Raw genomic sequence first — 57671 nt, forward strand, 5'->3', positions numbered from 1 at the left:
GGATTCTTTGCTGCCGGATTCATTGCCACCTCCACCCTCGCGATTCTCCTCCGGCGGATGCTTTTCTAAATAGTCCTTGATCCGTTCGAATGCTTCGCCGTCGTGTTTGGGCGGACCGCCTGTTGGATCCGAATTGGCTGGGGTTTGACCATCCGAGGGGCTGCCATCAGACGGTGTGCCATCGGCAGGATTGCCACCGGGATCTTGGCTGCCGGTGGCTTTGCCCGATTCGTTTGGATCTTGCGGGTCGGTTTGTTGCTGCGACTGAGGTGGATTTTGGCCGCCGGCGTCAGAACTGGATTGCCCGCCGCCTGAGCCGGAGTTGCTGGATTGTGAGTCACCTTGGGAGTCGCCGCCGGAACCGGAGGGATTGCTTTGATTTTGGCCGTCGGGCTGTTGGGACGAATCGGAGCTATCCGAGGGTTGCCCCTCGGTTGCTTCGCCAGAGTCTCCGCTTTGTCCGCCACCCTGTTGCCCACCGGATTGCTTGCCGCCCGAGTCTTGTTGCTGTGGTTGTTGCGCATCGCTGGCGGGAGAATCATCGGGCTGGGACAGGCCGTCATTGCCAGTCGGGTCTTGGGGCAGATCGGATTGCTGGTCGACGATACGAATTTCAATGGCATCGGTTGTGCTTTGGTTCGGTTGCACGCTGGGGTCGCCGTCGATGCGACGATTGTCGACCGCGGTCGCCGCGATTCGCACCACGTCACCGACTCGCAGTTGGTGTTCCAGCGGACGAAACCGATACTCCGTGACTTGGTTGCCTTTGCCGCTGCCGTCGGCGGGCTTGACCCAGATCAGCGGTTGGTCGATCGACTTGATGCCGCGGTCGATTTGCAAACTGACGCTCTGCAGTTGGAAATCGGCGTCCATCGCGTGGACTTCGATGGTTTGTTGTCCATTGATGGGGACTTCGACCGGTGATTTCTGAGGGACCACGATTGCGACTTCGGGAGGCAGATCGGGGATCACACGGATCGGATAGATGATTGGGTCAGGATTGGATTGTTCGCTCTGGTCCCAGACCTTGATGCGATAGCTTTCCGGTTCCACGGTGGCGGCTTTGCCGTTGGCCGATCGCAACGTCAGTTCACTGGTCAGCGTGATTTGGTCCGTTGCGATTTGCATCGCTGCGATGCCACCGGAGGCGCGAACGGTGTCGCCAAGTTGTTTGGGGTTGAACTGTAATTGAGCGCGTTGGACCGGGCGGTTCACCTTGGCGGTGATGCGTACTTTGGTGCCATCGATCACAGTGATCGATGGGCTGGACGTGGTGCGAGGCTTTTGCCCGGTGTACTGGGGCGGTGTGTAGTGAATGCTTTCGACGGCAACGACCGGGACATTTTGCACTCGCAAATCGAACGGTCCGGCGATCGCGTCCCCGGCTTCGATGCTGTAATGCATTGCGCCGGACGCGCCATGATCCAGATCTAATTTTCCGCTGTAGCGCTGCGTGCTAGGATCGAGTTCCAGCTGGGATTGGCGGTCGGGACCGTCACCGGTCCAGCGACACCAGACCGGTTCATTGTGGCGCAAGCCGACGACTTTGGCAGAGACATCGATGCTGCGACCGGCCAGTGTTTCGCTGTGCCCCGGTTGGACATCCTGAATTTGTACGCGCCTTGCGGGTTGGATATTTGCCAGCGGACTGACCAATCGCTTGGCCGATGCAAACGAATTTTTTGGCGAGGCAACAAAGTAGATTGCCAGCACGGCTAGGATCGCAGCGGCGGCGATCCACCAGCGGAATGTCCCGGTGGCTTCACCGGGAAGTGTGTCATGAGTTTTTAGTAACGATGCAGCGCGTGATCCGATCGCGTGGACGACGCGGGCGCGGACACCACGACCGCCAGTGGATTGTTTCAGGGTGACGTAGCTGGTCAGTTGCTGGCGAAAATCCGGATGATCTTGCTCCAGAGCCCAGGCCGCATATTCGGTGGTTACCCGCGAGGTGATCACCGGCCAAGCTTTGCGGTAGAGAAACCAGCCGGCGGCTGCGGCCAGTGACAGAAAGCATAGCGCGCGCACCAGTGGGCCGGGGGAGTAGATCCACTGATCCATGATCAACCAAGCCAACAACGCCAGCATGGTTGCGATCACGACCTGCAAACCGGTGCGGGTCAGTTCGCTCCACCACAGCGCACGCCTAGCCTCGTCGATCCGTTGCTCGATCAACTGATCTGCGGCGGAGGTCTTCCGCGGTGCGACCGGTGGGGTGGCAATGGACATATTCGATTAAGAATCCGGTGATTGGGAGTAGGCCGCTTCCACTATACATCGTCCGCAAGGAGACGGCCGAGAACCTCCACCAGCTCCCCCGGTTGGTCGTGGCGGTATTCCACTTCGACCGATTCTTTCGTTGCCAGCGTCTTGACCTGTACTTTACCGGATTGCCATTCGCTGCCACCGGCGATCAATGCCACCTGGAAGCCGTGTGAATCGGCATATTTTAATTGGACACCCAGTTTCTTGGCGTCCGGGTAAATCTCGTTGGCGATTCCCGCGTCACGCAGCCGAGCGGACAGTTTTAGATAATCGTCGCGGTGATCGGGATCGAAGTATGCCAGGAATACCGGCGCGGGGGTTTTGGCATCGGGCAGTAACTTCAACTGTTCCATCGCGGCGAGCAATCGATCCAGTCCCAGCGAAGCGCCGATCCCCGGCAGATGTTGTTTGGTGTAAATCCCCGCCAGGTTGTCGTAGCGACCGCCGCTGCAAACACTGCCGATGGAGGGCAAGTCGTTGAGCGTGGTTTCAAAAATCATGCCCGTGTAATAATCCAGTCCACGCGCGATGGAGACATCGATCTTGATCCGCTGGCGAGGGACCCCGGCGGCCAACGCACCGTCAAAGACGTCGCGCAAGCGACCGATCGCAACGCCGGCATCGTCGCTGTTGCCGATGATTCCCGGCAGCGCGTCGAAGATCGATTCGGCTTCGCCATCGAGTTCGGCCAGTTGCAGCACGCGGTCGGCCTGGTCGGCGGACACACCGGCAGCATCGCACATTTCTTGAGCGACTCTTTCGCGGCCGATCTTGGCCAGTTTGTCTAACGATCGCAGTACCGCCACTGTTTGGTCGGCCAGATCCAAGTGCCGTAGCAGTTCGGTCAACACGCCACGATTGTTAATGCTGATCGTAAACGCGTCGAACCCGATCGCATGCAGCAACCGATCGATCACCGCGACAACTTCGATGTCGGCCATCACGTTGGTCGTGCCGATGGTGTCGAAATCACATTGGACGAATTCGCGATAGCGTCCGGCTTGGGGGCGTTCGCCGCGCCACACCGGCGCGATGTGATAGCGTTTGAAAGGGGTGCCGAGTTCGCTGATGTGTTGGGCGGCAAAGCGTGCCAAGGGAACGGTCAAATCGAATCGCATGCCGACGGCGCGTCCACCGTTGTCTTCAAAGCGATAGATTTGACGATCGGTTTCGTCGCTACCTTTACCCGACAGGATCTCCAGATACTCCAGCGTGGGTGTGTCGATCGGCGCGAATCCGTAGGAGCGAAAAACCGAGCGAGCCGTTTCCATTAATCGTTCTCGCGGAATCATCACCGCGGGCAGATAGTCGCGGAAACCGCTGAGCGTTCTTGGTTTGATCAGTGACATCAATGCAAACAGTTCGAAAGTGGGAGTGTGGGAAATGGGAGAGTTCGACGATCCAGTGGACCGCACCGGCGTGATGGTTTAATTCAGGATCGGCAGTCCGCTGGGCCGGCGACTGCGGATCGAATCGGGGCTGCCCTGGTCGGACGGTTGAAACTGGGGGCCGAACAAGGCGTCGGCGTATTCATCGATCTGTTCGGGGGTTTCGAAATATTGTTCGTAGCACCAGTCGTCATCGAATTCGCATTCATCGGTGGTGTAGTCACGGCAGATCTGAGGCCGGTTGTCGTAGATGCCACAGCGATGATCGTCTTGCAAGTGTTTGCAGGTGGTGTGTACCAACAGGTACCAGTTTTCGTCTTCGATAAAGACGGTTGCCCGGTCGTGCAGCAGATACCAGCGGACATAGTCAAAATCTTTTCGGTTGACTGGCTGGTCGATCGGCAGGGCAAAATAGTGACAGCATTTTGCAGTGCAGTGTTCGCAAAGGTTTTCCCCTTTGGGAAATTGATCGCGTTTCAAACGAATCGGCAGCGTCGGTGCAGTCACGTGAATTGTCGTGGGATGGAATGAAAAACGGAATCGGGCGACAATGGAGGTATCAACAGGAGCATTCTAATGGAAGTCGTCATCACTGCACTTGGCCCTGACAACGTTGGGCTGGCCGATCCGATCATTCACTACGTCACCGGTCAGGGGGCCCGGATCGCCGAAATTCAAATGTACGACCACGATGAAGAGCAGTTGTTTGCGATGTTGTGCCGGATCGCGATCGATGCCGACCAATTCCCCATGCTGCAGTCGGCGATGCGACAAATCGGCGATCACACCGGGTTGGCGATTCGGGTTTGGAGCGGTGATCGGCGACGCGTCCCGCGGTTGGCGATCTGCTGCACGTTTGTCGAACACACCCCACGGGCGGTACTCGAAGCGATTCGCGATGGCGGACTGGCCGCCGAAGCGTCGGTGATTCTATCGAATCGACAGAAATTGGAACCGTTGGCCAGTGAATTTGGGGTTCCCTTTCATCGCATCGGCGACGCCACCGGCGCGGTCGATGACACTGAAATGGTGCGTTTACTGGATCAGTATGACGTCGACTATGTGGTTCTAGCTCGCTACATGCGAGTGTTGCCGGCGAGTACCTGTTGGCAATTTGCCGGCGGACGGATCATCAACTTGCACCACGGATTGCTGCCCGGTTTCCCGGGCTTTCGTCCTTATCACAACGCGTTTTCGGCCCGCATGTTGTCGTACGGGGCGACCTGCCATTTCATCATCCCCGATTTAGACGCTGGAAATCAAACGATTAACCAGCGGACATTCAGCGTGAATCCGGGCACGGATTTGGACAGTATCATCCAGCGTGGTGAAAGCGAAAATGAACCCAAATGTTTGGTCGAAGGCGTTCGCCGGGTGGTCGATCGCGAAGTTCAGTTGCACTTTCACCGCGTGATTGCGCGGCGCTAAAACTTGAAACCGTTTTCGATTTGGCCGTTCTTGATCACAATCGAAATTCCGTCGCGGACTTGCAGCGGTTCGTCTTCGCCGTGGGTGGTGACGTTGCCCGCATTGGTGATCGAGACGTCGGTGCCGATGCGCGAGTTTTTGTCGAGGATTGCGCCGCTGATGACGCTGTTCTTACCGATTCCGACCGGGATTGATCCGGCGGGCTGTTCGTCTTGATCATCAATGTAGTCGGCACCCATGACGACGCTGTCTTTGATGGTGACGTTGTCGCCGATTACGGTTCGCAATCCGATCACACTGTTCTCGATGGTGACGTTATCGCCGATCCGGCAACCGTCGGCGATCAGGCTGCCATGGATTTTGATGTTGTCACCAACCGCTGTCGGCGGCAGGAACCGGGGGCGACTGTAGATCGGTGCATTGACACAACCGATTTCGAATTGCGGTGCTTTGCCGGCCAAGGCAATGTTGGCGTCGTAAAACGCGCGAATGGTTCCGATGTCTTCCCAGTAGCCGTCGAACAAATGCACCTGGACTTTGCGTGAATCGATCGCGCCGGGGAACACTTCTTTGCCAAAATCTTGGTGATCGTTGCCCTGCAGCAATTCCACCATCACTTCCTTTTTGAAGATATACAGACCCATGCTGGCCAGGCAGTCGCGGCCTTTGCTGGGGATGCCACGGGCATCGATCCACGCCGGGTCCATCTTGACTTTGGCGATGTCTTCTTCGCTTTGCGGTTTTTCGACGAACCCGGTCACCCGACCGTCATCATTGAGTTGCATGATGCCCAGTGCGCTGGCGTCTTTGCGATCGACGGGGATTCCCGCGATCGTCGCATCGGCGCCCGATTCGATGTGGGTCCGCATCATGTCGCGAAAATCCATTCGGTACAGTTGGTCACCGGACAGGATCAGGACATGTTCGATCCCGGGCTGTTGGATGTAGCGCAAGTTCTTGCGAACGGCATCCGCGGTGCCTTGGTACCAATCGGTTCCTGCTTCGACCGTTTGTTGGGCGGCCAGCAATTCAACAAAGCCGCCGGTGAAGTGGTCAAAGCGATACGTTTGCCGCAGGTGTCGATGCAAACTGACCGACAAGAACTGCGTTAACACGTACACCCGACGCAATCCGCTGTTGATGCAATTGGAAATCGGGATGTCGATCAATCGGTACTTCCCGGCCAAGGGAACGGCCGGTTTGGCGCGAATCTTCGTCAACGGAAATAGTCGACTTCCGCGACCACCACCAAGAATCAAAGCGATTGTGTTTTTTGAAAGGTCCATCAAGTTGCTGGGATGACGAGTGATGCGGAAGTAAAAGAAATGCTGACGTCGTTCTAACGCAAGCGTGAGGCCACGAAAAGGTTTGTCGCCTGAAAGAGTGGTTACCAATACTTTTCGAATTGGATGCGACCGGGACCTTCATCGTCGTGCGATTGCCGAAACCCGGCGGCTTCCAACAGCGGCAACATGCCTGGCGAGGCGGGAGGCTGACCGCCGGGAGGAATGTAGCCGATCATGCTGGGGTTGCCGCACAAAAACACGTGCGTGTTGTCAGCGGACAAAGGATCATCGGCAGCCTCGGCCAGTTTTCCACTGGTAAACAGATCCTGTAGGTATTGTTTTCCCACATAGCCCGGCAGACTGGCGTCCAGATTGGCGGGTTCGCGAGTGGTGCACGGCAGATAGCGATAGTTGGAATACTGGTCCATCAGTGACAAGTGGCGCGGATGGTAGGCCAGGTCGCCCAGATACCGCACGCAGCAAGCGTTGACAATTCGGCCGCGGTGGCCGCGTGCCAACAACGACGTTGTCATCGCATTGTGTGGTGCTTCGCCCGTGCCGGTGCCCAACATCAGGACGGTGGCATCGGGATCGATGTTTCCCAGCGTGTAGGCGCCGACGATTTTTTTGCCCACCGCGATCCGGTCGCCTTCGCGTAGACAGAACAACCGAGGCGTCAGTACCGGTGGGGCCTTTTCCGGGCTGTCGGCGGCGCGCACGAGCGTGATGTAAAACTCCAGGTAATCGATCGAATCGATCGGCGCCAAACGACCGTCACTGTCCAGCAGCGGACAAGAGATTGAATAAGCGCGTTTTGCCACTCGCGTCCGCTTTGATTCGGGAACCACTTCCGGTTGGGTGCCTGCCAATCGAGGCTCCCATAATCCCAACCCCAACGTGACGTATTGACCGGGCTCAAAGGCCGGCACGCCGTGATCGGGGCGAATACAGAATCGAGCCAGGTTTTCATGACAATCGATTCGCTGAATCACCGTGGCGTTGTAATGCTTGTGTCGGAGATCAACAAAGTCGGTTTGCAGTTTGTTTTCCGAGACGGGCACGTCTTCCTCCGAGCAGGCGATGCGAGGAACGCAAATCTGCGTTCCCGATAAAAATGCCGCGGTATTGATACCACATTCGCAATATACTGGACGTAGCGGCGTCGCGTCGCCCATGGACTCACGGTTCACTTCTCGACTCATTGGAACTCGCGAGACTTTCTCAAAATGTCATTTTGCAACAAATACTGTCGCTCACAATTTGCCGGTTTCTACGGCCGATGCGCGTTATTCGGATTGATCGTCATCGCGGTGTCACTGCCGAATCGCTGCCGGGCCGCCGATCGCTGGACCAGTCTGGACGGTTCACGGACGGTCGAAGCGGATTTTATCGGTCTGTGGGGCAACCAGGTGGTGCTGGAATTGGCCGGCCAACGGCGTGTCAGTGTCAGCGTCGACGATTTGATTGCTGAAAGCCGGATCCAGGCCCGTCGGATGGGCGAAGATCAACAGCGTCGGCGATCGGAAACGATGCAGCAGATTCACGCCGCCGCGACCGAAGCCGCCGCGCCGGCGCCAACCCCGCTGCCGAAACCGCCCACCGCACCCGCCTATCAGCCGGCGATCGGTGTTGACGGATTGTTAGCCCGATTGGAGTGGATGGATCAACAAAATCGCAACGGGCATGGATTGATCGCCGCCTTTGATTCACTCCCACCAAGTCAGCAGAGCGATTTGGAACGGATGCTGCGGATGAGTCTGGAAAAAATCAATCTGCGGGCGCTACAGCAAGCGTTGGCAGCAATGCATTCGATCGGCGAACTGACCGTCACGCACCAACGCTGGGTGTTGTCACATCCGCGTGTGCAGGCACTCGATGACGTCGCCAAAGAAAATTTTCGTGGCATGTTGCTAGCCGTCGCTGGTCTGCTCCGCGAGGGTTTGAACCCTGAACTGTTGAAATTAGAGGATTTGGCCACCGTCCCACTGCGAAGTTGGCTGGTGGATTTTGACCAGCGAGCCGCACCGCGGATCGCCGAAATCTACCAACATCTTGAATCGATGGGAGTTTCCCAGCCGGCTTACGAAGTTCAAGCCGAAAAAGATGGCCAGGCAGCGGTCGTCATCCGCAGCGGCCAGTCGCAGCAAACCGTTAACTATGTCAGTGTCGATGGCTTGTGGGTCCCCCAAGACTTGGCCGGCGAAAAGTGGACCGAGGCAATGAAGAACTGGGAGACGGGCTTGGATCAGTTGGCCCAGTCGGCCTGGATATCGGACACGATTTTGCAGGGTTTGGCGATGAAAATTGACACCGATCTGCAACCGGCCCGCAGCGCCCAATCGGCGCGCGAGTTTCATGTCGCCATGGACGGGTTGATCATTCAAATCAGCCCGCTGATCGCACAAATGGGCAGCGTGAACCTGAGATCCGGACGCGGCGGTCAATCCGGTGGCGACTACTACGGCGAAATGGATGACTACGAAGAAGAAATGAGGATGCAAATGGAGATGGAGATGGAGATGGGATCGGGACGATAGAGAGCGTCCTATGCCAAAACGTATTGCTGTGATTGGCGGCGGTCTGTCCGGGTTGACCGCCGCGTTCTATGTGTTGAAACGCGCCCCCGAGACCGCTGTCACGCTGTTCGAGTCGGGATCGCGATTGGGCGGGGTGATCGCAACCGAATCGGTGCCCTCAACTGACCCGGCACACCCCGAATCGGGTCGGTTTGTGATCGACCACGGCGCGGACATGTTCGCAACCGAGCCGCCAGCAGCACTCGAATTGTGCCGCGACCTGGGGGTCGAAGATCAACTGATTCTGCCCGATGTCAAACGCGCCGGGGCAATGATCCTGCACAACGGCGCTCTGGTGCCGATTCCCGATGGCTTCGTGCTGATGCGGGCGACCAAACTGTGGCCCATGCTGGCCACGCCGCTGCTGTCCGTGGGGGGGAAACTGCGTTTTTTGTGTGAACGCTGGATCGGACCACTCCCGGAACGCACTGGCCATGCCGGCGGCGATGTCAGTGTTGCCGATTTCGTTCGCCATCGAATGGGCAGCGAAACCCTCGATCGACTGGTTGGTGCCCTGGTCGCCGGGATTTACACCGCCGACATCGAACGTCTGAGCATGAACGCTACAATGGCGCCGCTGGCCGCGATGGTCGATCAACACGGTTCGTTCGCCGCGGCAACCAAGCAGCGGCGACGTCAAAACAAAGACAACACCGAACGGCACAGCGCCGGCGCTCGCTACGAAAAATTCCGTAGCTTTGCCGGTGGAATGCAGCAGTTGATCGACGCTCTGGTCGCTGGGATTGATGCCGCAGCGATCGAAATGGAAACCGCCGTCACCGGGCTGGAGTTCAACCCGGAGGATTCCGATCAGCCCGATTCGGCATGGTGGCGGGTGGATGCGGGCGGCCAGAGTCATGAATTTGACCAAGTCGTGCTGGCCACCCCGGCGGCTGTTTCGTCACGGTTACTGGTATCGGTCCGCGAACAGTCAGTACTTGCCGAGTGTCAGACCGCGTCTGAGCAATTAGCTGCGATTCCATCGGCATCGACCGCGATCGTGGTGTTGTGTGTGCATCAGTCACAACTGACCAGGCTGCCGCAGCGGTTCGGATTTGTTGTTCCGCCGATCGAAAACCGCAACATCCTGGCCGTCAGCTTTGCCAGCCACAAATATCCGGTTCGCTGCCCGGCGGATCACTGCATCATTCGCGTGTTTGTCGGCGGTGCGACGCAGGCCGCGTTGTTAGACCAAAGCGATGAAGCATTGATCGAGATGGTTCGCGGAGAATTAGCGGATCTGATTGGAATGCAGGGCCGCGAGACACTTTCGCGTGTGGTCCGTTGGCAGGATGCGATGCCGCAATATCATGTCGGGCACTTGCAGCGTGTCAGCCAGATTCAGGACGCGATCGCGAGAGTTCCCGGCCTATACCTGACGACCAATGCGCTGCAGGGCGTGGGAATTGCTGCGGTTGTTGGTGCGGCAAAACGTGTCGCTCAACAACTCGGCTAGAAAAAAACCCGGCGTCGCTGGTGAGCGACGTCGGGTCTTTTATATCAAACTCGATTGAAAATCGAGATTAGATGTTGGTGTCCGCATCTGGAGTCGGAACTGGAGGTGCGTCGCCAGCAGCGTCGCTTGCGCTTTCCGCTGGTTCGGCAGCAGCGTCAGCAGCAGCGGCAGGTGCAGCAGCTTCGACGTTTTGAACGCTTCCGGGAACCAAAGTTTCGCCGTCAGCCAATTCGAAACCGGCGTCCGATCCAGCAGCAGCTACGCCACCGCCACATCCGACGCAGCCGGTGCCAGCTGCAGGTGCAGCAGCGCCGCATCCGCCACAGGCTGGTGCAGGTGCAGCTTCGCCACATCCGCCACAGGCTGGTGCAGCTTCGCCGCATCCGCCACAAGCAGGAGCAGCTTCGCCACATCCGCCACAAGCTGGTGCAGCTTCGCCGCATCCGCCACAGGCAGGTGCAGGGGCAGCATCACAGCAAGGTGCTGGTGCAGGAGCTGGTTCGCAGCAAACCGGTGCAGGGGCTGGTTCGCAGCAGGTCGGCTCGGGAGCACAGCAGCTCTTGCGGGCCTTCAATTTAGCGAACAGGTGACCGAACAATTTTGGACGGCTGCGTCCACCGCAGGTCGGTGCTGGTTCGCAGCAAACCGGTGCAGGGGCTGGTTCGCAGCAGACAGGTTCAGGAGCACAGCAGCTAGAAGCATGCTTTGCTTTCAATTTGGCAAACAATCCACCGCCACAAGCCTTTTTGGCGTGCAGCTTTGCGAATAGTCCACCACCACAGTTGCCAGCGTAAGCCGACGTTTCGTTCATGGCGAGAGCCGCACCAATCAATAGTGCAAACGCGGCGATCCCGCTGACCATTTTCCGATTCATTGTTTTCTCCCAAGTGTTTCGGAGTTACTGGTGCGATCCTCCACGCACACTTCAAATCAAGAAGCCATATCCCGGCTCCCCCGTAGGTTCCGACGTCGGTGACCATCACCGAATCTGCTGAACACGCAAGATAGGTGCTCTGCGGAAATTTTGCGGCCCACGTGATTTCGTGGATAAAGTAACTTTGGCCGAACCAGTGTCAATCACTAGAAGGTCTGAAAGGATTCAGAAAATTGGGAACTTGGGACTCCCAGTCAGCGATCGCGCGGCAAACGGCGATGGAACGCCGATCCGTTGAAAATCGCCGTGAAAAGCGAGTTATCGGGGGCTTATCAACGTCCTGACCAGGACTGAAAAGCCACTCCTGCAAGGGGGTGGCTGTTCACCGCTGGAGCGAAAATAGGCCAACATGCGTGTCTAAATGACGCAGGTAAAGATTGCCCATTTTTCCAAAAATTCACTGCGGGTTGCGTCACATGAAACCGGTTCTAACGGTTTTCGGACTCCGTATCCCCTAAAGCCGTGGCCAAACGAGCTTCCATCTCGGCACCGTTTTCAAAGTCGATTCGCATCGGTTCCAGCTCATTTCCCTGGTCGATCGCAAAACCGCTGATTCGCCAACCGTCGGACTCGTTGCGCAACGTCCAAACGACTTCATATTGCATTTGCTGGCCGGTTTCGGCGGGCTCGGACAGATAGGTTTGTACCCACACCGCATCGGATTGATTTGGAATCGGAAAGGATTGAAGCACTTTGTATTGTGTGTCAGGCGAACCCGGGAATTGCAGTGGTCGGCCGATCCGAGTCATTTCTTGTTGCGCCAGTTTGGTCAGCAATTCACTCGCACCGGAATCATTGCCGCCGCGGCGGACGCGATCCAAGAACTGGCTGACGATCGCGGTGGGCTCCAGTGGCGCGCTCTGTTGCAGCTGTTGACTGGTGTCCGCGGTTTGCGCCGCTTGCTGCTCGGTGGCGCTGCCACCGCAGCCGACCGTCAGCAAACAACCGAAGAACAACGCCAAGAAGCCGACATTTCGGGCGAATGGCACAATCATGGCGGGGCTGGGAACAACGTGCAGGAAGTTCATGAGACGATACATTCAATCCAGGAAAGGCGGAGGGCGAGCAACGTGCCGGCAAGTGAACTGGCAATCGCAGTGGCCTGGCCGGTAATGCTGCCGGTACCAATCCGCCGCCTGTCGCGTCAATGGTGAATCCTGGTTGATCGCTTGGTCCCGGCCGAACGACCGGTAATCACTCGCCTATCGCTCGCCGACAGTTTCACTCAAAATACGCAGCTATCGCTCAACCCTCGGCGCTGCCGGTTCCCACCTCACACAATTCAAAATGGCATCAAGCGAAAACGTCATCCAAATCGATTCGCAAAAGATCGACCTGAAAAATCGACCGCTGGCAGCGTTTCTAGCTTGGCTGATCCCCGGAGCGGGACATTTCTATCAAGGCCGGATGACCAAGGCCAGTTTGTACCTGGTCTGTATCATGACCACCTGGATGCTGGGGTTTGCCCTCGGCGGCGGTCACGTCGTCTATGCGTCTTGGCAACCGGGCGACAAACGCTGGCATTACTTTTTGCAGGCCGGGGTCGGAGTGGCCGCGCTGCCGGCGTTGATCCAGGGCAACCATATGCGAAAGATGACGGTCAAGGGAATCACGTCCCAAGGCTATGAACCGATGTGGGGTGGATTCATGGCGCCGCCCCAACGTCCGGTGATCGAAGACCGTACTGACGAGGTCTCCGCCTGGTATGCCACCTATGGAGCCGGCTACGAAATGGGAACTTGGTACACCATGATTGCCGGCCTGCTGAATATCCTGGTCATTTACGACGCCTATTCTGGTCCGCTGGCGGTTCCGATCAGTGGTCGCAAGAAAACGGACGACGAAGACGATTCGGCGGACGAGACGAAAACACCGCCCCAACCCGCCGCTGGAGAGATGAACGGATGATTTCAATCTCACCGACCTATTTGATGTATTACGTTCCACTGATCATTTCGATCTCGCTGGTGTTCGGTGCCACACGGCACGAGGACACGCAGACGATTTTGCGGCATGCGTATTACACCGCCCGCTGGATCACCGGATTCATGGCCATCATTTTTTTGATCCTCGTGTTGATCAACTGGATGGTGTAGCGTGCGCGTATTGACCTTGGGGGCGGGAACCGTCGGTCATTGGATCGCCGACATGCTTTGTCGGCGACGGCATGATGTCACGGTCATCGACATTGATCCGGAACGAGTCCGCCAAATCAATGGCGAACTGGACGTCCGCGCGATCGAAGGCAGTGCGTCACAGAGCACGGTGTTGTTCCAAGCCGATGTCTGTAGTGCCGACATCTGTTTAGCGGTCACCGGTGACGACGAAGTCAACGTGGTCGCCGCCAGTATGGCCAAAGCTCTGGGCGCGCGGCGCAGTATTGCCCGCGTCTATGCGCCGGCCTTTCGCGATTCCAGTACGTTTGATTACCAAACTCACTTTGGCATCGATGCGTTGCTCAGTCTGGAACAGCTGAGCGCCTTTGAATTGGCACGTGCGATCCGCAATCCCGATGCGATCCCCTTGGAGCACTTTGCCCGCGGCCATCTGGAGGTTTATGAAACGGAGGTTGAACCCCAGGCGCAAGCGATCGATCAACGACTGCGTGAATTGAAGCTGCCGGGATCGGTTCGCATCGGTTCGATCGAACGCGACGGCGACATGTGGCTGGCCAGCGGTGAAGACGAGATCCATGTCGGCGACCGGGTCAGTCTGATTGGCGTACCCGGTGAAGTGAACAAGAGTCGGCGGTTGTTTAAATCGTCTACCAAACGCGCCAGTCGCCAAAGCGTGATCATTGCCGGTGGCGGCGAGATCGGATTTCACATCGCCCGCGCCCTGCCCACGTCGGACTATCGAATCACACTGCTGGAAAATGATCCTGACCGCTGTCAACAACTGGCCAAATTGCTTCCGGACATGACCGTGGTGCACGCCAACGCCAACCGCCGCAGTGTGTTGGAAGATGAAGGCGGTGGTGCGGCCGATTACTTTGTCGCCTGCACCGGCAGCGACGAAAGCAACATCATGGCCGGTGTGGAGGCTCGTGAGCTGGGGTCTCGCCACGTCATGGCCGTCGTCGGACGACCCGATTATGCCAATGTGGTCGGAAAACTGGGGATCGACCACGTCGTCAGCGAACGTGATGTGGGTGCTCGACAAATCCTGGGTTTCCTCAACGAGGGCGCCGTGATCAGCCATCGTCGATTGCCCAACGGCAAAATCGGCGTTTACGAACTGGAGATCGTCGAGGGGGCGCGGGTCACCGGCGCCACCCTGGCCGAACTGCCGCTGGCCGGGCGCTGTCTGGTCGCCGCGCTGCAACGCGACAGCTTTATTCGCGTCCCCACCGCCAGTGATCAACTGCAACCGGGCGACATCATCGTCGCGCTGATCGATCAAGATCACACCACGGAATGTCTGGCGCTTTTCAATCGCGGCTAATCGATCGAATTGCCATCGCCTTTGTCAGTGGAGTCACGTTTTGTCCCAGTTCCATCAACTTTCCGTTTGCGCCGATGTCGGGGGAACCTTCACCGATTGCCTGGCGGCGTGGACTGACGCGCAGGGCGACTCCCACAGCGGTTGTTTGAAGGTCTTGTCCACGAGGCTTGTTCGCTGTCGCATCGAGCGTCTCGCCGACGACGGCGCGATCCAATTGCAAATCCCCGCCGAACTGCTGGCCGGCCTGCCCGAAGGTCGTTTACCGGTCGACTTTTTTCGTTCGGCAAAACTGGACGGATTGGTCGACGGCGCGAATCTCTTTTGGGGGCACATTGAATCCTTTGATCCCGACACCGCGATGGTCCGAGTCGCTCACTCCGAACGGTCATCCGACGCCGACGGACTCTCTGCGGCGGATCGCCCCGGCGCCGGCGGGTTGGTCGAAATCGACTGTCACTTGGAAGCCCCCGTGTTAGCCACACACCTATTGCTGGGCATCCCGATCGACCAGCCATTGCCGCCGCTACAGGTTCGACTAGGAACCACGCGTGGCACCAATGCACTGCTCACGCGATCGGGGGCGGCGACCGCCATGATCGTGACCGCAGGTTTTGCCGATGTGTTGCTGATCGGCCAACAAGATCGCCCGGAACTGTTTGATCTGGCGTTTCAGAAATCTCCGCCGCTGGCCGAGCATGTGGTCGAGATCCAGGGGCGGTTGGATGCAACGGGCGATGAATTGATCGGGATTGATGAACCCGCGATCTCCGCGGCCCTGCAATCGATCTATGATGCCGGCATCCAAACACTGGCGATTTGTTTATTGCACGCGCATTTGAATCCGGCCCACGAGATCGCCGTGCAGCGTCTGGCCAGCGAAATCGGATTTCGTGAAATCAGTCGCTCCAGTGAAGTCGCACCGTTGGTGAAATTGGTGCCTCGCGCTGAAACCACCACCCTGGATGCCTACTTGAATCCGATCTTGTCGGCCTATGTCCGGCGTGTTAGTCAACAGTTCGGCGGCCGCAACTGCGAGATGCGGCTGATGACCAGCGGCGGCAACTTGGTCGCCAGCGATGATTTTCGTGGTCGCGATAGTGTGCTGTCCGGTCCGGCCGGTGGCGTCGTCGCGCTGCAACACATCGCCAGTAGCCATCACTGTCGCTATGCCATCGGGTTGGACATGGGCGGCACCAGCACCGATGTCAGCCGGTACGACGGCCAGGTCGGGCGCCGCTACGAAACCCGCATCGCCGATTTGCGGGTGATGACGCCAATGATGGACATCCACACGGTCGCGGCCGGCGGCGGGTCGATTTGTGATTATGTCGGTGGACGGTTGGTGGTCGGCCCCACCAGTGCGGGCGCCTCGCCGGGACCCGCCTGTTATGGCCGCGGCGGTCCGTTGACGGTGACCGATGTAAACCTGTTGCTCGGTCGCTTGCGTGTCGATCGATTTCCGTTCCCGTTGTTGCCCGCTGCCGCCGAAGAGCGAATCAAGCACGTTGTGTCACGGATGCCACCGTCACCGATGTCTCCGTCATCGAGCCAAATTGAATCGTTGGCCGAAGGATTTTTGGATATCGCGGTCACGCACATGGCCGAAGCCGTTCGAGCGATCACAACCGCACGCGGTGTCGACGTCCGCGACCACGCATTGGTCGGATTTGGTGGCGCAGCAGCGCAACACATTTGTCGCATTGCGGACGTGCTGGGGATGAAAACCATCATCGATCATCCCCGCGCCAGCGTCTTGAGCGCGGTCGGTATCGGTGTCGCTTTGACAGGACGAATCGAAACACTGGGTGTCTACAAACCGCTGGATGAAATTGATGGCCACCAGTTTCAGCGTCTGGCCGGTCAACTGTGTCAGGAAACGTTGCAGGCGATCGGGATCAGCGATTCGGCGGCAGGACAAACCCGTTTGGAATGTGACTGCCGGTATGCGGGCACCGATTCGGCAATCAGTTTGGATCTGCAACGCCCTGTCGCGCCGGAACTCGATCGACTGAGCCAGCGGTTTCATCAAGAGCATCAACAACGTTTCGGCTATCGGCGTGAGGACCGTTCGATCGAAGTGGTTTGTTTGCGCTGCGAAGCCACCGAGAGTGCGACTGGTCAACGACCGGAATTGTTCTCGCAACCAATCCGCCGGGCCACCGAAGGCACCGGCCAATCCAATGCCACCACACGTGACAGCAACAAGGACCGGCCAACCGCTGATGTTTATTGCCAAGGTCGCTGGCAGTCGTTCCACCTGATCGACCGTGATCGACTTGCCGCCGGCGATTCGATCGATTCTTGCAGCATTATCGTCAGTGACCAGTCCACGCTCATCGTCGAACCGAATTGGGCCGGTCGAGTCAGCCAGGATGGTTCGATCGTACTAGAACCCTCGGCGACGGTCGGTTCTGATAGCGCGCAAGCGACGGATGATCGTGCCCAGTGGAACGAGTCGGTGCAATTGGAAATCGTGGCGCGGCGAATGCAAAGCATTGCCGATGCGATGGGCGAAGTCCTGCGGCGCACGGCCGTCAGTGTGAACGTGAAAGAACGACTCGATTTCAGCTGCGCCGTGTTTCGTGGTGACGGCACGTTGATTGCCAACGCACCGCACGTGCCGGTCCATCTGGGCGCGATGGGACACACCGTCCGGCACTTGGCAAAGCAGTTTCCGGAAATGTCCCCGGGCGATTGCTACGTTTCCAACGATCCCTATGCCGGTGGTTCGCACCTGCCTGATGTCACCGTAGTGACGCCCGTGTTTCAACCTGATTCAGCGGATTCGGCCGACCCGACTGTCCGGCAGCCCACCTTTTTTGTCGCCAGTCGTGCCCATCATGCCGAAATCGGTGGTGCGACGCCCGGCTCAATGCCTCCGATGGCAACCACGCTGGCCGAAGAAGGGGTTCTGGTCCGCGCCTTTGCACTGGTCCGCGATGGGGTCTCCTACGAAAACGAACTCGGCGAATTGCTCTCCAGCGGTCAATTTCCCTCGCGCAACGTGGCCGAGAATCTGGCCGATTTGCGTGCCCAGATTGCCGCCGGCCGCGAAGGGGCGGATGCCTTGCAGAAGATGACATCGGAACTGACGCTGCCGTTGGTCCAGCAGATGATGCAGCGATTGTTGGAAGTCGCCGATCAGTCGGTGACGCGCTGGATCAAGACCTTGCCGCAGGGGCCGATGCAATTCGCAGACTGTTTGGACGACGGCACAAAAATCTGTGTGCGTCTGGAACGTGACGGAGACCGGCTGGTCGTCGACTTCGACGGCACCAGTGACGTTCATCCTCGTGGCTACAACGCGACACCGTCGATTGTGACCTCGGCCGTGCTGTACGTGATGCGCTGTTTCTGTGATTCGAATCTGCCGCTTTGCGATGGCGTGATGCAATCGATTGATCTGCGGATACCCACCGGTTTGCTCTCGCCGCCCTTTGATCCCGATCCGGCCAAGTGTGCCGCTGTGGTCGCCGGCAATGTTGAAACCAGCCAGCGTTTGGTGGATGTGTTGTTGGGCGCGATTGGATCGATCCAAACCGACGCACCCGTCTTTCGTAGTGTCGCCGCCAGCCAAGGGACGATGAACAACGTGCTGATCGGCGATGAAAGTTTCGGGTACTACGAAACGATCGGCGGTGGTGCCGGCGCCACCGTTTTTGGCCCAGGTGCTGACGGGGTGCACACGCACATGACCAACACGCGGATCACCGACCCAGAAATCTTGGAATCACGACTGCCGATTCGATTGCACGAGTTCTCAATCCGCCGCGGCAGTGGTGGTGGGGGGAAATACCGCGGCGGCGACGGACTGGTGCGGGTGTTCGAGTTTCTGCGACCATTGACCGTTTCCATGATCACCAGTCGGCGGACGACCGCACCCTATGGCGCTTCCGGTGGCGACCCCGGGAAAAGCGGCAAAAACCTGTTGATCCGGCGCGATCAATCGGTCACCGAACTGCCTCCGGCGACGACCATCGAAGTTACAGCGGGTGACCGTTTGCGGATCGAAACGCCGGGCGGTGGCGGCTGGGGGACGGAGTGAAAGAGTGCATCTGTTCCAGCTTCTGGCTAAACTTTGGTGACGACGTGATTGACGCTTGCGATGCGTCATTCCGCCGACCCGCCGTTAACCCCGCTTCGATTCCACTTTCCTGCCACTGAATGACCTATGAAACGTCGACCTTTTCTTGCCGCAGCAGCCTCCACCGGCGCATTGACCTGTTTGAAACCAGCGGAACTATTCGCCGCTGAGAAACTGGCTTTGTCCAAAGGCGACGTGATCCTGTTTCAAGGAGATTCGATCACCGATGCCGGGCGAGAAAAGAAGTCGCCGGTTGCCAATGCGGGCCTCGGGCGTGGGTACCCCAAATTCATCGCCGAATCGCTGCGTCAGGACCACCCCGATCTTGATTTGCAGATTCAAAATCGCGGCATCTCTGGTAACAAGGTTCCCGATCTGGATCGACGTTGGCAGGCAGATTGCATCGACCTTCAACCCAAGATTCTCAGTATTCTGATCGGTGTGAATGACATCTGGCACAAGTTGAATGGCAAATACGAAGGGACTTCGGAAAGCTACAAAGCTGGATTCGCCGCTTTACTGGAACGCACCCGAACGGCCCTTCCGCAGACAACGTTTGTGATCTGCGAACCGTTTGTATTGATGAGTGGAACGGTCAAAGAGAATCAAGACAAATGGTTCCCGGAATTCGACGTGCGACGAACGTATGCCAAAGAAGTCGCAATGGATGCAGGAGCAATCTGGGTTCCCTTTCAAACCATGTTCGACGATTCCGTTGCGTCCGGAACCGAACCGCAAAAGCTGGCCGGCGACGGTGTGCACCCGACTCAGCTAGGGCACCAGCTGATGGCCAAAACCTGGCGCGAAGTCGTGGGAATTTGAGCTGGCCTTTCAACCGCAGCTTGCGCCACTAGAAGTTCTGAAATCTTCGCTTGTTTCCCTTCGGATTTTGTCATGAACATCCAATCGACGATTATCAAGAATCCCAATTTGAAAGAGGCGATTGCCGAGGGGACATTGGAGGAGCCGTCGATCATTCTTCGCACACCCGATGGCAATCGTGATCTGTTGTTGATGCGGAAAGGCTACTCGGATCCAAATTTGAAACCGTTGCTCTTTCCGATCAAAAGTCTTGTCGCGAAGGCAATCACTCAAATGGCGCCGGACAAATCGGCACTGGTCGAGGGTGTGTCTGTGATCATCGACTTGACCGTCAAAATGGCTGGTGTGATTGAAAAATCGCAGATTGCATCCTTAACTCCGATCGACGCCACGGATCAATTTTCGCAGATGGTCCGAAGTGCCGACATTGATTGCGATGACCCAGCGGCCAGGCAAAAGCAAATGCACGCCATCTTTGGTACCGGTTCCAAACCTGTCGGTGTTATCAGCTTTCTCGCGAGCTTTGGAAGTGATGACCAAACCGTTGCGTCAACATCGCCGGTCGAGATCATCGCCGGTGAAATTCCGATACTCGGAGACTTGTTTCAGATCTTTTCCGGGCTCGTTGGGTGGCTGGATGCCCAAACACCGCCATCTCGACTGGCGGCTTGTTCGCTGGATCCCAATCTGATGGCAGAGCTACGACAGCGATTGTCCCAGCCGGCGAACGAGACCGCCACTTAGTGCCCCGAATCACCCGCCAAGTCACTCTACGGTTTCTTGTTTCTGTTTCCAGGAGAACTCTGATGAAACCCGCTATTGTCCTGCTGATCTTGTTTGTCATCGCGACAAGACCCGCCAACGCCCAACCGCCCCAATTGCCGACGGCAGAAAAGGAACACGCGTGGCTACAGAAATTCAACGGCCAATGGGAATCGAACTCAAAATCGATTGCCAGCGACCAGTCACCCGAAGTCGAATGCACGGGGAGCATGTCCTCTCGGATGCTGGGTGAATTTTGGGTAATCAATCGGTTTGAAGGTGAAGCCGGTGGGCAGAGCTTTCAAGCCATTCAGACGATTGGATACGACACGACCAAGAAGAAGTACGTCGGCAGTTGGGTGGATTCGATGCTGAACCACATGTGGCAGTACAGCGGCACAGTCAGCGAAGACGGCAAGCGATTGGAGTTGGTTGCCGATGGCCCGAACTTCATGGACGGTGGCAAGCTGACAAAATTTCGCGACAGCTACGAATTCCAATCACCCGATGTGTGCATCGCAACATCCGAAATCCAAAACGAGGATGGAAAGTGGACCGTGATGATGCAAGGCAAGATGACACGCGTGAAGTGAAAAAGGGGTTTGACTCGAATGCCGCGTGGTTAGCCATAAGTGGTTTATGCGGCTGACCGGAATGTGTCAACGACAGTGAGACAACTTTTTGATGTGGATTAGTTGCTGATTCCAGACTGGTCAGGGGCCAGCCCCCGAACCCCCGAGATTTTTTCAGGCATGACTCGGGTGTTCAAAGTGTTTTGATCGTCTATCGTTGAATTGTCCGGCGAAACAGACGTGGGCTCTGCGGAGACGCAACCTGCCGAGGGATAGTCGGATCGAGGGTGCGTCAAAGGCGTTACTTCAGGAGCCCCTGGGCAATTCGCTTCAGGGGCTTCGCTTTTTACTTCAGGTTCTCGTTTGGGCGCATTGATCCAAACTGCTGCTGGAATCTCGCCGGGCTGTGGGATGCCGTGCACAAAACGTTCGGGATTGTTCCGCCATGCTTCTTGAAGCGTTTTTCTTCGCCCTGCAATGATTTCATCGGCCTGGCCGAAATGCAACGATGATGGCGTCAGCAGGCTGATGCCGCTGTGATAATGCTCGTCGTTGTACCAGCCAAAGAAATCTCGACAGAACCCGATCGCATCTTCGTGGCATCCGAATCGCTTCGGGAATTCAGGACGGTACTTCATTGTTTTGAATTGGCTTTCCGAAAATGGATTGTCGTTGGAAACATGCGGTCGACTGTGTGACTTGGCGACACCCAGCGAACCAGGCAGTTCGGCCACTGAATGAGATGTCATCGAAGGGCCACGATCGCTGTGAAGGATCAATTGTTCCGGCTGGACTTCTTGCTTTTCAATGGTTGTTTCAATGAGTTGTTTCGCCAAATCGCCACTTTCGCGATGCGCCAGCATCCAGCCGACTACAAAGCGCCTGTAGATATCCAAGATGACGTAAAGGTAAAAATAGGTCCATGTCTCCGGACCCTTCAGCTTGGTGATGTCCCACGACCAAACTTCATTGGGACCGCTCGCAAGCAATTCAGGCTTTTGGTAATTGGGGTGTTGTAGCTGGTTTCGTCGTTCGCGAGAGCTTTGATTCTCGTCGAGCACGCGATACATCGTCCGCACGCTGCACAGGTAATCACCTTCATCAAGCAATTTCGAGTAGACCTGCCGCGGTGACTGATCGGCGAAACGTTCGCTGTTAAGCTGGTCGAGCACTGCCTTTCGTTCTTCGGCTGAAAGTGCACGAGCAGGGGGCGGCCTCGCTTTAGGTTGCCGATCGGGTTCACGGCGACGGTAAAACGTCGCCCGCGAAACGCTTAATGCTCGGCAAGCAGCGGCGACACCGACTCGCTTGCTGAGCCCTTCGACCGCTTTTAGTCGTTCTTCTCGGGTGATCGAGTCTGCATCATCTCCGAGACTTTTTTTTTGGACGTCAATGATCAACTCCGCCTGGCGGAGCCGTTCTTTCAGGCGTTCGTTCTCGCGTATCAGAGAAGCTTTCTCTTTTGCCGCTGACGGTTGTGCCGGTGACGCTGCTTTGCTGGACTTTTTCGATGATGGGAATGCTTCTTCCCGAAGTTGGCGACGCCAGCGTTGAACCACTGACGAATAGAGGCCCTCGGGACGAAGCAAGGCACCGATCTCACCGGGCTGCGTGCAAGCTTCGGCCTCGATCGCGATGCGGCGTTTGTACTCCTCAGTAAAGCGACGGCGGGCCGCCTTCTCGATTACCTCAGGATTTTTCGAAATCTTTTTGTCGGCATTCTCGGTCATGTAAACTCTCCGTGCCCTCAACTTTGAAAATCTCAAAGTTGTCTCACTCATGTTGGCACACAGGGGGCCGCCGTACCAAGTGTGACGCCCGTAAGCCGCGAACCTCTCATCGCTAGAACGTTCGTAGCCGTGACATTTGTGCCGCTTTGAACCCAAACGGCCTCTGACTCAGTAAGCCATTTCCCTGTCAGGATTTACGAAAAAGAGAAGTCCCGCGAAATTTCACGCTGGGGGTCCTGCACGGGGAGGCCGCCGCTTCAAGAAGCTTGCCGGTTCTATCGGTCGCAACGATCGCGGTTAGCTTGAAGGTCCGATAACCTCAGCTATGTCGCGAAGTGTTTCACGTTGTGACGATTGTGCGGGTGCGGCTTTGCCGCCAGTAGTGTCCGTCAAGTTTCGTACATTTGGATATTCCATCCCTGACTCTGGAACGATTCTCGCGGTCGTTATATCTTCGAGCATCCGAACTCGTTGTCGGGATCAAGCCACGGAACTCCTGTTCCCCACACCAGAGAATCCCATTGATGGTTGTCGGTGATCGTTCCAGGGGCGTCTGGGCTTCCCCAGCCACCACTCGCTATTGACAGAATTTAAACCAGCCGCTGGCACCTCATATCTACGTCCTAGCTCGCCGGCTTCAGATAACCATGCATTCCGAGCCAACGAACATAGGCATCGAACCAGCCGGTGCTGGTAGTGGATTTCTGGTACATGCCAAAGCCGTGTCCACCTTGTTCGTAGTAATGCAATTCAACAGGGCGATTTGCTTTACGCCAGCTCTCAATCAGACCAAAGCCAACAGGGAAAAGTGGGTCATCGGCTGCGATAGCAACGAATAGGGGCGGTGCGTCGGCGGGAACGTCAACCGCATTCAGTCCGCCATAGATGCTGGCGATGAATGCGGGTTTGCTTTCCCCTCCGCTCAGCGTTGTTGTCATGGTGAGCATCGCGCCAGCAGAGAATCCGATCATGCCGATGCGGTCTGGATCCACGTGCCATTTCTCGGAATTCTCGCGGATGAGCGCGAAAGCGGCGTTCGCGTCGGCAATCTGCGGTGCAATACGAGCGGTCATCTCTGCCGGTGTAGGACGCCCCGAACGCGGCCCACCCCTAGGCCGGGGTCTAGTAGGATTTGCGAACTCATTGAGATCGGCCGCAGTCTGATTAAGACGATACTTGAGCACAAAAGCCGCTACACCTTTGGCGGCAAGCGCCTCGGCGACTTGCCAACCTTCATTTTCCATTGACAACGTTCTGAAACCTCCTCCTGGTGCAACAATCACAGCCGCGCCGGTCGCATTCCCAGGATCAGGTAGAAAGGGAGTCAACGTGGCCACAGTAACATTGCGCGCGAACTTGCTACCGTATTGACGATGCCAGGACTCGGGCGTTTCGGCGCCGGGCAATGGACCAGTTCCCAACGCGATGGCGTTGGGCTGTGCGGGGGTTTCGATCGACGTCATGGCATCTCTCGGAGTGTTTTGCTCCGGTGCGTTTGGACTTGCCGCTTCCTGAGCTATTGCTGGCGCAAGTATCGAGAGAAAGCACGCTGACGATAACGACACACAATACAACGTTGTCTTGACCTCTCTAAACAAGCGAAAGTTCACGATTCTTGTATTCCTATTTTTCACAGATGACTCCAATGCTAAATGGCTTATTCGAGGGAATGCCAAAGTCGGATCTAGGACCGCCCAATCAGATTGTGGAGTATCCGATAAGTCGATCGGTCTAGCAGATTCTGCAGCTGCGGCTTGCCGCCTGAATAGTAATGAAGCAGGCCAAGATTCCTGCTCATGACGCTGCATGATCATTCAGATTGATGCGTGCTACTGTTCCAAGTTCTTCGTGTCGATCGTCCAATCCGGATCTCGTTTCAATTGACTATCGTCGCCAACGAACATCTTCGCGGAAGCCTTATCATCTTTGAGCTGCCAGTTGAGCCAAGCGAGGGCAACGGAGGAGTATTCGCCGCCGTGCGGCCGACGGTAGGTTCCTCCGTGCCCGACGTCTAAGTTGGTCATCACGATGGGCACATGGTCGACTCGGGAGAAATCGTCCATCGCGTTGTTGTAGGCGATGTCGGAAGGGCCGCCCATAATGTACAGGACGGGACCGTGAAACTTCTTGAGGTCTTCCTTAGTCAGGTTCGGCATCGCTGCCATCGGTGAGCGAGAGGGTAATACGCCACTGTTGCAAACAACCGTCGTTGTGACTCGGGGATCGTCCGAGATTTCGATGGCCTGCAATCCACCGCACGACATTCCCATCGCGGCGACTTTGGTCGCATCAATCTTTCCGCAGTAGATGCTGTTTTCATCGGTGTCCTGTGCGATGATCCAGTCCAAGGCAGCAATCAATTGAGAAGAATTCGTCCGCTGACGAGATGTCTCGTTTCGCTGTTGCAACTGATCCAGCGGTCCAATGCCGAGAATAATGAATCCGTGCGATGCAATCTCGTTGAGAAAGTTCTTGTGTTCCTCCGTCGTGTTCGCACACGCTCCATTTCCCCATAGAAGTACCGGCAGCTTCTTTTCGCCTGCAAAAGCAGACAAATCCTCCGGGCGATAAATCGTCATTCCCGAAAGGGTTGGTGCTTCCGTTACGATCGCTGAATAATCACCCTGACCACCGTCTTCAATTTTTTCGTTCTTTGGCGGTTCGGGGGCTCTCTTGGCAGCATCGTCATCGCTATCTGCCACCGCCACAATACTGGCATACGCTGGCTTGACGTTGTTGTTGCCGTCAAAAAGAAGAGGATGTTGCCCCCACCTCCAGGTTCGTCGATCGTTCAGGCCCCAAAATGTAACGCGTTCGATGACGTCTTCATGCTTCTTGAAGATAGCGAACAGCCTTGCGTAGTCGTCGGCCTGAGCGTTCAAGTCGTCGACGGTAGGAGGAGCACTGTTGCGAAACCGTCGTCTTCCGAATTGCCCGCCGGATTCACCACGGATTGTAACGTCGAGTTCCGTGACACTGACTTTCAGTCCAAGCGATGCATAGTCGGTGATCGCCTTTTCGATGTCTTCGAAAGGAACCCGCCCGCTTCGCCAATGGCCTTGAATGCCAACTGCGTCGATGGGAGCGCCATCGGCGAGCAGGCGTTTGAGAAGCACCACCGAACTGGCATGCTTGGGTCCCGACTCGATATTGTAGTCGTTGTAAAAAAGAACAGCATCGGGATCGGCATCACGCGCGAACTTGAATGCCAGCGTGAGAAACTCTGGACCAAGGGTTTGCAACCAAGTCGAGTTGCGTAGATTTTCCGTCTTCGCGGTTTCAGAGTTCCCACCATCGTTGATGGCTTCATTGACCACATCCCAGCTCTGCAACTTCCCTTTGTACCGTCCCGCAAGCGTTTCAATATGTTGTTTCATTCGCCGCTTGACCGTCTCGGGATCACGCCCCTCGAAGAACCAATTGGGCGTCTGCGCATGCCAAACCAAGGTGTGGCCGTGGATGGTCATGTCGTTCTTTTCGGCCCACTGCACCAAAGCATCGGTCCGCTCAAAATCCCAACGATCTTCGGCTGGGTGAACTCGCTCGGGCTTCATGCAGTTTTCGGGAGTGATCGCGGCAAAATGCTCGCCGGCTAGTTTCAACTCCTCCTCTGAATAACGCGAAGGAAGGTCACCGGCCATGCCGACCAGGAATGCGTCTTTGAATGCGTCTTTTATTAGGCGATCGAGTTTGACTTCGACCACCGGAGTAGGATCTTCCTTTGGTGGTGGCTTGGGAAGTTCACGCGTGGCAAGCGACTCTTGGTCGCCCCGTTCTCCAAACGACCTCGTTATCGCGAGATCCTTTCCTTTGCGTTCGCCGCTGAACTCGATGCGAAACTCTCGGTCGCCGAACTGACGAGTCTCAGCAAAGCTGATTGAATCGTTGTCGACTCTAACATCCACGAACTCGACTTTCCGCTCTTCGTCGCGAGCATCTACTTCCGCGTGCGCTGTTGCATCGCCGGCGTCATTGATCGCAATATGGAGGTGGTAAGTCTGCAATCCGAAGGGTGAATCGAATTGGCAATGCCACGTGCCTGTCAAATTTTCGGAACTCTGCTTTGGCGAAGTATTTTCTTGGACCTGTGAGAGCATTGCAGCAGCATATCTCTTACCAAACTCGCGAGAGCCTTCCGGGTTAAAATGGAGTTTGTCGTCGGTCGGCAAACCTGCTGACGATATCACCCGAGCACCTGAGATTGCATCCGGTAACGTCGCAATGATCGCGTTGTGACTTGCACATCGGCCTCCCTGATCAGCGTGCACCATCTCTCCGGCCAACAGTGGCACCTCGTTTGGATCTAAATCGAGGTCCTTCATCAAGTCGTCATAGACGGACTTGACTTTCTCGGGCCACTCTTTGTCCCCGGTATTGGATTCGCCCTGATGGAGAAGAATCCCTTTGATGACGCCATGCTTCTTCGCCTTCGTAGCCATGTCGACAAGGTACTGATAAGGATTTCCCTCGTAGGCTTTGACGATGTTTTTCAACCAGTCTCTCTCGCCGTCGATATAAGACTGAAACGACTGCTTCTGATACAGTTCGATTTTGCATCCGGGCACACAAACCTTGATGATTCCGACGCGGACGTCGTCTGCAAGCGAACGAACCATCGTTTTCCCGAAGGAATCGACCATGCAAATGCCTCGCCCTCGCGCGGCCAGCGGTGGGACGGCGTGGTACCAGCTTCCTTTCTGCCAGCCCCTTTGTTCATTGTCAAAGTCGGCCATCACCAGCAGACGCTCGGGTACGTCACGGTCAGCGTCATTCATCCGCCCGCCGCTATCCATGTTGGATTGGCCGAAGCAGAGATAAACATGGAAGTTTGGGTCGACCGAGTCGGTCATTGCGACTGCCTGTTGTCGCTGAGCATCCGCCCCACGTTGCATCGCTTCCTTCGCGTTCTTGGACACCAGGTCGTCAACCGATTTCGACTTCTTCGCTGTTGCCTTTTCCGTTGCGAAGTCGCCTACCTTTCGCGAAAACAGGATCGTGTCGCCGTCTATCTTCCCCTCGTATTCAATACGAATTTCGTTTCCACCAAAATTCAGGTTTTCGACGAACGAGATGGTATCGCCGGTCCGTTTGACCTGCTCAAAGGTAACATCGCGTGATCGACCATTGACTTCAGCTCTCGCCGTTGCGGAGAGTTCGCCGCTTTCCTTGCCAAAGGTCATTGCATAACTTTGGACGCCAATTTGAGTATCAAAGTCAACCTTCCAGCTGCCTAACAGGCTGTCTTCAGGTTGAAACAACAGAGGGGCGAATTCCTTCAAGCTACGTCGCCAAGTCTGCCATTCGTGGGCAGTTTCAGGAGACAGGTAGTAGTGGGCATCGATTCCCATCTCTTTCAATTGCTTAACGGAGTCGGCCGGGTTTCCTCCTCGACGAGTTCGGCCGCCTTCGACCTCCTTGCTTCCGTAGCTAACGAACACGAGTTCGACTTTGTCTGTGAACCCTTGTGTGTTCTCGACATCCTCTTTTCCAATCGTGGCTCCACTGAAGAGGCCGATGTGAGAAAACTTGTCAAGGTTGCGAAGCGTGATTGACTTCGTTTCCATGCTACCCATCGACAGTCCAGCCATGGCACGATTCGTTTGATCGGTCAATGTGCGGAAGTTCTGGTCGATATGTGGAACGAGTTCATCAACGAGGACCGTTTCAAAGTCCTTGATGTCAAAGTTCCGAAGCCCGCCCATTCGAACTTCGTTGGTCATGCCATAGGTCATGACGATGATGAATGGCTTCGTCTTACCTTCCGCGATCAAATTGTCCATGATCAGACCGGCGTGGCCCTGGACGCTCCAGCCATATTCGTTTTCACCCCAGCCGTGCTGCAAGTACAGCACTGGGTAGCGTTCCTCTTGATTGCTGTCGTAGCCCGGTGGTGTATAAACGAAAGCTCGCCGCTCGGAATCCGTGCTATCTGAATGAAAGTAGATCTCGCGAACTTGGCCGTGGGGAATGTTTTTCAGTGCGTAGAAATCACGATCGTGGGCAGGAATCTCAATTCCGCTCCCCCAACGCATTGCTCCGAAATAGTATTTGCTGTTGGGATCCGGAACGTGGGCACCATCGATGATCAATTCATAGTAGTGGAAGCCTTCGTCAAGAGGTCGTGAGTAGCCGACCCATGCCCCATCTTCACCTTTTACGAACTCGGTGCTGTCGCGAAATGTCGTTGCCACGCTATTCGCTTCCGGCGCGACGACGCGAAACTTGATCCGACCTTGGGAATTGACCTGCGGGTAGTCTCTTCCAGCTTGGTTGGTAGGCGCCGGCTTGAAATCGTCTTTGATGCCTTCAGGAACATTACTTCCAGCAGCCGCGTTCTCATTTTCATTCGCAGAAGGCTGTTCATTCGAATTGGTCGTCGTGTCTTCCTGCAGCTCTGAGTCCTTCGATGACTTCTGAAATACTAATTGAGCAAAATAATAAAGATTGTTTCGCCAGTGGGTCGGATCGTGTCCGTGCGAGTCGACGTTCCAGATGTGTGGAATGTCGTTCTCATTCAAATAGCGCTGCAGACGTTGACTGATTCGGATCAATCCGTCTTGGTTTCCACATGACAAGTAGAGTAGCTCGAGTTGTTCCTTCGCCTTTTCTGGATCGGGGACCAATTCCTCTGGGGCCTTGGTATTGGGCGCGGACGAGAATCCACCGACCCAGGCAAACGTGTCCAGGTTGGTCAGTCCGAAATTCAGCGACTGGCCACCGCCCATCGACAAGCCGGCCAGGGCTCGATGTTCTCGATCGGCCTGAACGGAATAACGCGACTCGATGGTGGGAATGACGTCATCGAGCAAGTCTTTCTCAAAAACGGCAAATGCTGGAGCACTCGCCATCACATTGCCTTCGGCGCGATCATTCTTCTGCGCGCGGCCGTTCGGCATCACCACAATCATCGGAACCGCTTTGCCATCCGCGATCAGGTTGTCAAACAACACATCAGGTGTCGCAAAACGCTGCCACTCGGTTTCGTCGCCGCCAATGCCGTGCAACAAATACAAGACAGGGAACTTCTTCTCGCTCGAGTACCCCGGGGGCGTGTAGACGTTCATCTTGCGATTCGTGCCGACCGTCTTCGACTCATAGTCGATCATCTCCAACTTGCCGTGCGGAATGTCTTCCCGCTTTGCAACGATGCTATCTGCAGGATCGGGATAAGTTTGCTTGTCGTCGGGACCAAGTTCGATCGGGCCGCCGAATCCGCCTCCGCGACGACCCTGGCGAGGACGTTCCGGGTTTTGCTCCTGTGCTTGGGCAACGGCACTGGCAAGCTGTAGCATGCCGAGCAGGACTAGAACAACTAATTTTCTCATGAGAGGGTCTCGATACGGAAGAAGATGAGAAGGAACGTCAACGAATCACCGTCGGGTCTAGTGACCTTCACCTGCAAACTCGACGGTCACCGCAAACACGAGCGGAAGCGAAAAGTCACCTCCTTTCAAGAATTCGATTTTCGTAAGTGCTTTGTCAGCTTCGGCAGGAATCTTCAAGTAGCGGATTTGCTTGCCGCCGGCTTCAATCGCCTTCTTCGATTCCGGCACATCCTCGCCCGCTTGGTAAGTCACGATGTGCTTGCCGTTTACCAGTTCAAAATCACTTGTGCTTCCGTCAGCGTAATGACGACGGACGATCATGCTGGTCGTTTCGTCCTTGAAACGCGGGTAGGCAGCCCAGGCGACGCCCCCCAACATGTGAATCGTTTTCACGTTTCCAGCGCAGTCGAGGCTAGCCGATTCTGGCAACGTGCTTGGGAATCGCGATGATTGACGTTGCAAACCGATGATGTTGGCGATCCGATCTCCCTGGGGATCGACCAATTCGAACGGAACGCCTTCGACCTCCACACGCCCGTAGGAATCGAGTACAAACTCGTCTCCAGGTCGTCCGCGGAATCCGGGGAGGCCTTTTTTGCTGTTGATGGTCGCAGAGCTAGAGATGTTCAGCGGCGCGTACTTGCCACGTTTGGCGAGAAACGAAAGCAGATCCGCCATTTCAGTTTTACTGATCGAGCTTTCAAAACCCTCTGGCATCAATGACTTGTGCGACGAAGTCAATTGCTCGATGTCTTCGCGAAGGACCAGCTTTTCTTTGCCTTGCGTGTCGATGATGCGTAGCGAGTTTGCCGACTCGCCGGCTAGCATTCCGGAGAGCACATTTCCGTCGACGGTCAAAATCTGGTACGTGCGGAAGTTGCTTTCGACGCTTCGCGATGGATCGAGGACGTTCATCAAGATTTCTTCTTTGGGATGAACCGCCATGCCCGTCAAGTTAGGACCGATTTCTTGTCCGATTTCGCCATGGATGTGGCAAGCCGAGCAATGTTTCTTGAACATAGCCAGGCCGTTCGTCACATCGCCATCCACGGCAGCGACCGGTAACCATTGATCGACCAATGCTTGGCGATTAGATGTTACCATCGCACCTCGCGTTTCCATCAACTCCTTCGCTCGCGATGCTATCGATGAGGTGGGGTGGTTCAGTAAGGCTTGGCGTTGATCGAGCTGAAGATCATTGAATTGCACTTGTCCATCGGCAATGGCGTCCAGCAAATCTTCAGTGCCGTCGGCTCGGGATAAAAGCAACGTCAGAACTTGGCTACCGAGTTTTGGCCCCAGCGAGGTTTTCATGTCCAACAACGTTTCGGAAAGACCATTCACGCGCGCGGCCTGCAGTGAGTTCAGTGCCGCGATCCCAGTTTCTGGAGCCAGTTGCGGTGTAAAGAACGCTTCGACCGCGTCGAGAATCTTTGGACTCATTGGTGCAAGGCGAATCGCTTGATCCCAAGCACTCAGACGTTTCTCGGAATCGGCATCCGCGTCCAAAGCGGTTGTCAGCAGTTCGTCCTGTATTTCACTGACAATCTCGTTTAGGTTCGTGATCGACCACTTGTCGGCTACCGCCAGGATCGCGGCTTTGCTTTCGACCGAAGTGTCGTTGGCTAAGAAGCGGTCACGAACAATTTTCTGTGATGACTCGGGAAGATTAAGAACCAGATCTCGCGGCCAACCCTTTGCTAAGCCTTCCCAGACCGTGACGGCGACTGGCGAATCGGGCGAGATTTCAAGCAGCTCGCTGATTTGCTCAGCTGTGGGATTGCTCCGCGCGAGGTGCTCCGCCAGAACGGCAATCCGTTGATTGAGCGAATTCGCCGCGGACGGACTCATTTTGCCGAGCGCCACGATCGTCGCAGCAGGATCGGTCGAAGCAGCGGAAGTCCATGCGTCCAATAAAACGCGATCGTCTTCGATCGAAGGTATCAAGCCAGTAAGCTCGTCGCCGCTGATCGCAGCGTTCGCTTTTCCTTCTGCAACGCGCAGCAACAAGGTCAACCGCACCTTGGGGTCGACATCGTTTTGCAGACCCGCTTCAATCGCCTTGGCGACTTGCTCGCTACCGCAACTCGTGATTGCCGCGTTGCGCACGGGGCTGGATACATGACCGAAACCGGCGGCACACGCCTTTGCAAGTGCAGCGACTGCTGATTCGTTACCCGTTTCCGACATGCCTGCAAGCGTCCAAATCGCATGCATTGCGGCTGGGTTTAATCCGATCTCGTCGACTTGATCATTGTCGACCAATGAAACGAGAGCACTGAGCGTCGCATCGTCAGCCGCCCCACGTTCCACCAAAAGACGTTGTGCCGTTCGACGCCAAAAGAAATTGTCATTACTGAGTGCCGTAACCAACTCGGCGTTCTCTGCATCAGCGAGTTGTAACGTTCGCGTCGCAGAGCCGCTGCCTGCCTCGTCGGTCACCAATCGATAGACTCGGGCAAAACGTTTGTCTCGCAGATCACTTTCATAAGCAGCCCCTTTGCCGGTTTGGAAACCGTTGGGCGTCGGGTTGTGCTGAACAATGTAGTTGTACCAGTCCAAGACCCATACGTTGCCGTCGGGACCGACCTCCGACATGATCGGAGCTGACCAGTCATCGATGCTGGCAACCGTGTTGAACGCGTTTCGACTTCGATAGCTTGCACCGTCCTTCTCCAGCACGAAAGAACCAACGAGGTGCCCCGTCGGACCGCAGACCATTTGAATTCGGTTCCACCAAGTCGGTGGATAGTTGCGAGCGGTGTAGATTGCTGAGCCGCAACCGGCTGTAAATCCGCCGTGCCAGTCCACCTGACGGATGCGATCATCGATCGGATCGAACTGATGCGACTGGGCAATATTTTGAAGAGTCTCGGGCGACCAGCCGGCGACTTGATCGTAATACCGATTGGGAATCGGCATGTGAACGCTCGGGCAACCGTTGGCAGTTGAACCAAAGACATAGCCTTCCTCGCTGAAACCCAGCCCCCAGGTGTTGTTGTTCGTGCCTCTCATGAACTCCAATGCATCGACACGGATTGTGTGCTGATCGAAGTCGCTTGATTGGCTGTCTGCGACTTTGCCCGTTTCCGCGTCGATCGCATAGGCTGGCGCTGTCTCATCCGAGGCACCCGCCTTGACCTTGAATCGCCAAAACCCTTGGCGGAAACGCATTTGCGGTTCGCCGTTGATTACAGGCTGGGAATTGTTGTAGCCCTGCATGCCCCAGATCCAATTGTCGGGGCCATACTGAAAATTGCTGACGCCGCCGTGCGTGTCGCCCAGCGCCCAGCCGGTAATCAGCGACTGTCGAAAATCGGCCTTGTCGTCGCCATCGATGTCCTTCAAATAGATCGTCTCTTCGCCGTCCTGGACGATCACGCCACCCCGGTAGCAAACCAGTGTCGATGGAATGCTTAGATTTTCTGCAAAGACCGTGAACTTGTCGGCCTGGCCATTGTTGTCGGTATCTTCGCAAATCTTGATGCGGTCGCGGCCGACGGCTGATTTTTCCTTAAGTTCATTGGGGTAGTCCACAGTTTCGCAAACCCACAAACGCCCGTCCTCGTCCCAGTTCATTGCGATCGGCTTACCCTTTAGCCCCGCGGTCTTGTCGTTTTGCTGGGGAGAGCCGGGCCAGTTGTCGGTCGACTCCTTGGCCCAGATCGCGAGTTGCGTTCCTTCCGGAGTCGCGAACGCTTTGATGGACTTTTCCGCTGGCAGAGGGTCTTGCATCTTCGAGAACGGTTCGGCCTGCGTTCCCCACTGAGCACCCGGCGTGTAGTTGGGGATCTTCGCCCCCACGTCTGTCGTTGCAAATTCTTCATCGTCGACCGAAGGCGGATTCATCTCCGGCGCAGAAAAGGGACGATTCGCAGCGATGACCGCTTCCGCTTTGGGATCTGCAGGCCTGCCGCTGTCGGCCGAAGCTGCGGTGAGCGTCTGACCACAGGCCCACAAAACACCGCGTGCGAGCAGCTTTTGAAAATCATTGTTGGACCACGTCCGATGATCGTGTCCCCACGCGGTATAGAAAACGCGACCTTGTCCGCTCGTCCGGATCCATGTGTAGGGTTCACCATCGGGATTGCTCACGGGGCCGGATTCGTCGCTCCGTGTCTCAAGTACTGTCATGTCCGGGTTGAGCTTGCTGTGGCGGTAGCTTTCGTCCATCGACCGAACCGGGTCCAGCCCCCGCATGATCTCATGATCGGAAGCCACGATCTCGGTTTCAAAGCGAGTGAACCCGTGACTTCGAAACTGACCGCCAACTAATTCGATGTACTTATCAGAATTGAGAAAACAGAACGACGCGCAGTGAACGGGAATCAGGCCTCCACCATTGTGAACATAGTTCAGCAGAGCCGACTCGGCCTCCGGTGTGATTTGTTCAATGTTTGCGAAGACCATCAGCCCTTCATATTTGGCGAGACGATCTTCGTTGAGGTCGCTCAGCTTCTCCGTGTAAGTAAGTTCGATCCCCTGCTCTCGGAGCGGCCCTGCCAAATACCGATAGAATTCGGATGGCCTATGGAATCCTCTGTCGCCAAGCATCAATACCGAGATTTGAGATTCCTGAGCCGATGCGAAGCCGCAGGCGAGAAAGATAAGGACGAGCAGATTTGCAGTCGCAACGTGTTTTGATAAAGCAGTCATCTTGTTTCTGGTAGGCCTATTTCGTTGACGGTGCAAACTCCACCGCTCGATGTTCATCTAAGCAGATAGAGCTGGATTCTCGGTGGACAACATGCCGCCGCCAGGATCAATAGTGGGACGAGATATCGCGAATGATGGAGTGGCGGTACTGTGCGTTATAGCCACATTGAGCTCAATGGAAATGAGGAATTGCGCACCTGCACGGAGCTATTTCACAGGTTCGCAGCAGATCCGCTCGGCAGATAACCGTGCGTACACGCACAAACCCCAGCCCGGTCTGAAAGTTCTGCAAATTGGTGAGCCAATCCATTATTTTCGGGGATATTTCGATTCCATTGGGCGAACTCAACGGAACGACGCGCCATCTCCTAGTGAGCGTTAGATTTGCATTGCACGGTAGCTGTGCGCCATTCGCTGGAATTGGCGACGCTGCGTCATTTGGGCCAGCGTCCATTTGCCAGGCAGCGCGGACAGCAACGATGTGGACCGCCATTGCAAGCAGCTGCCCCCTCGATGCACGTGAAATGGTTTCAAAAGTTGGGACTACGTCCTCGTATGTTTGCTGTGTACACTCTTGCCAAAGTGGAGTTATTTCACGGCCTCATCTCGGTGATCTCGTCAGACGATCCGGCTCGCGTGTAGGGAAGACGCAAGCAGCGCAATTATCAATACAGGCACGCCATGCAATTCAGATCCTTGCTTGTTCTTCTATCGTTCACACCCTTCTTGGTCGTTGCGGGTGCTTCAGTCGCTCAAGAGAGCAGCGGACCAACTGACACGGCCGCATTGAAAGAAGTGGTCGGAAATCGCTTCAAGATTGGCGTTGGGGTGAGTGAACAGATTCTCTCCGACCCGAAATGCAGCGACTTGATTCGTGAACAGTTTCAGATTCTTACACCTGAGAATTGCATGAAGCCGCAGGGCATTCATCCTGAGGAAGATCGCTGGAACTTCGCCGCACCGGATCGCTTCGTCGCGTTCGCTAAGCAGAACAATCTGGAAGTTGTCGGTCATTGCTTGGTTTGGGCCAAGGATGATCGAACCGACGAGTGGATGAAGAACGGCAAAGATGGGAACGCTGTATCGCGAGACGAATTACTCGCAAGGATTGAAGATCATGTTGCAACGGTTGTCGGTCGCTATCAAGAGACGGCAACGATGTGGGATGTCGTCAATGAAGCACTGGCGGACGGAGACGAAGGCTACCTACGCGAATCGGTGTACAGCACCACCGCGGGAATCGACTTCATCGAAATGGCATTTCGCACCGCGCGCAAACACGATCCCGATGCTCTGCTCATCTACAACGATTACAACTGCCACTTTCCGGGCAAACGCAAGAAGCTGATTCGGTTGCTTACGGAACTAAAGGAGCGCGGCGTCCCCGTGGATGCTTACGGTATGCAGGGCCATTTCGAACTAGGCGATGACTCCATTACGCAACTGAGGGAAACGTTCGAGGCACTTCGGGGACTTGGTATTCAAATTGTGGTCTCCGAGTTGGATATCGATGTCGTCACTCGTGGAAAATGGTGGTCCGAAGACGGAAAATACCGTGACGAACTGAAGACGTACGATCCCTACAAGGACGGCTTGCCAAGAGATGTTGAACGGCGAGTGACGGATCAATATGTCGCTTTGTTTCGCTTGTTCGATGAATACCAGGAGACAATCGCACGCGTTTCGTTTTGGAACTTGCACGATGGCCAAAGTTGGCTGAACTACTTTCCATGGGATCGAACCAACTATCCGCTCTTGTTCGATCGGGAGTTGAAACCAAAACCGGTTTACGACGCAGTCATCAACGTGCTTCGCGATTCCACCCCAGTCCGAGCCAAGCCAATTCAAACCGGCACGGGCCACGCCCCTCACGAGCGAACCGATTGGGTGTCGCGGGCGGCGCACGAGCAATTGTTGCGAAAGGCCAAACAGGGAAAGGTCGATATCTACTTCCAGGGCGATTCAATCACGCGTCGCTGGGGCGCAACGGACTATCCGCATTTGCTCGAACACTGGAAAAAGAGCTTTCACGGATGGAATGCAGCCAACTTTGCTTGGGGGGGTGATAACACGCACAATATTCTCTGGCGGATGCGAAACGGGGAGCTGGATGGGTTGATCCCGAAGATCGTTGTGCTGCAAGCGGGAACCAACAATTTGCCTTGGGAAGGGGCAGCGAAGCAAGCAACCATTGATGACGTCGTCGATGGTGTGGTAGCGATCATCGACGAGTTCTCGCAGCGTTGCCCAGACGCCGCCATCGTGTTGACCGGACTTTTCCCGCGAGACCAGAACACGGATCTCACTCCAACGATCAAGGAGATTAATGCTCGCCTTCACTCGCTGGCGATGGATCGGCAGATTCGATTTCTCAACCTCAACGCTCAACTAACCGATGCAGAGGGGCGTTTCCTGCCTGGGTATTCCAGCGATGGTTTGCATCTTGAACGACCCGCCTACGAAGTCTGGGCTTCCGCTTTAAGGCCGATCTTCCAAGGAATCCTTGGTCCACCAGCTGCGACCGATGATGCGCCTAATCCGACGGGTGTCCCTTCGGAGACCGATCCATGATGGGTGCATCACGAACGCCCATAGATCGGCGAGGGTGGCCATCAGACATTTTCTTTCGCGTAGGAGTCGCTTGAATAGATGAAGGAATCCACACAGCAAGAGCGAGAGTTGCCGTTAGCGTTGCGTGCGGCCTACATGGCGCTTCACCGCAACACGGAAGCAGCGTTTGCTCAGCATGGCGTGACCGCTGACCAATTTGTGCTTCTATTGGCACTCTCCGAGGGCCAAGCATTGACGCAGCGTGAACTGGCCGACCGAATCTCCTCTGATCCAAGTACGGTCCGAGCGATGCTGGTGTTACTGGAAAAGATGGAACTGATCCAAAGGGCAAGCCACCCAACCGATTCCCGCGCCAAAACCGTAGCGCTGACCGCCAGCGGAAAACGAAAGCTGCGCAAGCTTTGGAAAGCCGGGCAAGCCATCCGCGATGAAATGTACGGGTGCATGACGCCGGATGAGGCGGACACGCTGATCCGCCAGTTAAGAAACATCACTGCCACGCTCAATCAAGAAAAATCACTCGTTTAGCGTCGGTCGATAGGACGTCAATTCTTATGACCTTATCACCCACAAACTGAAAGTTCGATGACGAAGATTTTGGTCCTTTACCATTCCAATACCACAAACACTCAGCGTATGGCGAAGCTGGTGGCTGAAGGTGCGCAGCAGCTCGACGATACTGAAGTCCGACTGCGTAGCATCGAAGAGGCCGATCATACGGACTTGGAATGGTGTGACGGACTCGCGCTTGGCTCTCCGACCAACTACGGCTGCGTGAGTTGGCAAATGAAACGGTGGTGGGACCAGCAACCCATTGAAAACTGGGGGAAACGAGATGGAAAGATCGGCTGCGTCTTTTCTTCCGCCGGAGCTTGGGGTGGCGGCCAGGAATGGACCTGCATGGCATTGCTGTCCATTCTGATCAACTACGGTTTTCTCGTTTTCGGCTTGACCGATTACTCCGGCATCAAATTCTCGGCTCACTACGGAGCCATATCCGCGGGCGCCCCTGAGGAGGAACGAGTGCAAGAGGCCTGTCGCCGACTCGGGAGAAGGTTGTCGGAGTGGACGGCGAACATGATTCATGGACGAACGGAGGCACATCCTTTGAACCAGTCCTACGAACGCTTCAAAGACCTAGGCAAATAGATCCCAAGAACGATTTCAACATTTCCCGTTCTCTTAACGAGGTTCCACAATGAAGCCGCAAACAAGATTCAACCGACGTGATTTTCTTCAAACGGCAACCGCCGCCACTGCGGCTGGCGTCTTTATAGGCACCAGTTCCGCTTCACACGCGCAAGACTCGCCGAATGAACGTCCCGTTTTTGCCACGATTGGACTGCGAAACCAAGGGTGGACGATCACGGACAAGTCAACCAAGTTCGCGGACTTCGCGGCCTTTGCCGACGTCGATGCCAATGTACTGGGAGCGATCAACGAAAAGCTTGAGAAGAAAACCGGCAAGAAAGCTGAGGGATACAAGGACTACCGCGAAGTGCTTGACCGCAAAGACATCGACGCGGTGATGATCGCAGCTCCGGATCACTGGCACACCAAGATCTCCGTCGAAGCGATGCTCGCTGGCAAAGACGTGTACTGCGAAAAGCCGCTGACCTTGACGATCGACGAAGGCAAGTTGATCGAAAAGATCGTCAAACGAACCGGGCGAGTGTTCCAAGTCGGAACCATGCAGCGGACTGAAAACCAGCACCGGTTCCTCAAAGCCATCGCACTGATCCGCGAAGGACGAATCGGGGAGATTCGCAAGGTCACCTGTGGAATCAACGGTGCTACCGGTTCGCCCGTAATCCCAGTCATCGATCCTCCTGAAGGTCTCGATTGGGACATGTGGCTCGGCCCAGCCCCCAAGGTTCCGTACAGAGCGGGGACCGAAATGCGTCGAGGATATGGTGGCGGCGTACCGCTTTACACCAATTGTCACTATGCATGGCGTAATTGGTACGAAACCTCCGGTGGCCAGATGAATGATTGGGGTGCTCACCACGTGGATATTGCGACGTGGGCACTAGGCGCGAGCGAAACCGGCCCGGATAAGGTGACGCCGGTCAGCTACTCGTTGCCGGTCGAGTACAAGGATGGCTATCCGACGGTCAGCGATCAATACAATTCGCCAACCAAGTTTGAGATCCACGTTAACATGCCGGGCGACATTCCAATGATCATCACCAGCGAAGGTGACAACGGCATTTTGTTTGAAGGAACCAAGGGTCGATTCTTCGTTAATCGCGGAAGGCTGGCGGGCAAGCCAATCGAAGATCTGGAAACCAACCCGTTGCCTGAGGACGCAGTGGAAAAAGTCTACGGCGGCCCTGTCAGCGAGAATCATACCGCCAACTTCATCGAAGGCATGCGCTCGCGTGAACAACCGATCTCCGATGTTTGGACACACAACCGGATGCTCGAAACTTGCCACTTGGCAAACATCGTGATTCGCTTGGGGCGTGAACTGAATTGGGATCCGACCAAGCGTGAGATCATCGGCGACGACAAAGCCAACTCGTTCCTTTCACGGGAAAGTCGTAAGGGTTACGAGATCAACATGTAGTGGTTTGTAGCGTTAGATGCCTCCGTGAATCGATACAGTTCCGGAGGTGCCTTCCAGGTTGATGCCGGCATTTCACAATGACTCTCCCAGTTGTTCTTGTAGCCAATGACTCGACGATCTGTCGCCCTGCTGATAGAAACCTCAAACGGATATAGCCGAGGCTTACTCGAAGGGGTCATTTCCTACACCAAAGAGCATGGAAATTGGTCTGTCTATTTGACCGAACAGGAACGCGGTGCGCCGCCACCCGCCTGGTTAGAAACCTGGGGCGGGGATGGGATCATCGCCAGGATTGAAACTGATTCAGTCGGTTGCCAATTGCAACGATGTGGTGTTCCAATCGTTGACCTCAGTGCGGCCCGGCACGTCAAAGGAGTTCCTTGGGCCGACACGGAAGACAAAGCGATTTCACGATTGGCAGTCGAGCATTTCATTGCGCGAGGTTTCCGGAACCTTGCTTATTGTGGAGATGCTGGTTTTCAATGGTCATCGAAACGATGCCAGCACTTTCGGCAGTTTGCTGAGGCATCTGGATGCAAGGTTTTCGAGCATCAATCCGTAGCACGGTATGACCGCGCCTTTGACGCTGTCGCTGAGAAGCGGCGAATCATGGTTTGGGTTCGCCAGCTTCCGCGCCCGGTTGCAATCATGGGATGCTATGACTTCAAGGCGCAAGAGGTTCTAGATGCCTGCCGGCAGTTGAAGCTCGCTGTTCCGACAGAAGTCGCGGTGCTGGGAGTCGACGACGACCATTTGATTTGCGAACTGTCTGACCCGACGCTCTCGAGCGTCATTCCAGATACCAAACGCACTGGATACGAGGCAGCAAGTCTGCTTGACAGAATGATGTCCGGCGAGGTTTTCACAACTGAAGAACCGCTGATCACTCAACCGCTAGGGATTCAGCTTCGCGAGTCGACTGATACAGTCGCGATAGAAGACGAGCAGATCGCCAGAGCCCTCCAGTACATTCGGCGGAAGGCATCCGCCAATATTCGCGTCATCGATGTCTTAGACAACATTGACCTGTCGCGTCGAGTCTTTGAACATCGCTTCAAGAAATTAGTCGGGCGGACGCCGCACCAGGAGATTCAAAGGGTTCGCATGAATCGGGTGAAAGAGCTGCTACGTGAGACGGACTTGACCGTTCCCCAAATTGCCGAGCGACTTGGGTTTGAACATTCCGAATACTTGGGCGCTGCGTTCAAGCGGGAAATTGGCGTTTCCCCGGGTGAGTACAAGCGGAAAAACTCTTGACTGAACTGTCTTCATGCGGTGCGGCGATACGACATTAAGTGATCACCAAGTAGTGTCTCGCGAATCACCTGGTCCTTCGAGAACGGTCTTAGCGGAAACGTCACCTCTTGCCGAAGCGGCGGAAGGTGATCTCGTTCGGTATGGCCGCGGCGTTTGTTGTACCAGTTCTGGGTGGTGCGAAGGATGCTGTTGAGGTGCTCGTTCGTCACGATGCAGAATGCATTAAGTACCTCATGTTTGATCGACTGAATGACTCGCTCAACGTGAGCCTGCAAATTTGGCGACCGAATTGGCGTCAGTTTAATCTTGCCGCCAGTCGACTTGACAATTTCGTCAAACAAGTCGGTGTACTTGGAATCACGATCACGCATCAGGAACTCGCACTTCAAGTCGTTGTCCTGTAGATGCATTTGGAAGTTGCGTCCCTGCTGAGTCGTCCAGGCACCGTTCGGAGTCTCCGTACAAGGCGAGATCCAGATTTGCCGAGTGCCGATGTGGATGAAGACCATGAAGTAGACATCGACCAAACCTTTCAGCGTCCACTTCTTTTTCCAGGCAAAGTCGCACTGCCACAACGTATCGGCGTGGCGTTTGAGAAACTTCTGCCAAGTGTCGGGGTGGTCTCCCGGCGTGGGCGCAAGGCCGGCTTCGACGATCACGTTTTTCACCGTTTGCCGAGAAACGTGGACGCCCATCCGGCGCAGTTCTTGCAGGATTTTTGTGTAGCCGAACCCGGTCTCTTTCCGAATCTGCAGGATTGTTTCGCGCACATCATCTTCGATCTTCGGACGGCCGGTGCCGCGCTTTGCTGACTTTTTCTTCGACGCCGGCATGTTGTCTTCCATCTTCCGAACCCATCGCCGAAACGTTGAATATGAAACGATTGTCATCACGTCCTTGATCTTACCGCCCAGCTTCTTGCCATGCGTGACCAATATTTTTCTCTCACGATTGTTCAATGTGACGCGGCCGGGTAACTTGGACCGAAGGATCTCGTTCTCCGCTTTGAGGTAGCGAACCTGCTGGGCCAGTTCCTGCCGTGTCAACGACGCCAAGAGTGTCAAAAGCGGGTGGACAATGTTCGCCATTGTGCGATGAAAAACCTTGCAAATGCGGGGGCAATCGGAGTAGCGACATTTTTTTACCCCGCTGAAACGACGAGCGTACGGACCAATTCCCAGCCGCAATGGCCGCAAGCGTGAACCTTGCCTTGCCGTTCAAACTTCGGCCGCGCCGTTTAGAAAAACCGGAACAGATTGCCGGCGATGGAGTCCCTTCGGGCAACATTCTCTCGCCCTGTTAACCACTCGCAGACCTGCGAGAAAAAGCAGCTTCGGTTTACAGCAAAGCCGCCATCAACTTTCGTTCTTGATTCGTCACGGTTCCCAACGAAAGAGACGGGAATCGCATCGCAGCAGCGATTCCAGGCCGAAAAGCCCTGCAAAATCTGGTGACTCTCTCCGGATTGGTTTTGTACAGGGAGCACCGGATTGAAAATGGGTCAAACCTCTTTGTTGCCCCGGTGGACCTAGGCGTCCTCGACACCGATTTGGCGCAGTTGCAGCGTGTCGATGATTTTGTCATCAGCCAGCGCGTTGGTGATCACGACCAGCCAGCTGCCCGGCTTGCACCAGTTTTTCTTTAGCAAGACGTTTAAGGCATCTTGGATCGTTTCTTCGGGGTCGTCGGAGAATTCGATCAAAAACGGTTCCACTCCCCACGGCAACATCAACTGATGAAAGGTCGATTGCACATCCGTGAAGGCATAGATCGGTACCTCGTGCGCCCGCATCGCGCCCAGCACATAGGCCAAGAATCCGCTGCGGGTGAACACAACAACGCCTGATTGACCGAGTTCTTTGGCCAAAACCACCGACGAACGCAGCATCTTGGACTTCGGTTCGTGCAACTGGATTCGATCATTGATCGGCCGCTCCACCGAAGGCTCAATGCTAGTCACAATGTTTTTGAGCACTTCGACGGACTCCAGTGGATAAGCGCCTGTGGTGGTTTCGCCGGACAGCATGATCGCATCGGCTTGTTCGCGGATCGCGTTGGAGACGTCGGAGATTTCTGCACGCGTGGGAATTGGCGATTGAATCATTGACTCCAGCAAATGGGTGGCAATGATCACCGGCTTGCCTTCGGACTGACAGGCGCGAACCAGTTGCGTCTGGACCAATGGCAGTTTGTGGTATTCGATTTCGATGCCCAGGTCACCGCGAGCGACCATCACCCCGTCGGTCTCGTGGATGATTTCGTCCATGTTCCGCACACCGGCTTGATCTTCGATCTTGGCGATGATCCGAGCTTGGCATCCCTGTTCGTCCAGATAGCTTCGCAGCGTGCGAATGTCTTCGGCTTGACGGACAAACGAGAGTGCAACGAAATCGAGTCCGGCGGCGATGCCGGCGCACAAATCGTTTTTGTCTTTGTCGGTCAGTGCGGGTAGATTGACTTGAGTCCCGGGCAGATTGATATGCCGACGCGACCCCATGACTCCGGGCGTCAATACTTCCAACACCACTCGCGCGGAGTTTTTCTCCAACACCCTGGTTCTCAACAACCCGCTATCAATGAGCACCATTGCGCCGACATCGACATCGCCGGGCAAATCCGGATAGTTGACCGAGACACGATGGACACCATCGTTGAGGGCTTCGAAGTCCCCGGTGTGAAGTTCCAATCGGTCTCCTTTGGCCAATTGCATCGGCGTGTCCACGGGACCGGTACGAACCTCCGGTCCCTTCACGTCCATCATCACGGCGACGTGGCGATCAACGTTTGCCGATGCCTGGCGGATACGAGCGATGATCTCGCTGACCCACTCGACACTGCCGTGTGCCATGTTCAGCCGAATGATGTCGACCCCCGCAGCAATCAGGGCTTCCAATTTTTCCAGAGACTCGGTTGCCGGACCAATGGTCGCGACAATTTTGGTGTGCCGATACGGTCGCTGTGTTTCGTCCATGAGATACCAAGCCATTGTTGATCGGACGGGAAAAGATGTCATGTTCAGTGTCGTCAATCGCACCGCTGCAACAAGAGTGCCTGCCGACAATGCTGCTGAATCAGCCATGCAAGTCGGTCAATGTCTGCGAAAGCGTCCTTGTCGGGTCAGCGACTGAACGCGATTCTCGCGATGCAATGTTCAATCCCGCCGGCCGCTCGGGGCTACAACAGCTGGTCGATCAGCGCTGCGGCCGACGGGTATTCCTTGCGGACTTGCTTGAGCGCGTCGGTGGCGATCGCGATCGACTTTCGTTCGGACTTAAGCCGCTGACAAATCGCCACCAATAAAAAGTCTTGGGTGATTGCTCGCAACGAACGCTCCATCTCGTGCAGCGGCATCGCTTTGTCATACAAACGCAGTGCCGAAACGACGTTCTCTAATGCGAGCGGGTCGTTGCGACGGACGCCCACTTCGGCACAGGCCTCGGTGATCAAGCGGTGTATTCTTTCGAGCGGGTCAGCGGCATTTTCCGGCAACGCAGCCAATGCCCGTTCAAGCTGGTTGCGACAATCCGCTTGCTGGCCATTGGTCAATCCAGGTTTGAGCATCAAACCACGCTGGGCGTTGAGCGCACAGATAGCGACTAAACCGCTGCGCTGAGGCGTCGGGTGGTTTCGATAAAACTCGATCGCGTCTTTGAACCACTTTGCGATCTGTTTGTAGTCCTGCGTGATTGCGGCCAGATCGATTGTCAGCAGGATGCATTCGCGGCGGACCGACGGATACGGGTCTTGGATCCGATCCAACGTTTCCGTGATGCGATCGGCAAGGCGTGAACGCTGGTCGACATCCTCGGTCGCTTGTAGCATTGCGATCAGCGTTTGACAAAGCTGAATGGAAGCGAGTTGGGAAATGGCGCTGGGCAGAAAATCGGAGGCCCGATCGAGCGAGCGCACTTTCTCGAAATGGTCGCACGCCAGCGGCAACTTGCCACTCGCGGCATAAAAACGCCCAGCCGTTACATGCCAATTGCCTTGAGTGGCCATCGACAGATCGGGCGTCTTTAATTCCTGGATCCCATCTTCGTCGATCGAGATGGATTGGATCAACTGCTGGGCGGAATTTTGAACCGAGCGAATCAAATCGCGCTGCTCTTGATCGACCGACGAATTGCTCTGGCCGGTCAGTGTTTGAAGTTTGACGGTCAGCGTTTCCAGGGCATCGATTTGTAACGACACGGCCAACAGATTTTGTTTCTGTCGAATTGAAATCGCTTTGTCGAGTGCCGCGGACGCGCGGTCGAACAGGGCGAGGACCGCGGGTAAACCACCCTCCTGAGCGTCATTCTGTCGCGCTGCGGTGGAAGCCATTGCGATGGCGCGATTACGGAGCGGAATGGCCAACGCGCGCAGTCGATCATCAGCATCGTTGTGCCAAGCTTCTGGCGCCGCCACGGCTTGCTCAGCCAGTTCTATGGCCCGGTCGCGTAACCGCAGCGATTCTTGATTTGAATCGGCGGACGCTGCGATTCGATCGAGCAGCGCTGCCAAACACCGTTTTGCTTCTCCGATTCCCGCTGCACCTGATGCCGGCTCCAACGACGAATCGGCGCTGTGGTCGATCACTTTTTGAAAGGTCGACTGGGCGGTCTGGTAGTGGGCCAATCGCTGTGATTCGTTACGACTGAGGAATCCGACTTGGTCCGCCACTCGGCCGTGCACATACCATTGATCGACCAGAGCCGGCGAGGACGAATCAGCGGAAATCGTAGGCAGCAATTGCTCGTACTGCTGCAACAATGCGATCACGTCTTTGACACTTTGATCGTCGTCCCCCTCGTACACCTCTTGGATCGACGCTTCGACACATTGGCGTGTCATCGCAGCTGTGGTCTGCGGATCACTGGACCATTGGGCGGCGACCGCGGATGCGATTTCAATGCTGCGCAACCACTGCACATAGGTTTGAAATTGAGACACATAGCGGAACTGGTTGCCGGTCTGGGCATACCACAAACAGAGCTGGCCGCAGTGGTCCGGGTTCAACCAACGCGGTACCGTAGGCATTCGTGTCGTCCCACGGTCCACCACCGGCTCGATCAATCGAATCACCGGCAGCAGCACCTCGGTGACACGTTGCTGTGACGAATGCCGTGTTGAATCATCACCGTTTCCACTCACTGCCGAATTTTCGTATTCGATCAAACGCACCGCAGCGGCGATCAAGCGAGGTAGCCAGGTTTGTTGATCGGTTGGATCGAGGCGGCCACGATTGAGCAAACCACGGTACAGAGCCAATCTTGCGCTGTCGGTTTGCGGCGTTTGCAATTTGAGCGCGACATCCATCTCCGCGGCCCGCAGCAAATCATTTTGGGCGACGTTCCAAAGAAACATCTCGTGTCGCACACGGTCATCCATTGTCGATTCGTCAGCGGCCAGTTCCCTGGCCAGCTTCAGCGTTGAAACGACTGTCCCACGCCATGCCTGGGCATCGGTTTCGGGATTGGCATACCGCAGGGCATTGGACTGTTGGTCGGCAACGCTCGTTTGCTGGATCAAATCGTCAACCAGTTGTTGGGCCACGGCCAGTCGGTCTCGGCGGGCTAATTGATCCATTGTGGCGGAATCACGTGACGCATCAGACCAAATCTCCATCGCCCGCTCGCGGTCACCCGAGGCATAGGCTTGCCAGGCACGACCGAACTGATACGACGGTTCGACACGGTCTGTCAGAAACGGCAATTCGGTAGGCAGCACCGCTGGTCCCATCGTCGCTGTTTGGCCGACGCGGCCGTGATCGACCAATCGCGCAGCCGCAATCGCCAGTGGGTCATCCGAGACGCGACTGCGCAGCCGCTCTGCCGCCTGGGACAGAGATTGATCGGATTGTTCCGCGGACTTTGATTCGATTCGATCGGCAATCAATGACAGGATCATTCCGCGATCCAAATCCGTAGGCCACTGCAATGAATGATCTGCGGCTAGTTTTTGTATCGTCGAACGTTGTTGCAGCAGTGGCGCGACCGGCAACGGACTCGCCGCCAGCAACTGCGCCGCAAATGTATCAGCCCAAGCCTGGAGGACCGCCGGTGGCGTTTGATCCATCCCAGCCGACTGCAACCATTTTGTCAATTCATCTGGATGTTGCTTGGCTGTCAAATCCGCCAACTGACGATAGAGCAGCAACCGCTGGGGTTCGTTTTGGTCCGCCCCCACCAGGGTGCCGTCGGCGATGGCCCGGTCGATCTGAGGTGTGGGCACCCAGCGCTCGGTCGGCGGCCAGGGGGCCACAGCAAGTTGGTCTTCAACAGCGGCCAATTCCATTGCTAATTGCCGCCCGGTTTGTTGTTGGCGTGGGGCCTGTTGTTGACGCTGCTGAGCTGCCATCGACTGCGGATCAGGCGGATCGTCGGCCGCCGCGATCACTTTCGGCGTTTCGTCGGGGGGCGTTTTGGGGTCAGGTTGTGGCAGTGGCTGCGGCAGTGGTGTCACGCTCGCTTGGTCATTGTTCTCAGCCGCCCTGGGACGCAGGTCAAACCACCAATAGCCTGCGCCAAAGGTCAGGACGACGCCCAGCAACATCGCGATGCACATTCGTACGACGTGGCCCGGACCTGCTGCCGAGTCTGTCATTGAGGCGTGCGGACGCATCGCATCGACAAACTCGCGACAAGTGCCAAAGCGAGCCTCGGGCTGTAACCGGGTGGCTTTGATAAGCGCCTTTTTCTCCGATGGTGTGACACCCGAAAAATCGAACTCGCTGGTCGATTTTGCGATCAGGATCGCGGCTTGGCTGAGTTCGCTGTAGGGCAGGCGGCCGGTCCGCAGTTCATAAAAACTGATGGCCAGCGAATACTGATCGATCGTTTCGCTGTATGTCCGATTCATTAGCATTTCCGGTGCACCGTAAGCCGGTGAACCAAAAACCTTTTGGGTCATCCGCGAATCTTCTTCGACCCGCCGCGCCAAACCAAAATCACAGACCTGGACCTGCCCACCGACCAACAACAGATTCTGGGGTTTGATGTCGCAGTGATAGATGGCGTGCCGCGTGTTGAGATGATCGATCGCTTCGGCGGCGGCGGCCATGTAACGCAACAGTTCCTGGCGCTCGATGCCGCAGGGCTCAGGCGATTCCTGTTGGGCTTCATCCAAGTGATCCGCCAGAGTTTTATCGCCCAGTCCCATTGCGATCACCATCGCACTGGCCTGGCGGATGGCGGCGGTCAGCGTCAGTACCGCCGATTCGGAATCGTCCGCTTCGTCGGTTTCATCGATCGACGCGCCGGAGGTGCTGCGCGAGGATTGTTCGACGTTTTCGGGCTCCGAATCAGCTTGTTGGATGCCGACCGAGGACTGATTCGGATTTCGGTCCAGGGCGGCATCGGGGGATTCACCGTCGCCGGTGTCTGCCGCTTCCGGCAACTGCATTGTCCCCTGGCTGATCGCGCCCTGGCTGATCGACGGCTCTGGATTGGGTTGCTTCGTGTCGACCGACGATTCCAATTCCAGTTGCAGCAACTCGGACTTCAATACCGATCCGTCTTCGTCCAACAACCAGAAACCAAAGATCGGGCATAGATTGGGATGCCGAGCACCTTGGATGGTGCGCAGGGCACGCAATTCACGTTGCCCGCCCAATCGTTTTAACTCGGCGACCAATTTGATCGCCACCATCACCCCGCCGGGCGCTTTGGCCGACCAGGCTTCGCCGGCCATCCCGCCGCCGAGTCGTTTGACCAGCGTGTAGCCGGGGACGATCTCTTGGCCGGACTGCAATTGCATTGTCGGATGTTGGTGGCGTAACGGTGTCGGAAGCTGGTCGATTCATTCTACCGGCCCTAGACGCCCATTGTACGAATCCCGGGGCCGATAGAGAACTGGCTTCCCAGTGGACTCAAGGGGTGCCGATGCGGAACAGTCGGGATCCGGTGCGGATGATGAATCCGTTTTCAATGACGGCGAATCCGTATTGAATCTCCGCTGCAAACCCACCCGGGCCGCCGTCGCCATCGGGCTTCCAAAGTGTGTTTTCGGTCACAATTTTCTCCTCGTCGCCGGTTTTTAACACCGATGTGACACCATGCTGCCCAAAAAAGTAGACATGATCGCCGACACCGATCGGCGTGGCCCAATTGCTTTCCTCCACCCGCGCCGTGTACACCGTTTCGCCGGTCGCCAGATCCAGACAGTACACCACGCCGCCACGATTGGTGTAATAAGCATGTCCTTGATAGGCGATCGGTGACCCGAAGGAACTGGTGACTTTTTCGTTGATCCAAACGACTTCTGGTTCGAATCCCTGATCGGTCTTGTTGATCTTCATCAGCAGATTCGAGCGGCGTGCTCCTTCGCTGGCCTCGCCGTTGCGTCCCGGCGAGGCGCCGATCAGGAAACGCGAATCGTCGACCATGACTGGACTGGCGACCGTGTTTCCGCCGACTTCGTCAAAGGTCCACAACCGCTGGCCGGTTTCCACCGAATAACCATCAATCGATCCGGCCGCCGAGACGACAACCTGCGGCGTTCCATCGACGGGGATGATCATCGGCGACGACCAAGCGGTGCGACTGGTCCGGTCGGTCTTCCAGATCGTCTTTCCGCTCTGTTTATCAATCGCAGCGAGGTAGGCTGGTCCATCGTTGTCGGCCAAAACGAACAGACGATCGTCGACTTGGGCGAGTGAGCCACCGAGTCCGAATTTTCCTTCGTACTTGCCGTAGTCGTCGATCAATGATCGCTGCCAGCGAACCTGGCCTTCGTTGTCGAGTGCGATCAGGTTTCCGCTTTCAAAAAAAGCAAACACGCCGGACGAGTCGGCCACCGGTGTGGGGGCGGCGCGACTGGTGTAGGGATCATTTTTGACTTGCAAACTGCTGGGCGATTCGTGTTGCCAGAGTTTGTTTCCGGTCGCCAGGTCAAAACAGCTGACACGGTTGGTTTCTTTCATCGGGCCGTCGATCGCCGTGACAAAGATTCGCGAACCGACAATCACTGGGCTGGATTGGCCATACCCGGACAAGGGAGTCTGCCAAACCATACCCGATTCCGGCGACCATTCGAGCGGCAACTGGAAGTCGGTGACCGATGAGCGCTGGCGACCGCCCAAGAAAGCTGGCCAGTCCGCTAGAGCCGCGGGCAGAAACGAACAAACCAAAATCGGAACACAAATCCAGCGTGTCATGGCACTGCTACAAAAGAGACGATCGGAAGAACAATGATTTGACAACATCTTAGCGAGCTGTCACCTGATCGTCGATTTGGGCGCATTTTGCCAGTGGTTTCTGGGACCTCGTGGGCGGGGCGATGCATCTTCCCAACCCGACGCGAACTCGCAACTTCAACGGCGCTGGTGTGGAGGATTTATCCGACTCGGGTGGGGGTTTTCTGCGAAGAATAAAGCCGGTCGGATAAATCCTCCACACCAACTTGCGACCGGCTAACTAAATCAACAGCCCGGATAGCGAGGGAATGCGTTGGGACAAATCAACGTTGCCTTGCGATTCGCACTGGCATTTTGTTGGCAACCGACGCCAAATGTCAGTTTGAATCGGTTGCTTGTGCCGCCGAGACGGGAACAAAGCGACTGCGGTAGCCGTCCAGGTTGCGGCTTTCGATCAAAGCCGGCTTGGTGATGACCGTGGCGTCTTTGACCTGTGCTTCAGCGTCTTCAGCTTCAGCATCTTCGTCGTCGGCTTCTTCGTCGTCGGTTTCTTCAGGCTTGGCCGGCAGGTAGGGCTCCTGGACTTCGCTGCCACGTCCATCGCCGTTGTCGTCCAACTGTCCGTGCTCAGTTTGCAATCGGTCGATGGCGCGAAAACGCGAAGCGACTTCCAGGTTGGTTGCCAGGTACAGATCCAACAGTGAAAGGACCGAGTCACCATCGATGTCTTCCAGCACTTGATTTTCTGCGTCACCGGTCATCACATCGGCCAGCGCGTAGGGCATCTCAGTCCCCGTGAACTCCAAATCCGCTTCCGTCGCAGAAATGACGATTCGCCCCTCGCGTGCCAATGGCTTGATCCAAAATCCGCTAATCGGTTGGGTCATCCAATAGACTTGTTCGCGGCAGCGAATCGCATCGGTCCATCGTGCAAAATCTTGTTGGTTGATGTCAGGTCCAGCAATATTCAATTGGCTTTCGACGCCATAGGGATGGGCATGCCCGATCAAGATGACCCAATACCCATCGTTCGGCCCCAATTGTTTGCCCGCCTGTTCCAATTCCGACTGGATGGTTTCACGCTGGCACAACTGAACCGCCGAGTGGTCACTCGAAAGTGTGTCGACCATCTGTTGGTCGCCGGCGAGAACCCGCAGGTCACCGGGCTCAACGCCCAACACGGACTGCGACGCGAGGATCAGTTTTTGGCAGGCTGTTGTCATCTTCTGGCGATGATCGTCGTCGCCCGGCAATCCGCAACAGATCAACATCCGCCGCTGGATCGATGGTTTTTCCCCCACAGCATCATCCGCCATGCAGACGGTGGCGGAGACCAAAACAAGGGCGACGGACATCAATCGAACGATCATTCCAAATTCTCCGCGGCCGGTTTGAGAGTCGGCTTGTCATCGATGGTTGCGTGCTGAGACAAGACCAATGCCGAAACCAAGTGCTTGGCGACGTTGCCAATTGGTTGACGTGTTTCAATCGAATCCACCACACCATTCCAACTGACACAGCACCAACCGTACGGTTCGGTTTGCAAGACGATCGCGACGTCGGAATCGATTTGTTGGCTGGCCTGTCGCAACAAGGTTTGGCTGTCTAGGAAGTGAACGACTTTGGGTGCGCCCGGCTGGCGCCAATCGCCGCACAATGCGGCAACCCAGCGACCGTCGTTGGAAACGCGAATCGATTGCACGGTCACTTTCGTTGCAGCGTTTTCGGCGGCGTTCGGTTGAGATATGCCGGCGATCGCATCGGCAACATTCCAGCTGGCGAGAGTTCGTCCGGATTGCAATTCCCAACGCACGACTCGGCCCAAGGAGTCGGCTGAAAACACACTGCCTTCGGGGCCGACGGCCAGACTGGAGACGCCCGCCGGGTGGCGTCCCAGCAACGAAACCGGCATCCCATCGATCAGGTCCCACAAGCGAACATTGCCTTTGGAATCACCAATCACCACACGTCCGCTGCTGGGGATTTCTGCGATCGCCGTCAAATTGTTCGAATCAAATTCGATCGCAGGCTGATCGGGGCGCTCGATCAACATCCGCTTGCCAGCGCTGGCGGTCAATTTGCACCCCGACACCAAAAAGGAAAAATTCGCCCAGCGACTTTCTGGCGAAGCATTCCAGAATCCGGTCGGTGGCTGAGGCAACGAAACCTCCGCGAATTCAACGTCCTGCGGATCTAAGGCAAGCGTTGGCATTTCCGTTTTTGAAGTGGGAATTGACGCGATCTGCTGTGGTGGGTTGAGCGTCGGGAACTCCATTCGATAGGCCTCGGGATGAACCATCCACAACGCTGCACAAGCGAGCGAACTCCCCCAGGAATGCAGGCGAGAGGGGGACGTTTCCAGTTCATTTTGCATCAACAGCCGCAACCGTTCCTCTAACGTCTCGGTCGGTTGCATGCCGCTGGCCAAACTTGGTAATCCGACTTCGTGGTCACTGATGAAATCGACCACCCTCAGCAGGGCTTCGGCATAGCGCCGCGGTTTGGTGGCCAACATTTTGACGGCCCAAGCGTCGCAGCAAGCTTCCTCGTGACGTTCCAGTTGTTTCTGCCCGACGTAAACACCGGGAAACCACCAATAGACAGCCGAGACAAACCATTCCAACCATCGAACCCAATGGTCACGGCGTAAAAAGTGAGCCGTCTCGTGCGCCAAAAAGGCTCTTCGGTCATCATCGGACAATGCTTCCCACAACTGTTGGGGGCAGACGATGATCGGTTTGAACGCAAACCCGAATAACATCGGTGAGACGCGCACCGACAATCGCACCACGCGTGGCGCGCGGCGGGACGAAAACGCAGATCGATTCTGCTGCAAAAAGGCACTGACGATCTTGGCGGCTTCGGGATCATCCGTCCCACATTCAGTCAGTAGCCGGCGGAAACGAATCAGACGCAGCAAACCTTGAACAACCAAACAACCAAATCCCGCGAGCCAGACGGCAAGCAAAAAATAGACCCCGGCGTCGCGCAATCGCATTGCAGCATTTCCGGCCGGAAAGAACTGGCTGCTCAGCACGGTCGCCGCGTCATCAATGGGTTCAATACCAATCGCTGGGTCGGCCGGTTGTTGATGGGACGACGATGCAATCGCTGTGGTGGTCGAGGGTTGATCGGTGGACGGTTGATCGGTCGCAGCGACCAGCGCCGATGAATCGTCGCTCGCTGCCGGGAAGACATGGGCGATCGATGGAATCGGCAGCGGCAATGGGATCAATGGCGGAGTGATCAATTTGACGAAAAACATCACCCACAGCGCGTGCGCCAGACCGGCACGGCGCCCGCCGCGGCCGACGATCATCGCCAACACGCCGATTAACGACGCGAGCAACAAGTTTCCGATGATCAACTCGGCCGCTGGCATCACTCGGAGTCCAAATCATCAAGTAGTTTGCGGAGACGTTTGCGTTGACGCGAATTGAACTTGGCCGATTTGACCAGGTGCGTCAGCAGTGTGGACATTGTTCCGTCACACAGTTCGTCGGCGGTTGCTTGCAAGCGATGGGAAATCAAGTGATCTCGATCAACGATCGCACAGAACTGGTGCGGCCAACAATCGCGATCGCGACCGACACATCCCTTGGCTTCCAATCGTGAGATTAGTTTTTGGACAGTGGCGATGTCCGACGGGGTTTCGGCCCCGTACAGCCATCTGGAAAGCTCTTTCAACGTTGCACGCTCGTGCTCCCACAGCTTTTCCAAGATCGCCAACTCGGCGGCCGTGACATCTTTCGAAGGTTTTACCATGTTTTCATTTTCATAAACGGACTAATTGGATGCAAGTAGAAACCCTGACCTCACGCTAAACCTGTCACGCGACGCCAAACCCATTCGGCGGACAGCAACCCGATCAGCCCCAGCCACAACCAGCTATGGTTCCAGGCCGGCGATGAATCGATCGTCGGCGGCCCTTGGAATTCCTGGCGGTTGCGCAGCAATTCACTCAATTGATCGGGATTTTCCAGCACAGTTCCGCCAGAAACTGACGCGATTCGGGCAAGCAATTCGTGATTCGGCAGTGGATTTTGTTGTTCGAAGGGATCGCTCAGGATCTGAATGGCCAGTGAGGTGCTGTCGACTTGTGTGCCGTGATTGAACGAGGACTCCGATTCGGCACCTTCATAAGCGGTCAATTCGATCCGCATTCCGCTGTCGCCGCCACCGGACGTTTCACTCAACATCAACTGCATCTGGTAATTTTGTTCGTCGGAATCGGCCCGTAGCGGCAATTCCTCACCCCAAGCAATCCGCGGCCCGACCTCGCCGCTATCGCGAACGACATTGTCCGGCCATAACACCGGTGAATACAACGACATGTCGTCCAACGACTCCGGTTCAAACATCGCCCAGATGCGGTACTGCTGCGATCGACGGGCGGCTTCGTCGTAGGCGGTGGCGCGAATCGAGATCGGTTGGCCGGGACGATAAAACCGTTGATTGGACTCGACCACCAAACGTCGCCGTCCGGTCGACGATTCTTCGGTCGCCCAGTAAACAATGTTGCGCCAAAATTTAGCCGCGACACGTTCCGGTTGGGCGCCCCATGATTCCGACAGTCGCGTCAACGCCGTGTCGGCCAGCGAAGCCGTCGAGACAAACACACGCCCTCGTCCGGCGCGTTGGGCGATCATCACCGGAAGTTGATCGGCACGTGTTTGCGCCAGGACCGTTGCATTGGATTTTGTTTGGAACTGTAGCGGTGCGACACCCAGGTCGGGTAGCGCATCGATCAACTGTTGGTTGAGCGCCTGTTCGATCTTCAGCCGCCAAATCGGATGACTGGGCAACACCACATCCACCGCGGTCGGCACCGGGAACGCCGCCGATGCGGTTGCCAGTGTCACCGGCAACAGCGGTGCGATCGGTGATTCCTCCCAACCCGCGCTGTCCAGCGCCGCCGGGCCGGTGACGATCAATCCGCCGCCGCGTCCATCGATCCATTGTGCCAACCATTGCTGCTGCTGCGGTTCCAATACCGCCGGTGTGACGTCATTGAAGATCACACAGTCATAAGCAAACAGTTCCGCTCGAGTGCGTGGAAATCCTGCCCCCGATTGGCTGGATCCGTCATTGGCGACTCGTTGCAACGACTGGCCGCCCAAGTTGACCAGCGTCGTGCATTCCACATCCTCGTCGGCTTGCAGTGCCGATTGAACGCTGACGCCGTCGACGTTGATCGTTGAGGAAGACGAAACGATTGGCAGGAATTGGCTTAAAAAAGACTGGGACTGTCCCATCTGGCGACTTTGAATGCACAGCACTCGGACTTTGGTGCGATCGATCTCAACTCGTGTTTCGACGGAGTTGTTTCGGGTGCTCAGTTCGCCTTCGATCGGATCCACTTCCACCACCAAGTCCTCGGCGCGTTCGTCGACGCGAAACGTCAGTGATGCCGATTGAGCCCCGCCGGTCAAAGTGATCGGTAGCGATGCGACGGTCGAATCTTCGTCGTTGGCGGCCAACGATTTGCGGCGGACACGCACTGTCGTTTGCTTGCCGGCGTAACCAAAGCTGCGGAGGAACACCTGCAGTTCATTTTCGGTGTACTTGCGAACGCGAGGGGAAACCACCAACGACACGATCGCGATGTCTCCCGAACCGCCGGCTTGTCCGATCGGAACCACGTGAATGGGAACCTCCGACGAACCAAAAATTTCTGCCATCCGTTCGACCGATTCCGATGCCCGGACACGACCGTCGGACAACAACACAACGCCGGCTGAACTCTTGGCGTTGACCTGGGGCAGCAATTGCCGCAGCGCGTCGGCAAGTCTGGAATCTGACGCATCGGGACCCGCGATCACCGGTGCTGGGCCGTCGCCACCGGATACCAATCGAATGCCGGAATCCTTCGGTGGGTCGGTTTCAGTCAACGGCGACAAGCGGTGGCCAAAGCGAAATGCTTGCACATCACCCGAATAGTTTGCGCCAGCACTCTGTTGGGCTTGGCCGACGAACTGCAGTGCCTGGTCCCAGCGATTGCGCTGGCCGCCCAGTTGCATGCTTTGCGAACCATCAAACAACATCAGCATCGACGGCCGAGTCGTTTGTCCGTCCTGTTCGTCGATGATGGTCGGCCCCAACAGGATCGCCAACAATATTGCGACCGCTGCGGCGCGCAGCAAAAACAATCCACTGCGGCCCACGACCAGCGATCGTCCCCAAAACACGCGCAGGCAAACCCAGGCCAGGACGCAAGCGGCGGCCAACCCGATCCAGGCTTGGCTCGATAGCGGTGATGACCAGGAAAGATAGGTTTCAGCAAGCATCAACGGTTGCATTACAGGGTGCCTCCAGCGTCGCTGTCGACCGATTCTGACGGCAAAACTTCGTCCTCGGCTGCTAGCGTTCGGAAGTACCCATCCACTGCTTGCCGGTACTCACCCGGAATCGGTGTGTCGCGGTCAGCGGCGATCTCCAGCAAAATCACTTGTTGAATTCGCTTTCGCAGTTCTTCGGCGACCAGACGAACCTGGGTGCCGATCGAGGATCGGCTTTGGATCGAAATCGGACCGGACGCATCGCTGTTCTGCATGTCCATGTTCGCATCACCACTGCCCTCTTGTTGGCTGGCCTCCTGTTGACTGGCCACCTGTTGCCCACCACCCTCGAGCATTTCGGCCAATTCTCGCAGGCTCTCCTCCTGCAGTTCCTGCTTCAGACGTTCAAGTTCGGCTTTTGATTCTGGCTCTTGTTTTTTCTCTCCACCGCCACCGCCGCCCATCTGATTGGCCAAATTGCTGGCTCGCTGTTCCATTTGTCGCAGTCGTGCCAACCGCGGTGTGACCAATTGTTGATAGATGCGTTCGAGTTGCTGCGCGGCTTGAGCGTAGTCGACCGCGCGCTCCATCGCCTGTTTGGACTGCGTGTTGTTTTTCTCAAACGTTTCGCTTTGCATGTCCGAGGATGCGGACTGAGTCGCTTCCAACTGATCCAGAAAAGCGGACTCTTCGGCAAAGGTTTGCAAGCGATCGTTGACTTCGCTCATTTCAATGTCACCGATGTCGGCTTGCGTACGAATCACTTCGCGGAGCGTTTCGCTGCGAGCGGACATGCGACCGGCAAGCCGCTGTAGCAGTTGTTGGTCGTCGGCGGCATTCGGCTGACCTGTCTGGCCACCGTTGGAATTGGAACGGGGGTCGTCTGGTCGCATGGCGCCGGATGCCTGATGTTCCATCGCGGCCATGCCGTTGGTCAGATCACGCAATGAGGAAACACGCGCGATCGGTTCGGCTGCTGAAATCGCTTCTAGCTGTAGACTCAGTTCATTCAAAGCATCGCTGGCAGAGCGACCGTCTTTTGACATTCGCTCGAATTCACCCTGGCGAGCCTGGGAGGCCAGATCGTCCATCGCCGTTTGGGCTTCGTCCATTCGCCGGCTGAGCAATTCGGACTGCTCCATTCGCTCGGCCA

General features: G+C 56.2%; 33 protein-coding genes and 2 pseudogenes (1 of these 35 running past the window's edge). 16 read left to right on the top strand and 19 right to left on the bottom strand.

Annotation, left to right across the window (positions count from 1 at the left end):
- The 3 genes and pseudogenes from NHH03_RS11645 to NHH03_RS11655 form a co-directional block, all read right to left on the bottom strand.
- Positions 1 to 2229: pseudogene (locus tag NHH03_RS11645) on the bottom strand (circumsporozoite protein- membrane associated protein); the annotation flags it as partial.
- A 41-nt stretch (positions 2230 to 2270) separates the two neighbouring features.
- The gene (hisS, locus tag NHH03_RS11650) at positions 2271 to 3608 is read right to left on the bottom strand and encodes a histidine--tRNA ligase (protein WP_253156338.1); all 1338 of its coding nucleotides are present in this window, start codon (positions 3606 to 3608) and stop codon (positions 2271 to 2273) included.
- An 84-nt stretch (positions 3609 to 3692) separates the two neighbouring features.
- Positions 3693 to 4160 (bottom strand): YkgJ family cysteine cluster protein, encoded by a 468-nt coding sequence (locus NHH03_RS11655; protein WP_253156223.1) that lies wholly within the window; start codon positions 4158 to 4160, stop codon positions 3693 to 3695.
- 69 nt (positions 4161 to 4229) lie between these two features.
- Between NHH03_RS11655 and NHH03_RS11660 the strand changes: the two genes are divergently transcribed.
- A complete protein-coding gene (locus tag NHH03_RS11660) occupies positions 4230 to 5081 on the top strand; it encodes a formyltetrahydrofolate deformylase (RefSeq protein ID WP_253156224.1) in 852 nt (283 codons plus the stop codon).
- Here NHH03_RS11660 and NHH03_RS11665 read toward each other — a convergent pair.
- Together NHH03_RS11665 and NHH03_RS11670 are read right to left on the bottom strand one after the other, a co-directional pair.
- Positions 5078 to 6367, bottom strand: a complete 1290-nt coding sequence (locus NHH03_RS11665; RefSeq protein ID WP_253156225.1) for a glucose-1-phosphate adenylyltransferase — start codon at positions 6365 to 6367, stop codon at positions 5078 to 5080. The two genes, NHH03_RS11660 and NHH03_RS11665, sit on opposite strands and share 4 nt — an antisense overlap.
- A 101-nt stretch (positions 6368 to 6468) precedes the next feature.
- Positions 6469 to 7557: a ferredoxin--NADP reductase gene (locus NHH03_RS11670; RefSeq protein WP_253156226.1), complete on the bottom strand. Its 1089-nt coding sequence runs from the start codon at positions 7555 to 7557 to the stop codon at positions 6469 to 6471.
- Positions 7558 to 7593: 36 nt separating this feature from the next.
- Here NHH03_RS11670 and NHH03_RS11675 point away from each other — a divergent pair, with 36 nt between their 5' ends.
- The 3 genes from NHH03_RS11675 to NHH03_RS11685 are packed head-to-tail and all read left to right on the top strand — an operon-like array spanning position 7594 to position 10978.
- On the top strand, positions 7594 to 8904 hold the full coding sequence (locus NHH03_RS11675) for a hypothetical protein (protein WP_253156227.1): 1311 nt from the start codon (positions 7594 to 7596) through the stop codon (positions 8902 to 8904).
- Between the two features lie 10 nt (positions 8905 to 8914).
- A complete protein-coding gene (gene hemG / locus NHH03_RS11680) occupies positions 8915 to 10399 on the top strand; it encodes a protoporphyrinogen oxidase (RefSeq protein WP_253156228.1) in 1485 nt (494 codons plus the stop codon).
- A gap of 54 nt (positions 10400 to 10453) precedes the next feature.
- Positions 10454 to 10978: a hypothetical protein gene (locus tag NHH03_RS11685; protein ID WP_253156229.1), complete on the top strand. Its 525-nt coding sequence runs from the start codon at positions 10454 to 10456 to the stop codon at positions 10976 to 10978.
- A 783-nt stretch (positions 10979 to 11761) separates the two neighbouring features.
- On the opposite strand, the gene NHH03_RS11690 is transcribed toward NHH03_RS11685, so the two are convergent.
- Positions 11762 to 12361, bottom strand: a complete 600-nt coding sequence (locus tag NHH03_RS11690) for a hypothetical protein (RefSeq protein ID WP_253156230.1) — start codon at positions 12359 to 12361, stop codon at positions 11762 to 11764.
- Between the two features lie 259 nt (positions 12362 to 12620).
- On the opposite strand from NHH03_RS11690, the gene NHH03_RS11695 reads away from it, so the two are divergent.
- From NHH03_RS11695 to NHH03_RS11725, 7 genes are all read left to right on the top strand, one after another.
- Positions 12621 to 13241: a DUF6677 family protein gene (locus NHH03_RS11695; protein WP_253156231.1), complete on the top strand. Its 621-nt coding sequence runs from the start codon at positions 12621 to 12623 to the stop codon at positions 13239 to 13241.
- Positions 13238 to 13429, top strand: coding sequence for a hypothetical protein (locus NHH03_RS11700; RefSeq protein ID WP_253156232.1), 192 nt, complete (start codon positions 13238 to 13240; stop codon positions 13427 to 13429). The genes NHH03_RS11695 and NHH03_RS11700 overlap by 4 nt, the downstream gene beginning before the upstream one ends.
- Position 13430: 1 nt before the next feature.
- Complete coding sequence (gene trkA, locus NHH03_RS11705) at positions 13431 to 14777, top strand: Trk system potassium transporter TrkA (protein ID WP_253156233.1); 1347 nt, start codon at positions 13431 to 13433, stop codon at positions 14775 to 14777.
- Positions 14778 to 14931: 154 nt separating this feature from the next.
- Entirely contained in the window at positions 14932 to 18822 is a 3891-nt protein-coding gene (locus NHH03_RS11710) for a hydantoinase B/oxoprolinase family protein (protein WP_253156234.1), read from the top strand.
- Between the two features lie 126 nt (positions 18823 to 18948).
- Positions 18949 to 19683 (top strand): SGNH/GDSL hydrolase family protein, encoded by a 735-nt coding sequence (locus NHH03_RS11715; protein ID WP_253156235.1) that lies wholly within the window; start codon positions 18949 to 18951, stop codon positions 19681 to 19683.
- Positions 19684 to 19755: 72 nt separating this feature from the next.
- A complete protein-coding gene (locus NHH03_RS11720) occupies positions 19756 to 20427 on the top strand; it encodes a hypothetical protein (RefSeq protein WP_253156236.1) in 672 nt (223 codons plus the stop codon).
- Between the two features lie 62 nt (positions 20428 to 20489).
- A complete protein-coding gene (locus NHH03_RS11725; protein WP_253156237.1) occupies positions 20490 to 21038 on the top strand; it encodes a DUF1579 domain-containing protein in 549 nt (182 codons plus the stop codon).
- A gap of 341 nt (positions 21039 to 21379) precedes the next feature.
- Here NHH03_RS11725 and NHH03_RS11730 read toward each other — a convergent pair.
- The 4 genes and pseudogenes from NHH03_RS11730 to NHH03_RS11745 all read right to left on the bottom strand — a co-directional run.
- Positions 21380 to 22747 (bottom strand): annotated as a pseudogene (locus NHH03_RS11730) (IS3 family transposase); the annotation flags it as partial.
- Positions 22748 to 23370: 623 nt separating this feature from the next.
- Positions 23371 to 24210: an alpha/beta hydrolase gene (locus NHH03_RS11735; RefSeq protein WP_253156238.1), complete on the bottom strand. Its 840-nt coding sequence runs from the start codon at positions 24208 to 24210 to the stop codon at positions 23371 to 23373.
- Between the two features lie 366 nt (positions 24211 to 24576).
- On the bottom strand, positions 24577 to 30039 hold the full coding sequence (locus NHH03_RS11740; RefSeq protein WP_390895560.1) for an endo-1,4-beta-xylanase: 5463 nt from the start codon (positions 30037 to 30039) through the stop codon (positions 24577 to 24579).
- Positions 30040 to 30129: 90 nt separating this feature from the next.
- Positions 30130 to 34728 carry a PVC-type heme-binding CxxCH protein gene (locus tag NHH03_RS11745; protein WP_253156241.1) on the bottom strand — a complete coding sequence of 1533 codons (4599 nt, stop codon included), beginning with the start codon at positions 34726 to 34728 and terminating at the stop codon, positions 30130 to 30132.
- A 696-nt stretch (positions 34729 to 35424) separates the two neighbouring features.
- Here NHH03_RS11745 and NHH03_RS11750 point away from each other — a divergent pair.
- The 5 genes from NHH03_RS11750 (at position 35425) to NHH03_RS11770 (ending at position 41125) form a co-directional block, all read left to right on the top strand.
- Positions 35425 to 37299: an endo-1,4-beta-xylanase gene (locus tag NHH03_RS11750; protein WP_253156243.1), complete on the top strand. Its 1875-nt coding sequence runs from the start codon at positions 35425 to 35427 to the stop codon at positions 37297 to 37299.
- A 78-nt stretch (positions 37300 to 37377) separates the two neighbouring features.
- A complete protein-coding gene (locus NHH03_RS11755; protein ID WP_253156245.1) occupies positions 37378 to 37827 on the top strand; it encodes a MarR family winged helix-turn-helix transcriptional regulator in 450 nt (149 codons plus the stop codon).
- Positions 37828 to 37884: 57 nt separating this feature from the next.
- Positions 37885 to 38448, top strand: coding sequence for a flavodoxin family protein (locus NHH03_RS11760; RefSeq protein WP_253156247.1), 564 nt, complete (start codon positions 37885 to 37887; stop codon positions 38446 to 38448).
- 49 nt (positions 38449 to 38497) lie between these two features.
- Positions 38498 to 39868, top strand: coding sequence for a Gfo/Idh/MocA family protein (locus NHH03_RS11765; RefSeq protein ID WP_253156249.1), 1371 nt, complete (start codon positions 38498 to 38500; stop codon positions 39866 to 39868).
- A gap of 105 nt (positions 39869 to 39973) precedes the next feature.
- The gene (locus NHH03_RS11770) at positions 39974 to 41125 is read left to right on the top strand and encodes a XylR family transcriptional regulator (protein WP_145215268.1); all 1152 of its coding nucleotides are present in this window, start codon (positions 39974 to 39976) and stop codon (positions 41123 to 41125) included.
- Positions 41126 to 41136: 11 nt separating this feature from the next.
- Here NHH03_RS11770 and NHH03_RS11775 read toward each other — a convergent pair whose 3' ends face one another.
- The 9 genes from NHH03_RS11775 to NHH03_RS11815 form a co-directional block, all read right to left on the bottom strand.
- Positions 41137 to 42213, bottom strand: a complete 1077-nt coding sequence (locus NHH03_RS11775; protein WP_253156251.1) for an integrase core domain-containing protein — start codon at positions 42211 to 42213, stop codon at positions 41137 to 41139.
- 440 nt (positions 42214 to 42653) lie between these two features.
- On the bottom strand, positions 42654 to 44111 hold the full coding sequence (gene pyk, locus NHH03_RS11780; protein ID WP_253156253.1) for a pyruvate kinase: 1458 nt from the start codon (positions 44109 to 44111) through the stop codon (positions 42654 to 42656).
- 188 nt (positions 44112 to 44299) lie between these two features.
- Complete coding sequence (locus NHH03_RS11785; protein ID WP_253156255.1) at positions 44300 to 48862, bottom strand: protein kinase domain-containing protein; 4563 nt, start codon at positions 48860 to 48862, stop codon at positions 44300 to 44302.
- Between the two features lie 112 nt (positions 48863 to 48974).
- A complete protein-coding gene (locus NHH03_RS11790; RefSeq protein WP_253156257.1) occupies positions 48975 to 50261 on the bottom strand; it encodes an outer membrane protein assembly factor BamB family protein in 1287 nt (428 codons plus the stop codon).
- 356 nt (positions 50262 to 50617) lie between these two features.
- A complete protein-coding gene (locus NHH03_RS11795) occupies positions 50618 to 51595 on the bottom strand; it encodes a hypothetical protein (protein ID WP_253156259.1) in 978 nt (325 codons plus the stop codon).
- An 11-nt stretch (positions 51596 to 51606) separates the two neighbouring features.
- Positions 51607 to 53622 carry a M56 family metallopeptidase gene (locus NHH03_RS11800; protein ID WP_253156261.1) on the bottom strand — a complete coding sequence of 672 codons (2016 nt, stop codon included), beginning with the start codon at positions 53620 to 53622 and terminating at the stop codon, positions 51607 to 51609.
- Positions 53622 to 54005, bottom strand: a complete 384-nt coding sequence (locus NHH03_RS11805; RefSeq protein ID WP_253156263.1) for a BlaI/MecI/CopY family transcriptional regulator — start codon at positions 54003 to 54005, stop codon at positions 53622 to 53624. Before NHH03_RS11805 ends, NHH03_RS11800 begins: the two co-directional genes overlap by 1 nt.
- 50 nt (positions 54006 to 54055) lie before the next feature.
- On the bottom strand, positions 54056 to 56527 hold the full coding sequence (locus NHH03_RS11810) for a glutamine amidotransferase (protein WP_253156265.1): 2472 nt from the start codon (positions 56525 to 56527) through the stop codon (positions 54056 to 54058).
- 11 nt (positions 56528 to 56538) lie between these two features.
- A protein-coding gene (locus NHH03_RS11815) for a DUF4175 family protein (protein ID WP_253156267.1) crosses the window boundary here: on the bottom strand, positions 56539 to 57671 show its 3' end. Its footprint extends 2470 nt past the window's final position; the window shows 1133 of its 3603 coding nt (coding positions 2471–3603); its start codon lies off the right edge, out of view; its stop codon occupies positions 56539 to 56541.

Source organism: Stieleria tagensis (assembly GCF_024129865.1).
GTDB lineage: Bacteria > Planctomycetota > Planctomycetia > Pirellulales > Pirellulaceae > Stieleria > Stieleria tagensis.

What these genes read in the sequence shown, in the direction of transcription:
- NHH03_RS11660 (WP_253156224.1), top strand. Translation starts at nt 4,230, where the DNA reads ATGGAAGTCGTCATCACTGCACTTGGCCCTGACAACGTTGGGCTGGCC.
- NHH03_RS11665 (WP_253156225.1), bottom strand. Translation starts at nt 6,367, where the DNA reads ATGGACCTTTCAAAAAACACAATCGCTTTGATTCTTGGTGGTGGTCGC.
- NHH03_RS11675 (WP_253156227.1), top strand. Translation starts at nt 7,594, where the DNA reads ATGTCATTTTGCAACAAATACTGTCGCTCACAATTTGCCGGTTTCTAC.
- hemG (WP_253156228.1), top strand. Translation starts at nt 8,915, where the DNA reads ATGCCAAAACGTATTGCTGTGATTGGCGGCGGTCTGTCCGGGTTGACC.
- NHH03_RS11690 (WP_253156230.1), bottom strand. Translation starts at nt 12,361, where the DNA reads ATGAACTTCCTGCACGTTGTTCCCAGCCCCGCCATGATTGTGCCATTC.
- NHH03_RS11695 (WP_253156231.1), top strand. Translation starts at nt 12,621, where the DNA reads ATGGCATCAAGCGAAAACGTCATCCAAATCGATTCGCAAAAGATCGAC.
- NHH03_RS11700 (WP_253156232.1), top strand. Translation starts at nt 13,238, where the DNA reads ATGATTTCAATCTCACCGACCTATTTGATGTATTACGTTCCACTGATC.
- NHH03_RS11715 (WP_253156235.1), top strand. Translation starts at nt 18,949, where the DNA reads ATGAAACGTCGACCTTTTCTTGCCGCAGCAGCCTCCACCGGCGCATTG.
- NHH03_RS11720 (WP_253156236.1), top strand. Translation starts at nt 19,756, where the DNA reads ATGAACATCCAATCGACGATTATCAAGAATCCCAATTTGAAAGAGGCG.
- NHH03_RS11725 (WP_253156237.1), top strand. Translation starts at nt 20,490, where the DNA reads ATGAAACCCGCTATTGTCCTGCTGATCTTGTTTGTCATCGCGACAAGA.
- NHH03_RS11735 (WP_253156238.1), bottom strand. Translation starts at nt 24,210, where the DNA reads ATGACGTCGATCGAAACCCCCGCACAGCCCAACGCCATCGCGTTGGGA.
- NHH03_RS11740 (WP_390895560.1), bottom strand. Translation starts at nt 30,039, where the DNA reads ATGCTACAGCTTGCCAGTGCCGTTGCCCAAGCACAGGAGCAAAACCCG.
- NHH03_RS11745 (WP_253156241.1), bottom strand. Translation starts at nt 34,728, where the DNA reads ATGACTGCTTTATCAAAACACGTTGCGACTGCAAATCTGCTCGTCCTT.
- NHH03_RS11755 (WP_253156245.1), top strand. Translation starts at nt 37,378, where the DNA reads ATGAAGGAATCCACACAGCAAGAGCGAGAGTTGCCGTTAGCGTTGCGT.
- NHH03_RS11760 (WP_253156247.1), top strand. Translation starts at nt 37,885, where the DNA reads ATGACGAAGATTTTGGTCCTTTACCATTCCAATACCACAAACACTCAG.
- NHH03_RS11765 (WP_253156249.1), top strand. Translation starts at nt 38,498, where the DNA reads ATGAAGCCGCAAACAAGATTCAACCGACGTGATTTTCTTCAAACGGCA.
- NHH03_RS11770 (WP_145215268.1), top strand. Translation starts at nt 39,974, where the DNA reads ATGACTCGACGATCTGTCGCCCTGCTGATAGAAACCTCAAACGGATAT.
- NHH03_RS11775 (WP_253156251.1), bottom strand. Translation starts at nt 42,213, where the DNA reads ATGGCGAACATTGTCCACCCGCTTTTGACACTCTTGGCGTCGTTGACA.
- pyk (WP_253156253.1), bottom strand. Translation starts at nt 44,111, where the DNA reads ATGGCTTGGTATCTCATGGACGAAACACAGCGACCGTATCGGCACACC.
- NHH03_RS11785 (WP_253156255.1), bottom strand. Translation starts at nt 48,862, where the DNA reads ATGCAATTGCAGTCCGGCCAAGAGATCGTCCCCGGCTACACGCTGGTC.
- NHH03_RS11790 (WP_253156257.1), bottom strand. Translation starts at nt 50,261, where the DNA reads ATGACACGCTGGATTTGTGTTCCGATTTTGGTTTGTTCGTTTCTGCCC.
- NHH03_RS11795 (WP_253156259.1), bottom strand. Translation starts at nt 51,595, where the DNA reads ATGTCCGTCGCCCTTGTTTTGGTCTCCGCCACCGTCTGCATGGCGGAT.
- NHH03_RS11800 (WP_253156261.1), bottom strand. Translation starts at nt 53,622, where the DNA reads ATGCCAGCGGCCGAGTTGATCATCGGAAACTTGTTGCTCGCGTCGTTA.
- NHH03_RS11805 (WP_253156263.1), bottom strand. Translation starts at nt 54,005, where the DNA reads ATGGTAAAACCTTCGAAAGATGTCACGGCCGCCGAGTTGGCGATCTTG.
- NHH03_RS11810 (WP_253156265.1), bottom strand. Translation starts at nt 56,527, where the DNA reads ATGCTTGCTGAAACCTATCTTTCCTGGTCATCACCGCTATCGAGCCAA.